56 protein-coding genes and 1 pseudogene (1 of these 57 running past the window's edge) are annotated in these 55,712 nt (G+C 64.1%); 24 read left to right on the top strand and 33 right to left on the bottom strand.

All coding sequences use genetic code 11. From position 1 onward, the window contains the following. Together HAV22_RS19455 and HAV22_RS19450 are read right to left on the bottom strand one after the other, a co-directional pair. Positions 1 to 797, bottom strand: the beginning of a protein-coding gene (locus tag HAV22_RS19455) for a response regulator (protein WP_166861403.1). Its footprint begins 805 nt before the window's first position; the window shows 797 of its 1,602 coding nt (coding positions 1-797); the start codon lies at positions 795 to 797; the stop codon falls past the left edge of the window. Continuing rightward, on the bottom strand, positions 781 to 1,413 hold the full coding sequence (locus tag HAV22_RS19450) for a response regulator (protein WP_166861401.1): 633 nt from the start codon (positions 1,411 to 1,413) through the stop codon (positions 781 to 783). Before HAV22_RS19450 ends, HAV22_RS19455 begins: the two co-directional genes overlap by 17 nt. A 163-nt stretch (positions 1,414 to 1,576) precedes the next feature. Between HAV22_RS19450 and mutS the strand changes: the two genes are divergently transcribed. After that, complete coding sequence (gene mutS / locus HAV22_RS19445) at positions 1,577 to 4,258, top strand: DNA mismatch repair protein MutS (protein ID WP_166861399.1); 2,682 nt, start codon at positions 1,577 to 1,579, stop codon at positions 4,256 to 4,258. A gap of 2 nt (positions 4,259 to 4,260) precedes the next feature. Further along, positions 4,261 to 5,220: a hypothetical protein gene (locus HAV22_RS19440; protein WP_208296282.1), complete on the top strand. Its 960-nt coding sequence runs from the start codon at positions 4,261 to 4,263 to the stop codon at positions 5,218 to 5,220. A gap of 28 nt (positions 5,221 to 5,248) precedes the next feature. On the opposite strand, the gene HAV22_RS19435 is transcribed toward HAV22_RS19440, so the two are convergent. Next, complete coding sequence (locus HAV22_RS19435) at positions 5,249 to 5,797, bottom strand: FKBP-type peptidyl-prolyl cis-trans isomerase (RefSeq protein ID WP_166861397.1); 549 nt, start codon at positions 5,795 to 5,797, stop codon at positions 5,249 to 5,251. Positions 5,798 to 5,877: 80 nt separating this feature from the next. Here HAV22_RS19435 and HAV22_RS19430 point away from each other — a divergent pair, with 80 nt between their 5' ends. From HAV22_RS19430 to HAV22_RS19420, 3 genes are all read left to right on the top strand, one after another. Continuing rightward, on the top strand, positions 5,878 to 6,999 hold the full coding sequence (locus HAV22_RS19430; protein WP_166861395.1) for a cupin domain-containing protein: 1,122 nt from the start codon (positions 5,878 to 5,880) through the stop codon (positions 6,997 to 6,999). 13 nt (positions 7,000 to 7,012) lie between these two features. Beyond that, a complete protein-coding gene (locus HAV22_RS19425; protein WP_166861393.1) occupies positions 7,013 to 7,492 on the top strand; it encodes a DUF7931 domain-containing protein in 480 nt (159 codons plus the stop codon). Between the two features lie 274 nt (positions 7,493 to 7,766). Next, positions 7,767 to 8,039 (top strand): hypothetical protein, encoded by a 273-nt coding sequence (locus HAV22_RS19420; RefSeq protein WP_105378322.1) that lies wholly within the window; start codon positions 7,767 to 7,769, stop codon positions 8,037 to 8,039. A gap of 285 nt (positions 8,040 to 8,324) precedes the next feature. Here the strand turns inward: HAV22_RS19420 and bamC are convergent, their stop codons facing one another. The 9 genes from bamC to HAV22_RS19375 all read right to left on the bottom strand — a co-directional run bounded on the left by bamC (position 8,325) and on the right by HAV22_RS19375 (position 16,685). Then, positions 8,325 to 9,440: an NlpB/DapX family lipoprotein gene (gene bamC, locus HAV22_RS19415; protein ID WP_208296281.1), complete on the bottom strand. Its 1,116-nt coding sequence runs from the start codon at positions 9,438 to 9,440 to the stop codon at positions 8,325 to 8,327. Positions 9,441 to 9,496: 56 nt separating this feature from the next. Further along, positions 9,497 to 10,393, bottom strand: coding sequence for a 4-hydroxy-tetrahydrodipicolinate synthase (dapA, locus tag HAV22_RS19410; RefSeq protein ID WP_166861389.1), 897 nt, complete (start codon positions 10,391 to 10,393; stop codon positions 9,497 to 9,499). 112 nt (positions 10,394 to 10,505) lie between these two features. After that, on the bottom strand, positions 10,506 to 11,060 hold the full coding sequence (locus tag HAV22_RS19405) for a class I SAM-dependent methyltransferase (protein WP_166861387.1): 555 nt from the start codon (positions 11,058 to 11,060) through the stop codon (positions 10,506 to 10,508). Then, positions 11,060 to 12,262 (bottom strand): tryptophan--tRNA ligase, encoded by a 1,203-nt coding sequence (locus HAV22_RS19400; protein ID WP_166861386.1) that lies wholly within the window; start codon positions 12,260 to 12,262, stop codon positions 11,060 to 11,062. Before HAV22_RS19400 ends, HAV22_RS19405 begins: the two co-directional genes overlap by 1 nt. 7 nt (positions 12,263 to 12,269) lie before the next feature. Further along, positions 12,270 to 12,941: a site-2 protease family protein gene (locus HAV22_RS19395; RefSeq protein WP_166861383.1), complete on the bottom strand. Its 672-nt coding sequence runs from the start codon at positions 12,939 to 12,941 to the stop codon at positions 12,270 to 12,272. 43 nt (positions 12,942 to 12,984) lie between these two features. Next, complete coding sequence (locus HAV22_RS19390; RefSeq protein ID WP_166861381.1) at positions 12,985 to 13,608, bottom strand: L-threonylcarbamoyladenylate synthase; 624 nt, start codon at positions 13,606 to 13,608, stop codon at positions 12,985 to 12,987. Continuing rightward, positions 13,605 to 14,504: a protease HtpX gene (gene htpX / locus HAV22_RS19385; RefSeq protein ID WP_166861379.1), complete on the bottom strand. Its 900-nt coding sequence runs from the start codon at positions 14,502 to 14,504 to the stop codon at positions 13,605 to 13,607. The genes HAV22_RS19390 and htpX overlap by 4 nt, the downstream gene beginning before the upstream one ends. A gap of 325 nt (positions 14,505 to 14,829) precedes the next feature. Then, entirely contained in the window at positions 14,830 to 15,660 is an 831-nt protein-coding gene (locus HAV22_RS19380) for a 3',5'-nucleoside bisphosphate phosphatase (RefSeq protein ID WP_166861377.1), read from the bottom strand. 140 nt (positions 15,661 to 15,800) lie between these two features. Beyond that, positions 15,801 to 16,685, bottom strand: a complete 885-nt coding sequence (locus HAV22_RS19375) for an alpha/beta fold hydrolase (protein ID WP_166861375.1) — start codon at positions 16,683 to 16,685, stop codon at positions 15,801 to 15,803. Between the two features lie 166 nt (positions 16,686 to 16,851). Here HAV22_RS19375 and HAV22_RS19370 point away from each other — a divergent pair, with 166 nt between their 5' ends. From HAV22_RS19370 to HAV22_RS19355, 4 genes are all read left to right on the top strand, one after another. Continuing rightward, entirely contained in the window at positions 16,852 to 17,376 is a 525-nt protein-coding gene (locus HAV22_RS19370; protein WP_166861373.1) for a gamma carbonic anhydrase family protein, read from the top strand. A 3-nt stretch (positions 17,377 to 17,379) separates the two neighbouring features. After that, a complete protein-coding gene (gene hslO / locus HAV22_RS19365; RefSeq protein ID WP_166861371.1) occupies positions 17,380 to 18,336 on the top strand; it encodes an Hsp33 family molecular chaperone HslO in 957 nt (318 codons plus the stop codon). A 123-nt stretch (positions 18,337 to 18,459) separates the two neighbouring features. Beyond that, the gene (locus HAV22_RS19360) at positions 18,460 to 18,945 is read left to right on the top strand and encodes a Dps family protein (RefSeq protein WP_166861369.1); all 486 of its coding nucleotides are present in this window, start codon (positions 18,460 to 18,462) and stop codon (positions 18,943 to 18,945) included. 300 nt (positions 18,946 to 19,245) lie between these two features. Next, complete coding sequence (locus HAV22_RS19355) at positions 19,246 to 19,668, top strand: PAAR domain-containing protein (RefSeq protein WP_166861367.1); 423 nt, start codon at positions 19,246 to 19,248, stop codon at positions 19,666 to 19,668. A gap of 138 nt (positions 19,669 to 19,806) precedes the next feature. Here the strand turns inward: HAV22_RS19355 and HAV22_RS19350 are convergent, their stop codons facing one another. The 5 genes from HAV22_RS19350 to pyrG form a co-directional block, all read right to left on the bottom strand. Beyond that, positions 19,807 to 20,082, bottom strand: a complete 276-nt coding sequence (locus tag HAV22_RS19350) for a helix-turn-helix domain-containing protein (RefSeq protein ID WP_166861365.1) — start codon at positions 20,080 to 20,082, stop codon at positions 19,807 to 19,809. A gap of 4 nt (positions 20,083 to 20,086) precedes the next feature. Then, complete coding sequence (gene ftsB, locus HAV22_RS19345; protein WP_166861364.1) at positions 20,087 to 20,443, bottom strand: cell division protein FtsB; 357 nt, start codon at positions 20,441 to 20,443, stop codon at positions 20,087 to 20,089. Between the two features lie 68 nt (positions 20,444 to 20,511). After that, positions 20,512 to 21,798, bottom strand: a complete 1,287-nt coding sequence (gene eno, locus HAV22_RS19340; RefSeq protein WP_029756775.1) for a phosphopyruvate hydratase — start codon at positions 21,796 to 21,798, stop codon at positions 20,512 to 20,514. 174 nt (positions 21,799 to 21,972) lie between these two features. Continuing rightward, complete coding sequence (kdsA, locus tag HAV22_RS19335) at positions 21,973 to 22,824, bottom strand: 3-deoxy-8-phosphooctulonate synthase (protein ID WP_166861362.1); 852 nt, start codon at positions 22,822 to 22,824, stop codon at positions 21,973 to 21,975. Then, entirely contained in the window at positions 22,821 to 24,500 is a 1,680-nt protein-coding gene (gene pyrG, locus HAV22_RS19330; RefSeq protein ID WP_166861360.1) for a CTP synthase, read from the bottom strand. Before pyrG ends, kdsA begins: the two co-directional genes overlap by 4 nt. A gap of 210 nt (positions 24,501 to 24,710) precedes the next feature. On the opposite strand from pyrG, the gene HAV22_RS19325 reads away from it, so the two are divergent. The 4 genes from HAV22_RS19325 (at position 24,711) to HAV22_RS19310 (ending at position 29,421) form a co-directional block, all read left to right on the top strand. Beyond that, the gene (locus tag HAV22_RS19325) at positions 24,711 to 25,841 is read left to right on the top strand and encodes a YjgN family protein (protein WP_166861358.1); all 1,131 of its coding nucleotides are present in this window, start codon (positions 24,711 to 24,713) and stop codon (positions 25,839 to 25,841) included. Between the two features lie 10 nt (positions 25,842 to 25,851). After that, positions 25,852 to 26,898 (top strand): M48 family metallopeptidase, encoded by a 1,047-nt coding sequence (locus HAV22_RS19320; protein WP_166861356.1) that lies wholly within the window; start codon positions 25,852 to 25,854, stop codon positions 26,896 to 26,898. Between the two features lie 306 nt (positions 26,899 to 27,204). Further along, positions 27,205 to 28,920: a methyl-accepting chemotaxis protein gene (locus HAV22_RS19315; RefSeq protein WP_166861354.1), complete on the top strand. Its 1,716-nt coding sequence runs from the start codon at positions 27,205 to 27,207 to the stop codon at positions 28,918 to 28,920. Between the two features lie 99 nt (positions 28,921 to 29,019). Beyond that, positions 29,020 to 29,421, top strand: a complete 402-nt coding sequence (locus HAV22_RS19310; protein WP_166861352.1) for a PRC-barrel domain-containing protein — start codon at positions 29,020 to 29,022, stop codon at positions 29,419 to 29,421. Between the two features lie 61 nt (positions 29,422 to 29,482). On the opposite strand, the gene HAV22_RS19305 is transcribed toward HAV22_RS19310, so the two are convergent. After that, positions 29,483 to 32,731 (bottom strand): error-prone DNA polymerase, encoded by a 3,249-nt coding sequence (locus tag HAV22_RS19305; RefSeq protein WP_166861588.1) that lies wholly within the window; start codon positions 32,729 to 32,731, stop codon positions 29,483 to 29,485. Positions 32,732 to 32,808: 77 nt separating this feature from the next. On the opposite strand from HAV22_RS19305, the gene HAV22_RS19300 reads away from it, so the two are divergent. Beyond that, positions 32,809 to 33,603: a PhzF family phenazine biosynthesis protein gene (locus HAV22_RS19300; protein WP_166861350.1), complete on the top strand. Its 795-nt coding sequence runs from the start codon at positions 32,809 to 32,811 to the stop codon at positions 33,601 to 33,603. Positions 33,604 to 33,706: 103 nt separating this feature from the next. Beyond that, entirely contained in the window at positions 33,707 to 34,096 is a 390-nt protein-coding gene (locus HAV22_RS19295) for a VOC family protein (RefSeq protein WP_166861348.1), read from the top strand. Here the strand turns inward: HAV22_RS19295 and HAV22_RS19290 are convergent, their stop codons facing one another. Together HAV22_RS19290 and HAV22_RS19285 are read right to left on the bottom strand one after the other, a co-directional pair. Further along, positions 34,097 to 34,495, bottom strand: a complete 399-nt coding sequence (locus tag HAV22_RS19290; RefSeq protein ID WP_208296280.1) for a VOC family protein — start codon at positions 34,493 to 34,495, stop codon at positions 34,097 to 34,099. It abuts the gene before it with no gap. 205 nt (positions 34,496 to 34,700) lie between these two features. Further along, positions 34,701 to 35,257: pseudogene (locus HAV22_RS19285) on the bottom strand (pyridoxal-phosphate dependent enzyme); the annotation flags it as partial. A 128-nt stretch (positions 35,258 to 35,385) separates the two neighbouring features. Between HAV22_RS19285 and HAV22_RS19280 the strand changes: the two are divergent. After that, positions 35,386 to 37,776, top strand: coding sequence for a TonB-dependent receptor plug domain-containing protein (locus tag HAV22_RS19280; RefSeq protein WP_208296279.1), 2,391 nt, complete (start codon positions 35,386 to 35,388; stop codon positions 37,774 to 37,776). Between the two features lie 142 nt (positions 37,777 to 37,918). On the opposite strand, the gene HAV22_RS19275 is transcribed toward HAV22_RS19280, so the two are convergent. The 4 genes from HAV22_RS19275 to HAV22_RS19260 all read right to left on the bottom strand — a co-directional run bounded on the left by HAV22_RS19275 (position 37,919) and on the right by HAV22_RS19260 (position 42,227). Further along, positions 37,919 to 39,241, bottom strand: a complete 1,323-nt coding sequence (locus HAV22_RS19275) for an ATP-binding protein (RefSeq protein WP_166861585.1) — start codon at positions 39,239 to 39,241, stop codon at positions 37,919 to 37,921. A 13-nt stretch (positions 39,242 to 39,254) separates the two neighbouring features. After that, entirely contained in the window at positions 39,255 to 39,917 is a 663-nt protein-coding gene (locus HAV22_RS19270) for a response regulator (protein ID WP_166861347.1), read from the bottom strand. Positions 39,918 to 39,968: 51 nt separating this feature from the next. Further along, complete coding sequence (locus HAV22_RS19265) at positions 39,969 to 41,492, bottom strand: Do family serine endopeptidase (protein WP_166861345.1); 1,524 nt, start codon at positions 41,490 to 41,492, stop codon at positions 39,969 to 39,971. 258 nt (positions 41,493 to 41,750) lie between these two features. Beyond that, on the bottom strand, positions 41,751 to 42,227 hold the full coding sequence (locus HAV22_RS19260) for an Hsp20 family protein (protein ID WP_166861343.1): 477 nt from the start codon (positions 42,225 to 42,227) through the stop codon (positions 41,751 to 41,753). Positions 42,228 to 42,449: 222 nt separating this feature from the next. Between HAV22_RS19260 and HAV22_RS19255 the strand changes: the two genes are divergently transcribed. Both HAV22_RS19255 and HAV22_RS19250 read left to right on the top strand, forming a co-directional pair. Beyond that, a complete protein-coding gene (locus HAV22_RS19255) occupies positions 42,450 to 44,348 on the top strand; it encodes a M61 family metallopeptidase (protein WP_166861341.1) in 1,899 nt (632 codons plus the stop codon). A gap of 67 nt (positions 44,349 to 44,415) precedes the next feature. Then, positions 44,416 to 45,207, top strand: a complete 792-nt coding sequence (locus tag HAV22_RS19250; protein ID WP_166861339.1) for a UCP032817 domain-containing protein — start codon at positions 44,416 to 44,418, stop codon at positions 45,205 to 45,207. An 87-nt stretch (positions 45,208 to 45,294) separates the two neighbouring features. Here HAV22_RS19250 and HAV22_RS19245 read toward each other — a convergent pair whose 3' ends face one another. Further along, entirely contained in the window at positions 45,295 to 45,930 is a 636-nt protein-coding gene (locus tag HAV22_RS19245) for a CatA-like O-acetyltransferase (protein WP_166861337.1), read from the bottom strand. Beyond that, a complete protein-coding gene (locus HAV22_RS19240) occupies positions 45,923 to 46,804 on the bottom strand; it encodes an alpha/beta hydrolase family protein (RefSeq protein ID WP_371869687.1) in 882 nt (293 codons plus the stop codon). Before HAV22_RS19240 ends, HAV22_RS19245 begins: the two co-directional genes overlap by 8 nt. Before the next feature lie 753 nt (positions 46,805 to 47,557). Between HAV22_RS19240 and HAV22_RS19235 the strand changes: the two genes are divergently transcribed. The 6 genes from HAV22_RS19235 to HAV22_RS19210 all read left to right on the top strand — a co-directional run bounded on the left by HAV22_RS19235 (position 47,558) and on the right by HAV22_RS19210 (position 50,332). Next, positions 47,558 to 47,914 (top strand): hypothetical protein, encoded by a 357-nt coding sequence (locus HAV22_RS19235; RefSeq protein WP_166861333.1) that lies wholly within the window; start codon positions 47,558 to 47,560, stop codon positions 47,912 to 47,914. Between the two features lie 163 nt (positions 47,915 to 48,077). Then, positions 48,078 to 48,434 carry a hypothetical protein gene (locus HAV22_RS19230; RefSeq protein ID WP_208296278.1) on the top strand — a complete coding sequence of 119 codons (357 nt, stop codon included), beginning with the start codon at positions 48,078 to 48,080 and terminating at the stop codon, positions 48,432 to 48,434. A gap of 116 nt (positions 48,435 to 48,550) precedes the next feature. Beyond that, a complete protein-coding gene (locus HAV22_RS19225; protein ID WP_166861331.1) occupies positions 48,551 to 48,895 on the top strand; it encodes a hypothetical protein in 345 nt (114 codons plus the stop codon). 28 nt (positions 48,896 to 48,923) lie between these two features. Beyond that, on the top strand, positions 48,924 to 49,259 hold the full coding sequence (locus HAV22_RS19220) for a hypothetical protein (protein ID WP_166861329.1): 336 nt from the start codon (positions 48,924 to 48,926) through the stop codon (positions 49,257 to 49,259). A 105-nt stretch (positions 49,260 to 49,364) separates the two neighbouring features. After that, positions 49,365 to 49,700 carry a hypothetical protein gene (locus tag HAV22_RS19215; RefSeq protein WP_166861327.1) on the top strand — a complete coding sequence of 112 codons (336 nt, stop codon included), beginning with the start codon at positions 49,365 to 49,367 and terminating at the stop codon, positions 49,698 to 49,700. Between the two features lie 287 nt (positions 49,701 to 49,987). After that, positions 49,988 to 50,332: a hypothetical protein gene (locus tag HAV22_RS19210; protein WP_166861325.1), complete on the top strand. Its 345-nt coding sequence runs from the start codon at positions 49,988 to 49,990 to the stop codon at positions 50,330 to 50,332. Positions 50,333 to 50,375: 43 nt separating this feature from the next. On the opposite strand, the gene HAV22_RS19205 is transcribed toward HAV22_RS19210, so the two are convergent. The 7 genes from HAV22_RS19205 to HAV22_RS19175 all read right to left on the bottom strand — a co-directional run bounded on the left by HAV22_RS19205 (position 50,376) and on the right by HAV22_RS19175 (position 55,542). Further along, positions 50,376 to 51,851: a Y-family DNA polymerase gene (locus HAV22_RS19205; protein WP_166861323.1), complete on the bottom strand. Its 1,476-nt coding sequence runs from the start codon at positions 51,849 to 51,851 to the stop codon at positions 50,376 to 50,378. Further along, the gene (imuA, locus tag HAV22_RS19200; protein ID WP_166861583.1) at positions 51,781 to 52,491 is read right to left on the bottom strand and encodes a translesion DNA synthesis-associated protein ImuA; all 711 of its coding nucleotides are present in this window, start codon (positions 52,489 to 52,491) and stop codon (positions 51,781 to 51,783) included. Before imuA ends, HAV22_RS19205 begins: the two co-directional genes overlap by 71 nt. Positions 52,492 to 52,814: 323 nt before the next feature. After that, positions 52,815 to 53,168, bottom strand: coding sequence for a hypothetical protein (locus HAV22_RS19195; RefSeq protein ID WP_166861321.1), 354 nt, complete (start codon positions 53,166 to 53,168; stop codon positions 52,815 to 52,817). A gap of 48 nt (positions 53,169 to 53,216) precedes the next feature. After that, complete coding sequence (locus HAV22_RS19190; protein WP_166861319.1) at positions 53,217 to 53,471, bottom strand: hypothetical protein; 255 nt, start codon at positions 53,469 to 53,471, stop codon at positions 53,217 to 53,219. A gap of 195 nt (positions 53,472 to 53,666) precedes the next feature. Continuing rightward, positions 53,667 to 53,810, bottom strand: a complete 144-nt coding sequence (locus tag HAV22_RS19185) for a hypothetical protein (RefSeq protein WP_166861318.1) — start codon at positions 53,808 to 53,810, stop codon at positions 53,667 to 53,669. A 158-nt stretch (positions 53,811 to 53,968) separates the two neighbouring features. Then, positions 53,969 to 54,604: a hypothetical protein gene (locus HAV22_RS19180; RefSeq protein WP_208296277.1), complete on the bottom strand. Its 636-nt coding sequence runs from the start codon at positions 54,602 to 54,604 to the stop codon at positions 53,969 to 53,971. Positions 54,605 to 55,305: 701 nt separating this feature from the next. Then, entirely contained in the window at positions 55,306 to 55,542 is a 237-nt protein-coding gene (locus tag HAV22_RS19175) for a hypothetical protein (protein WP_166861316.1), read from the bottom strand. Positions 55,543 to 55,712 lie beyond the last annotated feature (170 nt).

Below are 55,712 nucleotides of genomic sequence, written 5' to 3'. Positions count from 1 at the left end.
GTCAGGACACTCTCGGCCCGCTCACCGGTCGCCATGACGCTGCGCAGCATGTTCTGGCAGGCTGCCATGCCGGCGTCGCCGAAGCCGCTGCCGCCCGGCGCCTGCTGTGCCGACGTCGCGAACAATGCCGTGTAGGCGGGGTTCACGTAGACGCGGCGCCAATCGCGGTCGTAGCGGGCGATCAGGTCCGGCGAGTTCTCCGCCAGCGTGCGGAACTTGCGCTCGCTATCGCGCAATGCCGCTTCGGCTTGCTCGCGTTCCTCGATCTCCTGGCGCAGACACCGGTTGGCTTCGCTCAGTTCCGCCGTGCGTTCCGCAACGCGGCATTCGAGCTCGTCGTGCGAGCGCTGGAGCTCGGCATTCTTGTCTTCCAGTTGTTTTTGCAGCCAGCGCAGCCGCATGTGCGTGTCGATCCGCGCCAGCACTTCCGCCAGTTGCAACGGCTTGGTCACGTAATCGATGCCGCCGGCCGCGAACCCCATCAGCTTGTGCTCGACCTCGACGAGCGCCGTCATGAAGACGACGGGAATATCGCACGTCGTGCTCCGCTGCTTCAGGCGCCGGCAGACTTCGAAGCCGTCCATGTCGGGCAGCATCACGTCGAGCAGGATCAGGTCGGGCAACGCAAGCGCCGCCCGTTCCAGCGCCTCCTCGCCTTCCTGCGCGACCAGCACCCGGTAGCCGCAGTCGACGAGGAAGTCGGCGAGGATTTGCAGGTTCGCGACCGTATCGTCGACGACGAGGATCAGTCCGTCGCGCGCACGCACGGTGAGGCCCGCGTCATTCGACGAGGCCATGCTGGACACCGTAGCGCACCAATTCCGCGTTGGAGCTGAAGTTCATTTTCTGCATCAGGCGCGCCTTGTGCGTGCTGACGGTCTTGTTGCTGATCGCGAGCTCGTCGGCAATATCGTTGACGCTTTTCCCGTGCGCCAGCAGCCTGAAGATGTGGAATTCGCGGTCGGACAGGAGTTCGTGGGCCGGCTGTGTATCGGATTCGGCCTTTCCGAACACCATCTCGTCGACGAGCAACGGGTCGATGAAGCGGTGGCCCGCCGCCGTCTTGCGGATCGCCGCAAGGAGGACTTCCGGCTCATTATCCTTCGTGACATAGCCATTGGCGCCTGAACTGAACGCCCGCCTGACGGCCTGGGCCTCGTTGAGCATGCTGAGGACGAGGATCGGCACCGTGATGTCGTGGCGCCGGATGCGCGCGATGAGGTCGACACCGCTGATGCCGGGCATGCCCATGTCCAGCAGAATGAGGTCGAACTGCTCGGCGCGCAGGGCTTGCAGCACCTGGGCACCATTGATGGCTTCGGCCGTCACTTCAATATCGCCGGCGATCTGCAACAACTGCTTCACGCCGCTTCGTACGATCGCATGATCGTCGGCCAACAGAACTCGAATCATCGCTTCTCTCCGGAGTCGAACGATTGTAGTTCAAATGAATGAGTGCGAACAAGCCCGGCGGCACCACGGCCGAGGCTCGCGGCGGCCAGGCTGCCTGTTGGCGACCGAACACGGTAAAATGGCGGCCTTGGCAAGTTCTTGCCGCGCTGTCCGATTTGACCACATGAACGTTCCACGCGAAATCAACGCCGACGCGGCCAAACGCCTCGCGACCGAAAAGCACACCCCGATGATGCAGCAGTACCTGAGCATCAAGGCCGACTACCCCACGATGCTCGTCTTCTACCGGATGGGCGACTTCTACGAGCTGTTCTTCGAGGACGCCGAGAAGGCCGCGCGCATCCTGGGCATCACGTTGACGGCGCGCGGCACCTCGGGCGGCAATCCGATCAAGATGGCCGGCGTGCCCTTCCACTCGCTCGATCCCTACCTCGCGAAACTGGTCAAGCTGGGCGAGTCGTGCGCGATCTGCGAGCAGATCGGCGACCCCGCGCTGAGCAAGGGCCCGGTCGAACGCAAGGTCGTGCGCGTCGTCACGCCGGGCACCTTGACGGATGCCGACCTGCTGCCGGAGAAGGCCGAGCGCCCGCTGCTCGCCGTGTGCACGGTCGCGAACCGCAAGGTGGTCACGACGGGTCTCGCGTGGATGTCGCTGGCGAGCGGGGGACTCCGGCTGATGGAATTTTCCGGCGACGCGCGCACGGCCGCCGTGCGCCTCGTGCAGGAACTGGAACGCATCGCGCCGGCCGAGGTGCTGCGCGCGGACGGCGGTGCCGACCTGTTCGAGGAATCGCCGGTCGGCCACACGGCGCGCGTCCCGGAATGGCATTTCGAGGTCGTGCACGGCCACAAGGCGCTGCTCGACCAGCTCGGGGTCGCGACGTTGTCCGGCTTCGGCGCGGACGGCCTCGGTGCCGCGTTCGGCGCGGCCGGCGCGCTGCTGCGCTATGCGCAAGCGACGCAAGGCCGCGGCCTGCAGCACGTGAAGAGCCTCGCCGTCGAATCGGAGAGCGAATTCATCGGCCTCGATGCGGCCACGCGCCGCAACCTCGAATTGACGGAGACGATCCGCGGCTTCGAATCGCCCACGTTGTTCTCGCTGCTGGACGGCTGCCGCACGGCGATGGGCTCGCGCCTGCTGCGCCACTGGCTTCACCACGCGCGGCGCGACCAGCGCGTGGCGCGCGCGCGCCACGAGGCGATCGCCGCGCTCGCACAGCGCGACGCCATGCAGGGCTTGTCCGCGACGCTCGCGCACGTGCCGGACATCGAACGCATCACGACGCGCATCGCGCTGCTGACGGCGCGTCCGCGCGACCTCGCCAGCCTGCGCGACGGCCTCGCCCAGCTGCCGGGACTGCGCGAACAGGTGGCGCGCTGCTTCATCCCCGGCGACTCGTGCCTGCTGCACGACATCCACGACGCCATCGCGATCCCCGAGGCGTGCGCGGACCTCCTGCAACGCGCCATCGCGACGGAACCGGCCGCGATGGTGCGCGACGGCGGCGTGTTCGCGCGCGGCTTCGACGCGGAGCTCGACGAGCTGCGCGCGCTGTCGGAAAACGCGGGCCAGTTCCTCGTCGACCTGGAAGCGCGCGAGCGTGCCCGCACGGGCATCGCCAACCTGCGCGTCGAATACAACAAGGTGCATGGCTTCTACATCGAGGTGACGAACGGCCAGGCCGACAAGGTGCCGGACGACTACCGCCGCCGCCAGACCCTGAAGAACTGCGAGCGCTACATCACGCCGGAACTGAAGGCGTTCGAGGACAAGGCCTTGTCCGCGCAGGACCGCGCGCTCGCGCGCGAAAAACTGCTGTACGAGCTGCTGCTGGCCGACCTCGCGCCGCACATCGTGTGCCTGCAACGCATCGCGTCCGGCATCGCGCAGCTCGACACGCTGACCGCGCTCGCCTCCCACGCCGCGCGCTACAACTGGTGCATGCCGCAGCTCGTCGAGGAGCCGTGCCTGACGATTACCGAAGGCCGCCACCCCGTCGTCGAAAACCAGATCGAGCGCTTCATCGCCAACGACTGCAAACTGTCCAACGACCGCCGCCTCCTGTTGATCACGGGCCCGAACATGGGCGGTAAATCGACGTTCATGCGCCAGGTCGCGCTCATCACCTTGCTCGCGTACGTGGGCAGCTACGTGCCGGCGACGAATGCGACGATCGGTCCCATCGACCGCATCTTCACGCGCATCGGCGCGTCGGACGACCTGGCCGGCGGCCGCTCCACGTTCATGGTGGAGATGACGGAATCGGCCGCGATCCTCAACGGCGCGACGGAGCATTCGCTCGTGCTGATGGACGAGGTGGGCCGCGGCACGTCGACGTTCGACGGCCTCGCGCTCGCGTGGGCCATCGCCCGCCACCTGATCGAGACGAGCCGCAGCTTCACGCTGTTCGCCACCCACTACTTCGAACTGACGCAGCTGCCGGAACAGCATCCGAGCGCCGCGAACGTGCACCTGTCGGCCGTCGAGCACAAGGACAGCATCGTGTTCCTGCACGCCGTGCAGGACGGTCCCGCGTCGCAGAGCTACGGCCTGCAGGTGGCGCAACTCGCGGGCGTGCAGCCTGCCGTCATCCGCGCCGCGCGCAAGCACCTGGCGCGGCTGGAAGCGCAGGCGCTCGATGCGACACCGCAGCTCGACCTGTTCGCGCCCGCACCGTGCGACGATGCCGATGCCGATGCCGATGCCGATGCCGCGCCGGCACCGCTGCCGCAAGCGGACGAATCGCCCGCGCTGGCCCTGCTGGACGCCATCGATCCCGATGCCCTGAGCCCGCGCGAAGCGCTCGAACGGCTGTACGAGCTCAAGCGCCTGGCGTCGGCGTGACGATGCCACGACGCCGCTCGGTACTCCTGCTCGCCCTCGCCGTGCTGCTCGCGGGCGGCGCGCGCGCGGAGGCGCGCGAGGATGACGCGCACCGCTTCGCCATCATCGGCCACGGTTTCACGGACGGCGGCGACAAACACTTGAAGCAGGCGCTCGCCGACAACGACGACGGCGCCGTCGCCTTCCTCGTCGTCACGGGCATCAAGGGTGCGAACGAGCCCTGCACGGACAAGCTGTACCAGAAGCGGCGCGACCTGATCGACGAGGCGCGCCGGCCCGTCGTCGTGCTGCCGTCCGGCAGCGACTGGACCGAGTGCCGCAACACGGCCGGTCGCTCGAATGCGATCGAACGCCTGAACCGCATCCGCGAACTGTTCTACGGCGAGCCGGACTCGCTGGGCGCGCGCAAGCTGTCGTTGACCCGTCAATCGATGAGCCCGCGCTTTCGCAGCTATGCGGAGAACGCGCACTGGTCGGTCGGCAAGGTGCTGTACGCCACGATCAACATGCCCGCCAATAACAACCACTACCTGAACGAAGCGGGCCGCAACAGCGAGTACGAAGACCGGCTCGTCGCGAACCGCTTCTGGCTGAACCGCCTGTTCGCCATCGCGCGGCGCGACAAGCTGGAAGCGGTCGTGCTGTTTTCCGAAGGGGACGTGAAGGCGCTGTCGCAGCCGACGGGCCTGCAGGCCCTGCTGCGCGACGCCGCGCCGGACAACGACGGCTTCGCCGAGCCGCGGCGGCTGATCCTGTCGCTGGCACAGAAATTCCACGGCAAGGTGCTGCTCGTCGACGGCACGCGCGTGCGCGGCAGGCCGGCGATCGAATGGCGGGGGAACGTCGGCCATCTGGCGGCCGGCGCGGATGCGCTCGAAGTGGTCGTCGATCCGGCGGCGAAGACCTTGTTCAAGGTCGATCCGCGCAAGGTGGAGACGGCGAAGCCGGCCAGGGGCCAGTGACCGCCCGGCCGACCCGAGGCGCCATGGATTACTGCAGCGGCTGGCTGCGGAAGTGGTCGCCCGGCTCGCTGTCTTCCATGTCGTCGTGGCCGTGGCCGTGGTCATGGCCATGGGCGCCGTGCACGTGGCCGTGCGCGATCTCTTCCGGCGTCGCGGCGCGCACGTCGATCACGGACAGGTCGAAGCGCAGGGCCATGCCGGCCAGCGGGTGGTTGCCGTCGAGGACGACCTTGTCGTCGGCGATCTCGGTGACGGTGAAGATCACGGGCTCTTCGTCGCCGCCTTCGGCCACGCCTTCGAACTGCATGCCGACTTCGATCGGTTCCGGCAGGCGGTTGCGTTCCTCGACCTTGACCAGGTTCGGATCGTAGTCGCCGAACGCGTCTTCCGGCTCGATCTGGATGGTCGACGTGTAACCCACGTCCTTGCCGTCCAGCTCTTCTTCGATCTTCGGCAGCGTGTTCTCGTAACCGCCGTGCAGGTAGACCATCGGCTGGGCGCCGTCTTCGATCAGGTTGTTCTGCGCGTCGGACAGCTTGTAATTCACCGACACAACCGTGTTCTGGGCAATCTTCATTGCACTTCCTTTCGTGGGTAAGGCCGCGATTATAACCCTACCACCGGTTGGCCCTCCGCGGCGCTGGTTATAATGGACGCATGCAAAAATTACAGCTCCTCGGGAACATCACCCCCGCCCAGTTCCTCCGCGATTACTGGCACAAGAAACCCCTGCTCATCCGCCAGGCGATCCCCAATTTCAAGCCGCTGCTCAAGGTGGACAAGCTGGCCGAGCTGGCCAAGCTCAACCACGTAGAGTCGCGCCTCGTGACGCTCACGGACGGTACGTGGGACATGCAGCAAGGCCCCCTGGCCGAGCTGCCGCCGACGACGCAGCGCGAATGGACGATGCTCGTGCAGGGCGTCAACCTGCACGACGAGAAGGCGGACGCCCTGCTGCGCCAGTTCCGCTTCGTGCCGGACGCGCGCCTGGACGACCTGATGGTCAGCTACGCGACGGACGGCGGCGGCGTCGGCCCCCACTTCGATTCCTACGACGTGTTCCTGCTGCAGGCGCAGGGCAAGCGCCGCTGGCGCATCGGCGCGCAGCAGGACCTGACGCTCGTCGAGGGCTTGCCGCTGAAGATCCTCGCGAACTTCGAGCCGGAACAGGAATTCGTGCTGGAGCCGGGCGACATGCTGTACCTGCCGCCACACTACGCGCACGACGGCGTGGCCGAGGGCGAATGCATGACGTATTCGATCGGCTTCCGCGCGCCGTCGTTCCAGGAACTGGGGGAAGCGTTCCTGCAATTCATGGCCGACTCGATCGACCTGCCGGGCCGCTATGCCGACCCCGGCCTCGCGCCCGCGAAGAACCCGGCCGAGATCCCGCGCGACATGCTGACGACGGTCACCGAGGAACTCAACAAGGTGCGCTGGGACGAGGAAGACGTCACGATCTTCCTGGGCGAATACCTGTCCGAGCCCAAGCACAACGTGTTCTTCACGCCGGTGGCGAAGCCGCTGACGGTGGGCCGCTTCATGGAGCAGGCCGCGAAGAAGGGCCTCCGGTTGTCGCCCAAGACGCTGATGCTGTACCGTGGCAAGCACGTGTTCATCAATGGCGAATCGTTTGCCGTCGGACGCGCGGACAAGACCGTGCTCGACGTCCTCGCCAACGAACGGGGCCTGCCCGGCAGCCTGCTGGACCAGGCGTCCGACGACGTGCTGGACGCGCTGTACACGTGGTACCAGGACGGCTGGCTCGAATTGGCCTGATAATGTACTGATCATGACGGATCCCTTGCTCCAGCCCTTCGACACCCGCGCCGCGTTCCAGCAGCATCTGGGCGAGGTGCTGGCGCGCGCGCAGGCGACGCTCGTCATGTTCGATCCCGATTTCGCCCTGTTCCGGCTGGGCGCGCCGGACGTCGACGCCGCGCTGCGCCGGTTCCTGCACGGCGGCGGCCAGCTGCGCCTCGCGCTGCACGACCCGGCGCACCTGGAACGCGAGGCGCCGCGCTTCGTCCGGCTATTGCGGGATTATGCGCACGGCATCGAATGCCGGCGCACGCCGCGGGGGTTACGCGACCTGACGGATTCGTTCTGCATCGCGGACGACCAGCACATCGTGCGGCGCTTCCACAGCGATCACCTGCGCGGCGAGGCCGCTTTTGACGCACCGCAACAAACCGAGCTGTCGCGCCAGCGTTTCGACGCGATTTGGGCAGAATCACAGCCGGGCCTGCAGGCAAGTGTTACCGGCCTGTAATTACATGTGTTGCGTGTTTTCTCCTATGAGAACTAGCGCACGGACGGCGGCATCGCCTTGCCAGAAAATGAATGTTGCCCGTTCTGGCAACTGTTACGTCTTGACACGACTTTTCTATTGCGATTCAGTAAATTTGGCTATAATATCGGGTTAGGAAGGTTCCGTTGTCTGTAGGCACTTTTTCCAAAGTATACAAACAAGAGAATTCCTGACGAGCGATAATTACCGGTAATTATTCATCGCACCACCCTTTTGAATTAATTAAGGAAAAACCATGAAAAAATCTCTGCTGATCGTTTCCCTGCTGGCTGTTGCTCTGGCTGCCTGCTCGAAGAAAGAAGAAACCACCGTGACCCCGGCGGCTCCGGCTGCTGAGACCACCGCTCCGGCTGCCGCTCCGGCCGCTCCGGCTGCTGACGCTGCTGCCACCCCGGCTGCTCCGGCCGCTGCTGACGCTGCCGCTTCGGCTGCTTCGGCTGCCGCTTCGGCTGCTTCGGCTGCTGCTGAAGCCGCTTCGGCTGCTGCTGCTCCGGCTGCTTCGAAGTAATTCGAATCGCTCTGAAAAAACCGGCCTGCGGGCCGGTTTTTTTACGTCTGTACGATTTGCATATGTTTGGTGGGCACGTCTCATTGGATTGATGCTCCCGGCATCAATGCCCCAGGCCTCAAATGCCCCCCTACGGCTGCGGTTATTACGTCCGTACGATTTGCATACGTTCGGTGGGCACGGGGTGCCCACCCTACGGCTCAGGCGTAATTCGTAGGGTGGGCACCCCGTGCCCACCAAATAAAAAACCGGCCGAGGCCGGTTTTTTGTTTGCGCGAAACGCGATTACTTCAGCTCGTCCGCCAGCAGCTTGAGGATCTTGGCACCGGTCGGCGACGTCTCCGGCTTGCCGTCGTTCGTCTGCACGGTCACGTCGGTCGACGTCGCGCCCTGCACGGTCGAGACGAGCACGCGGTACTTCTGCGCTTCCTTGTTCTTGTCTTCGCCGCCGAACAGCTTGCTGAAGAAGCCTTCCTTCTTGACGGCGTCCGGATCGACGTAGCGCACGTAATAAATGCCCTGCACGCGGTCGCGGTCTTCCACGGTGAAGCCGACGCGGTCCAGCGCCAGGCCCACGCGGCGCCACGCGCGGTCGAAGCCTTCGTCGATGACGACCTTGTTGCCTTCCAGCTTGGCGTGCTGCGGCTCCAGCGGCGCGTTCGTCACGAATGCCGTCGCGTCCTTGACCTTGGTGCCCGTCAGCTGCGCCATCAGGCGACCCAGGAATTCCGCTTCCAGTTCCGGATCGTTCGGACGCGCGGTCCACGTCGTCGTTTCCTTCTGCGGGCCCGTCAGTACTTCCTCGGCGCCGCGGTGACTGATGTAGATCTCCGTCGTGCCGTCCGGACGGCGCTCGAGGCGCGTACGGAACTTGTCGCGCTCGCCCGTCGAATACGCGGAATCGAACACCTTGCCAATCGTGCGGCGGAGGAAGTCCTGCGGGATCTTGGCGCGGTTCTCGGCCCAGTTCGTTTCCATGATGCCGGTCTGGGGCGACTCGGTCTCGACGGTGAAGCCCGAGTTATGCCAGAACTCCAGCAGTTGCGGCCACAGCTGCTCCGGCGTCTCCTTGATCACGAGCCAGCGCTGGTTGCCGTTGCGCTCGATGCGGATCGTGTCGGTAGGCACTTGGCCGATCTGCTCGCCGGACGCGGCCGCGACGGCCGGTGCGGTGCTGCGCTGCTGCTGGAAACCCGAAGCCGTCGCGACGCCGCGGCCATCCGGCACGGCGTAGCGGTTGTCCTTTTGCAGTTGCGTCAGGTCGGGCGGGATGTCCAGAGGAGCCGCCTTCTTGGAAGCCTTGTAGTCCACCTTGTCCGATTCGAACACGGTCGTGCACGCGGCCAGGCTGAATGCGATGGCGGTCAGCGCCACGGTGCGGGCTGCGGTGGAAGTCATCATCTTGCGATTCGTCATGTCGTTAAAGCTGGTAATGCAGCAGGGTCCGGGGACCGTTATCAAAGGACGCCGGAAGCGCGCAATGCGGCGCGTACGGTGTCGTGGTATTGCGCGGCCAGCGGCGCCAGCGGCAGGCGCAGGCCGGGCGGCATCTTGCCCATCTCGGCCAGCGCCCATTTCACCGGCACCGGGTTCGGCTCGACGAACAGCTTGCTGTGCAGGTCCAGCACGCGGTTGTTGATCTCGATCGCGCGCGCGGCGTCGCCGGCGAGGGCCGCCTTGCACATCTCGGCCATCGCGCGCGGTGCCACGTTCGCCGACACCGAGATGTTGCCGGCGCCGCCGCATAGCATCAGCGCCAGCGCACTCGCATCGTCACCCGAGAACACGCCGAACGATTTGCCCTTGCCGGCGAACGAACGGTCGATGTCGCGCAGCAGCTCGATGCAGCGCGCGAGGTTGCCCGTCGCATCCTTGATGCCGACGATGTTGTCGATGGCAGCCAGGCGCACCACGGTCTCGTTGGCCATGTCGGCGACGGTACGGCCCGGCACGTTGTACAGGTACACCGGCAGGTCGGTCGATTCGGCGATCGCCTTGAAGTGGCGATACATGCCTTCCTGCGACGGACGGTTGTAGTAAGGGACGACCTGCAGCGATGCGTCGGCGCCGACTTCCTTGGCGTGGCGGGTGAGCGCGATCGCCTCGGCCGTCGAATTGCCGCCCGTGCCGGCCATGACCGGGATGCGGCCGGCAATATGGTCGACCGTCAGCTTGATCAGTTCGCAGTGTTCGTCCGGGCTCACGGTGGCCGACTCGCCGGTCGTGCCGACGATGCAGATTGCGTCCGTACCTTCCGCCACATGCCAGTCGAGCAGTTTGCGCAGGCTGTCCCTGTCCAAACTGCCATCCTCGAACATCGGTGTGACGATTGCTACTATGCTGCCCTTAATCATAATCAGTGGACCGTGCCGTTAATAAATAAATGTCGATTGTAGCGGATAGCCTGGTGTTATGGTTCATTCCACACCATATAAATGGCATGGTTACAGCTTGGTTACATCTCCGTCAGCCGTCGATCCGGACACTCCCGGGATCGACGTCCGGCGCCGCCGCACACAGCCGCTGCACGCGCGCGGGACGGGGCGCATCGACGACGCCGTCCTCGTACGCCAGCACCCGCAAGCCGTGGCCCAGCGCCATCTCCAGCAACTCGCCGGGCGCCAGCAGGAACGCCGGATTCGATGGCTTGCCGAAGCGTTCGTTCCCCTGCGCGAAGGTTTCGTAGACGAGGATCCCGTCCGGCGCCAGCGCCGCCGCCAGGGGCGCGAACAGCGGGCGATGCAGGTAGTTCGTGACGACGACGCCCGCGAAACGGCGCGGTGCGAACGGCCAGGCCGCGCCGTCGGCCTCCAGGTCGTGCTGCAACGCGGTGATGCCGGGGCCGGCGGCCTGCGCCAGTGCCGTCGCGTCACGGTCGACGGCCAGCACGGGGTGGCCCAGCGCCGCCAGCAGGCGCGCATGACGCCCGCCGCCGCAAGCCAGGTCGAGCACCTCGCCGTGCGGAATCGCCGGCGCCCAGCGCGCGACCCAGGCCGATGGAGTATCCGTCGCGCCGTGCATCAGGTGTACGACAGACCCATGGCTTCGCGCACGTCGCGCATCGTTTCCTGCGCCAGCTTGCGGGCCTTCTCGCAGCCGTCGGCGACGATGGCGCGCACCAGCGACGGGTCGTCGACGTATTGCTGGGCACGCTCGTGCATCGGCTCCTGCTCGGCCAGCACGGCGTCCACGACGGGCTGCTTGCACTCGAGGCAGCCGATGCCGGCGCTCGTGCAGCCCTTCATGACCCACTCGCGCGTAGCCGCATCGGAATAGACCTCGTGCAGCTGCCACACGGGGCATTTCAGCGGATCGCCCGCGTCGCTGCGGCGCACGCGCGCGGGATCGGTCGGCATCGTGCGGATCTTCTTCGTGACGGATTCCGGATCCTCGCGCAGCGAGATCGAGTTGCCGTAGCTCTTCGACATCTTGCGGCCATCGAGGCCCGGCAGGCGCGACGCTTCCGTCAGTTTCACTTGCGGCTCGACGAGGATGATCTTGCGGCTGCCCTCGAGATAGCCGAACAGGCGCTCGCGGTCGATGTTCGACAGGCTGCCCGCCGCGTCCAGCATGGCCTGCGCCTGCTCCAGCGCGGCGTCGTCGCCGTCCTGCTGGTACGCAGTGCGCAATTCCGCATACAGCTTGGCGCGCTTGCTGCCGAGCTTCTTCACCGCTTCCAACGCCTTCTGTTCAAAACCCGGCTCCTTGCCGTACAGGTGGTTAAAACGGCGCGCAATTTCTCGCATCATCTCGATGTGCGGCACCTGGTCCTCGCCGACCGGCACCTGCGTGGCGCGGTAGATCAGCACGTCGGCCGCCTGCAGCAGCGGGTAGCCGAGGAAGCCGTAGGTGGCGAGGTCGCGGTTCGCGAGATTCTCGATCTGGTCCTTGTACGTCGGCACGCGCTCGAGCCAGCCGAGCGGCGTCGCCATCGACAGCAGCAAATGCAGCTCCGCGTGCTCGGGCACCTTCGACTGGATGAAGATCGTGGCCTGCGCCGGATCGATGCCGGCCGCCAGCCAGTCGATCACCATGTCCCAGGTGCTCTTCTCGATGATGGTCGGGTCGTCGTAGTGCGTGGTCAGCGCGTGCCAGTCGGCCACGAAGAACAGGCACGGCAGTTCGGACTGCATGCGGATCCAGTTCTTCAGCGCGCCATGGTAGTGGCCAAGGTGCATCAGCCCGGTGGGGCGCATGCCGGAAACGACACGGTCGGGAAACATAGCGGTATCAGGTCAGGAGAATGTTCAGGGGAGACACGATCAGGTGCAGCAGCAGCTTCGCGATCAGCTCGACGAAGAACAGCCAGTAGCCGATCACGTTCGGGAAGCCGATCCGCGGCAGGAAGATCAAAGCCAGCAGGATGATGAAGCTGTACGGCTCCAGGCGCGCGAACTGGAACGCGGCCTTGTGCGGCAGGATCGAAAACAGCACGCGTCCGCCATCCATCGACGGGATCGGCAGCAGGTTGAACGCCATCAGCCACAGGTTCGTCTTCAGGCCGGCATCCGCCACCAGGTGAGGGAACGACTCCTGTACGCTGAAGTAGTCGAGGAAGATGCCCAGCAGGACCCATATCAGCGCCATCAGGAAATTCGCACCCGGACCGGACAGCGCGACCCACGCCATGTCGCGCTTCGGATGGCGCATCTGGCCGTAATTGATGGGCAGCGGTTTCGCGTAGCCGAACACGAAGCCGGACATCAGGTACATCACGACCGGAATCAGGATGGTGCCGACAGGATCGATGTGGGCCAGCGGGTTGAAAGTGGTACGCCCTGCGGCGTGGGCGGTGTTGTCCCCGAAGCGCTTTGCGACGAATGCCTGGGCGGCGTCGTGCATCGTGATCGCAAAGAGGACCGGCAGTGCGTAGACCGCCAGATTGCGTATAAGTTCATCCATAAACTGCGATTCTATCAGAGCGCGCGATCGGACCGGCCGCGGCCTACAAGCCGAAGGCGGCCGGGTCGCCGCGGCCCGCGCGCACGAGTTCGGCGTCGGAGCCCGTGAGGTCGACGATCGTCGTGGGCTCCAGGGTGCCGGCGCCGCCGTCGATCACGAGCTCGATCTGGCGGTCGAGGCGGTCGCGCACCTCGTCCGGGTCGGACAGCATCTGGTCGTCGCCCGGCAGCTGCAAGGTGGTGCCGATCAGCGGCTCGCCCAGTTCGTCCAGCAGCGCCAGCAGGATCGCGTTTTCCGGCACGCGGATGCCGATCGTCTTGCGCGACGGGTGCGACAGGCGCCGCGGCACTTCCTTCGTCGCTTCCAGGATCACCGTGTACGGCCCCGGTGTGACGGCCTTCAGCTGGCGGTACTGGCGGTTGTCGACACGGGCGTACGTGGCGATCTCGGACAGGTCGCGCACGAGCAAGGTGAGGTGGTGCTTCTCGTCGACGCCGCGGATGCGCCGCAGCTTTTCGACGGCGGCCTTGTCGTCGAGCCGGCACACGAGCGCGTACGCGGAATCGGTGGGCGCGGCGACGATGCCGCCGGCCTGGATGATCTGCGCGGCCTGGCGGATCAGCCGCGCCTGCGGATTCTGCGGATGGACTTCGAAGTACTGGGTCATCGCGCGAGCCCCGTCTGGCGCAGCGCCTGCAGTGCCGCGATGCGTTCTTCCATCGGCGGGTGCGACGCGAACAGCGCGCCCCAGCCGCTGCCGTGGCCGGAAATACCGGACGCCGCCATCGACTGCGGCAACGCGCCCGGCTGCAGGCCGCCCAGGCGCGCGAGCGCATGCTGCATCGGCAGCGGGCTGCCCAGCAGCTGGGCCGAGCCCGCGTCGGCGCGGAATTCGCGCTGGCGCGAGAACCACGCGACGATCATCGACGCGACGAGGCCGAACAGGATCTCGCACACGAACACGGTGATCGCGTAGCCGATACCGGGCCCCCGCTCGTCGTTCCCGCGACGGAACACGACGTTGTCGACGAAGAAGCCGACGACGCGCGCGAGGAACACGACGAACGTGTTGACGACGCCCTGGATCAGCGTGAGCGTCACCATGTCGCCGTTCGCCACGTGCGCGATCTCGTGGCCCAGCACGGCCTCCACTTCCTCGCGGTTCATGTTGGCGAGCAGGCCCGTCGACACGGCGACCAGTGCGGAATTTTTGAACGCGCCGGTGGCGAACGCATTCGGCTCACCGTCGTACACGGCCACTTCCGGCATGCCGATGCCGGCGCGCTGCGCGAGGTTGCCGACGGTGCTCAGCAGCCACGCTTCCGACGCGTTGCCCGCTTGCTCGATGACGCGGGCGCCGGTCGACCACTTGGCCATCGGCTTGCTCATCAACAGCGACACGATGGCGCCCGTGAAACCGACGACGAGCGAGAACACGAGCAATGCCCCCACGTTGATGCCGCGCGCGCCGACGGCCCGGCCGACGCCGAGGACGTTCAGCACGATCGACAGCACGAGCACGACGGCGAGGTTGGTGGCGAGGAACAGCAGTATGCGCTTCATGGGGGACGGATCTCCTGTTGCGTGGGTACGCGTCATGTTTGCGTTACGCCGACGTTCGCGTGGGCGGGGGCCGCCCACCCTACGATCGGGTCGATATCGTAGGGTGGGCACCCCGTGCCCACGCGACGTTCGCGTGATGCCGGCGTCCGCGTGGGCGGAGGGCCGCCCACCCTACGATCGGGTCGATATCGTAGGGTGGGCACCCCGTGCCCACGCGACGTTCGCGTGATGCCGGCGTCCGCGTGGGCGGAGGGCCGCCCACCCTACGGTTCAATATCAGTCCGACAAGATAAGGGCCAACTGCCGAAATTTCAAGCTTGGCGGCTCAGAACCAGTCATGCCAGACCGGCGTCAGCCCGGCCGGCAACGGCGGCAGGCGATCGAACTCCACGCGCGACTCCCCCGGCGCGTGAAAATCCGTCCCGCGCGACGCGAGGAAGCCGTAGCGGCGCGCCACCTCGGCATACGTCGCGTACTGGTCCGGCGTGTGGCTGCCCGTGACGACTTCGATCGCATTGCCGCCCAGCTGCTTGAACTCGTCGAACAGCGCGCCCTCGGCCGTGGCGTCGAAGCGGTAGCGGCCTGGATGCGCGATCACGGGGACGCCGCCGGCGGCGCGGATCCAGCCCATCGCGTCGGCCAAGGTGGCCCAGCGGTGCGGCACGTAGCCCGGCTTGCCTTCCGTGAGGAAGCGGCGGAACACTTCGGACGTCGTGGAGCAGGCGCCCGTCTCGCACAGGTAGCGCGCGAAGTGCGTGCGCGACAGCAGGTCGGGGTTGCCGACGTATTTCAGCGCGCCTTCGTAGGCATTCGGGATGCCGGCCTTGTCCAGCTGCGCGGCGATCTCGCGCCCGCGCGCGTCGCGCCCGTCGCGCGTGGCGGCGAGGCCTTGCAGCAACGTGGGATTGTCTTCGTCGATGCGCAGGCCGACGAGGTGCACGGTCTCGCCGGCCCACGTCACGGAGATTTCCACGCCGGACACGAAACGCATGCCCAGTTCCTCCGCCTTCGCCCGCGCGGCCTTGATGCCGCCGACCTCGTCGTGGTCCGTCAGCGCCCACGCGTCGACGCCGCCCTTGCGGGCATACGTGGCCACGGCGGCGGGCGCGAGCACGCCGTCGGAGACGTTCGAGTGGCAGTGGAGGTCGACTTTCATGGCAGGAGTCCGGACGCAAATAGCTGTATGAACATCCATTGTACGCGGTTCACCTCGGGTGCGAATGGTGGGCTCGGGGAGCCCACCCTACGGCACCGTCATCGTAGGATGGGCACCCCCGTGCCGACCGGATGCCGGCATTACGTCGACTCGACCAGGAACGTCTCAATCATGCGCGCCAGCATCTCCGGCTGGTCGTGATGCAGCATATGCCCCGCGTCCGGCATCATGCGCGGCGTGACCTTCGCCAACTGGGCCAGGCGGCGGTCGACCTCGTGGCGCGCCTCTTCCTTCGGTCCCATCCAGCGCCACATGTCCGTGTGCTCCGCCTCGACCCACAACACGGGCGCGGTGATGCGGCGCCAGCACGCGAGCACCTCGTCGATCTGGTACAGCAGCGGCCCCGGCATCTTGTGCGCCGGGTCGCCCAGGATCTCCCACTCGCCCTGCCCGTTCTGCGCGGCCCAGTGCTGCGCAAGGAAGGCGGCGCGCTCGGCCGGCAGGCGCGGGTTGGTCTTCTGCAGCCGCGCCGCGACCTCTTCCAGGCTCGCATAGCCGCGCATCGCGGGCGGTGCCTTCACTTCGTCCAGCCACTTGGCGTAGCGGCCGGGCGCCTGTTCCGGACGCGTGGCCGGCAATCCGAAACCTTCGAGGTTGATGAGCTTCGCGATGCGTTCCGGCCGCACGCCCGCATACACGCTGACGATATTGCCGCCCATGCTGTGGCCAAGCAGGTTGACGGGCGCGTCCGCCGAGTAATGGTCGAGGATCGCTTCCAGGTCGGCGAAATAGTCGGGGAACCAGTACGTGTCGTTGCCGGAGCGCTCGGTGAGGCCGAAGCCGCGCCAGTCGTGGGCGATCACATGCCAGTCGCCCTGCAACGCGTCGACGACGAACTGGAACGAGGCCGACATGTCCATCCAGCCATGTGCCATGAGCAGCTTGGGCGCGCCCTCGCGGCCCCAGTGGCGGACATGGGTGCGCAGTCCGCGGATGGTGAGGAATTCGGAACGGGACGGTGTCATGGCGTTTCCTGTTTGGGATTGAAATTAGTACGATCGTTCGCATTATAAGCACGAAGCTTGTTTTTCCGCTGGCGGGCCCCATCTGCCCTGCTTGCCGGCGACCGTGGACGCGACGGCGGGCGCGAGGGCGTAAAATACGGCCATCTCAACCTTCCGCGAGTACTCCATGGCGATTTACCAGTTGGGCGACGATGCGCCCGAGATCGATCCGTCGGCCTACGTCGCCGACACGGCCAGCCTGATCGGCAAGGTGACGGTCGAGGCGGATGCGTCGGTGTGGTTCGGCGTGACGATCCGCGGCGACAACGAACGCATCACCATCGGCGCGGGCAGCAATGTGCAGGAAGGCACGGTGATGCACACGGACATGGGTTTCCCGCTCGTGCTTGGCAAGAACGTCACCGTCGGCCACCAGGCGATGCTGCATGGCTGCACCGTCGGTGACGGCGCGCTGATCGGCATCCAGGCCGTGGTGCTGAACGGCGCGAAGATCGGCCGTGGCTGCCTCGTGGGCGCCGGTGCCGTGGTCACCGAAGGCAAGGAATTCCCGGACCACTCGCTGATCCTGGGCGCGCCGGCCAAGGTGGTGCGCACGCTCACGGAAGACGACCTGCTCCGCCTGCAAGGCAATGCCGCCAGCTATGTCGAGCGCGGCAAGCGCTTCAAGGCGGAGCTCAAGAAAATCGGATAAAGAATGACAACTGAAACCAGCAAGGACATCCTCCAGAAATTTATCTTCGACAACGCAGCCGTCCGCGGCGAGCTCGTCGAGACTTCCAACGCGTGGCGCGAGATCCAGTCGCGCCACGCCTATCCGAAGGCGGTGCGCGCCTTGCTGGGCGAAATGGTCGCCGCGGCGGCGCTGCTGTCCGCGAACCTCAAGTTCAACGGCTCGATCGTGATGCAGATCCACGGCGATGGCCTCGTGAAGCTGCTCGTCGTCGAATGCGACGCGAACCTGCGGATGCGCGCGACGGCCAAGCTGCGCGACGGCGCCGACGTGCCCGACGATGCGACCGTGACGCAGCTGCTGAACCAGCACGGCCGCGGCCGCTTCGTGATCACGCTCGACCCGCTCGACAAGGTGCCGGGCCAGCAGCCGTACCAGGGCGTCGTCCCGCTGATCGGCGACGACATCGCCACGGTCATCGAAAACTACATGCTGCGCTCGGAACAGATGGACACGAAGCTGTGGCTCGCGGCCGACGAGCACGTCGCGCGCGGCCTGCTGCTGCAAAAACTGCCGCGCAACAGCGCCATCGAAGGCCAGGTCAAGCAGGCGAGCGAGGAAGAAGACCTCGACACGTGGAATCGCGCCGTCATGCTGGGCCAGACGCTGAAACAGGCGGAACTGCTCACGACGGACGTGGAAACCCTACTGCGGCGCCTGTTCTGGGAAGAGACGATCCGCGTGTTCGACCCGCTCTATCCGCAATTCCATTGCACGTGTTCGCGAGAAAAAGTCGCGAACATGCTGCGCACGTTGGGCAAGACGGAAGTCGAGGCCGCCCTGCACGACCTGGGCGAACTGGGCGTCAACTGCGACTTCTGCGGCAAGCACTACGGCTTCGACGCCGTCGACTGCGCCCAGCTGTTCGCAAGCGATACGACGGCCGATGCCGTGGCGCCCGCATCCGGCGTCAAGCACTGATTCTTGCGCCGATGGTGGCTTTCGACCATCGGCGTTTTCTATTGATTTCATTAAAAATATAAACTGCGGCTATCGACGCATCCTGTTAAGCTGTCTTCATTGACACACTAACAGGAGAAATCGATGAGCAAGATCAATATCGGCATCAGCACCGAAGACCGGGCCAACATCGCCGCCGCGCTGTCGCGCGTCCTGGCGGACAGCTACATGCTTTACCTCAAAACCCACAATTTCCACTGGAACGTGACGGGTCCGATGTTCCAGACGCTGCACGTGATGTTCATGGAGCAGTACACGGAGCTGTGGAACGCACTGGACAACATCGCGGAACGCATCCGCGCGCTGGGCCATTTCGCGCCGGGCACCTACGCCCGCTTCGTGGAACTGTCGTCGATCAAGGAAGAAGCCGGCGTACCGACCGCGCAGGAAATGATCCGCCAGCTCGTCGACGGCCAGGAAGCGCTGATCCGCACGGTGCGCGAAGCGTTCAAGATCGCCGACGACGCGAACGACCAGCCGAGCGCCGGCATGCTGAGCGACCGTATGGAGATCCACGAAAAGAATGCGTGGATGCTGCGCTCGTTCCTCGAGAACGGCCAGGGCGCCTGATCCTTCCTTTTTTTGCCGCAGACGACCCGTCGCGACGGGTCGATGTGGCGTTCTCTTGATTGCCGCAGACGACCCGTCGTCACGGGTCGATGCGGCATTCTCTTGGTTGCTGATCGGAAGGTCAGCGGCGCCCCTGTCGGAATCGCCTGATTCCAGATGACCGCCTGGATCGACTTGCGCGGAATCAATTGGCATAAATCAACGACGCGTTTCAATGGCCTCCAGTGTACGAACCCGTGCACTTGTTATCGGGAATGTGTCGCTTTTTCGCGTCCCGTTTTACAACTTTTGGAGAACCGGATGAAATCAGTACGTGCCAATGATGCAGACTGCCTCGCCAACACAGCCGCCGGCCAGGATGCCGCCTCGCCCCGCAAAGTCATCGCCCGCTACCCCATCGCGACGATCGGCTCGCGCACCCGTCGCGGGGGCGAAGTCGTGCTCGGGGAGCAAGGCGAACCGGCGGACGACTACCGCGTCGCCTGCGTGGGCGACCGGGTGCGCTACCCGGACGGCAGCGAGAGCGTGATCGTGTCGGGCGCCGGGCACGCGTCGACGTATGCGAACCGGCCGATCGCGCTCGTCGGCAGCCACATCGCGAACGGCGACCGCATCGTGGCGCGCGCGCAAAGCATCGGCGAGATCGTTGTCGTGGAAGGCGAGCCGATCGCCGGCCTGCTGGAACCGGGCTACGCGCTGCCGGCCGCGGCCGGGGCAGCCTGACGGGCGGCCGCCGGCGTGCGCGGCTGCTCGCAGTCAGCGGCAGCGAACGCCGGCGGGCGCTCGGTAGGGTGGGCACTCCGTGCCCACGCGGTGATACGTAACATCGGGGTACCCGGACAGGAACCCACTGACACCGACTTAGTTCAGCGCCCCGTCCGCCGGACGGTGCAAATCGATGACCTTCATGATCGACAACAGCGCATCGAGGCCGATTTCCCCGGCCTCGAGCGCGGCCGCCAACTCGGCGCGCGGCACGCCGGCCGCGGCCGCGAGCGGCGCGAGGCCCCCGGCGCGCGCGACGAGCGCCAGCGCCTGCGTCATGGTGTCCGGATCGCCGGCGTCGAACGCGGCGGCGAGATAGCCGGCGACGCCTTCGAGCGTGTCGAGCGGCGGGGAAGCGTCTGCGGCGGTCATGGCATCAATCCTCGGCCTTGCGCCCGTCCTTCTTGACCTTCGGCGGGGGCGGCGGCGGCGGTTCCGTCATCATGACGGCCGGCTTCTCGTCCTTGCGCAATACCTGCACGAAGATCTCGTTCGACTTGATCATGCCCAGTTCGTAGCGCGCGCGTTCCTCGACGGCGCCGAGGCCGTCCTTCAGGTCGCGCACTTCCGATTCGAGCTTGGCGTTGCGCGCCTTCAGCTGTTCGGTCCTGGCGCGCGTGGCTGCCACCTGGGATTCCAGGTCGGCCACGGTGAGCCAGCCGCCCTTCCCCAGCCACAGGGGATACTGGATCAGCAGCAGCAAGGCTGCCAGGGCAAGGGTGATGAGGCGCATGGTGGAAACGGCTGGGCGGAATGACAATACGGGCCCGGAGAACCGGACCCGTATCGAATACTACTCGATTACTTCAGGTTATAGAAGGCGTCGCGGCCCGGGTAGCTGGCGATGTCGCCCAGGTCTTCCTCGATGCGCAGCAGCTGGTTGTATTTCGCCATGCGGTCGGAACGCGACAGCGAGCCCGTCTTGATCTGCAGCGCGTTCATGCCGACGGCGATGTCGGCGATGGTCGAGTCCTCGGTCTCGCCCGAACGGTGCGAGATCACGGCCGTGTAGCCGGCGCGCTTGGCCATCTCGATGGCGGCGAACGTTTCCGTCAGCGTGCCGATCTGGTTGATCTTGATGAGGATCGAGTTGGCGATGCCCTTCTGGATGCCTTCTTTCAGGATCTTGGTGTTGGTGACGAACAGGTCGTCGCCCACCAGCTGGACGCGCTTGCCCAGGGCCGCGGTCAGCGTGGCCCAGCCTTCCCAGTCGCCTTCGGCCATGGCGTCCTCGATCGAGACGATCGGGTATTTGTCGCACCAGGTCGCGAGCATGTTGGTGAAGTCCTGCGCCGACAGTTGCAGGCCGCCTTCGCCTTCCAGCACGTACTTGCCGTCCTTGTAGAACTCGCTGGCGGCGCAGTCCAGGCCGATGGCGATGTCCTGGCCGGCCACGTAGCCGGCCTGCTCGATCGCTTGCATGATCAGCTTGATGGCTTCTTCATGGTTCGCGACGGACGGGGCGAAACCGCCTTCGTCGCCGACCGCCGTATTCAGGCCCTTGCTGTGCAGGATCTTCTTCAAGGTGTGGAACACCTCGGCGCCGTAGCGCACGGCTTCCTTGAACGACGGCGCGCCGACCGGGATGATCATGAATTCCTGGATGTCCAGGTTGTTGTCGGCGTGCGCGCCGCCGTTGATGACGTTCATCATCGGCACCGGCATCTGCATCGCGCCCGAACCGCCGAAGTAGCGGTACAGCGGCAGGCCCGCTTCTTCAGCGGCGGCCTTGGCGACGGCCATGGAGACGGCCAGCATCGCGTTCGCGCCCAGGCGGCTCTTGTTCTCGGTGCCGTCCAGGTCGATCAGGGTGCGGTCCAGGAATGCCTGTTCGTTGGCGTCCAGGCCCATGATGGCTTCGCTGATCTCGGTGTTGATGTTCTCGCAGGCTTGCAGGACGCCCTTGCCGAAATAGCGCTTCGGATCGCCGTCGCGCAGCTCGATGGCTTCGCGCGAACCGGTCGAGGCGCCCGACGGGACGGCGGCGCGACCCATCACGCCGGATTCCAGCAGCACATCGCACTCGACGGTCGGATTGCCGCGCGAGTCGATGATTTCGCGGCCGATGATATCAACGATAGCACTCATGGTAGTTCATTCTCCAGAAAGTAAAAGTTGCCTAAGCGCGGAACGACGCCGAGCCGCATGGCGCCGTCAGATTAACTCGGTAGGGTGGGCACCCCGTGCCCACGCGTAACGCCGACGAGCCGCATACGTCACGCGTGGGCACAGGGGTGCCCACCCTACTAGGTACCAAAATTATCAAGAGAAATCGGACTCGATAAAGCCGGCCTTCTTGACGATGCGGTCGATATCGACCAGGGTAGTCAGCAAATCCTTCATGCGGCCGAGCGGCACGGCATTCGGGCCGTCCGACAGCGCACACGCGGGGTCCGGGTGCGTTTCCATGAACAGGCCCGACACGCCCGCCGCCACCGCCGCGCGCGCCAGCACGGGCACGTGCTCGCGCTGGCCGCCCGACGACGTGCCCTGCCCGCCCGGCAGCTGCACGGAGTGGGTGGCGTCGAAGACGATGGGGCAGTTCGATTCGCGCATGATGGCGAGCGAACGCATGTCGGACACGAGGTTGTTGTAGCCGAACGAGACGCCGCGCTCGCACGCCATGAACTGGTCGGGCAAGCCTGCTTCTGCAGCGGCTGCACGCGCCTTGTCGATCACGTTCTTCATGTCGCCCGGCGCGAGGAACTGGCCCTTCTTGATGTTCACGGGCTTGCCGGAACGAGCGCAGGCGTTGATGAAGTCGGTCTGGCGGCACAGGAAGGCCGGCGTCTGCAGCACGTCGACGACGCTCGCGACGACCGGGATTTCTTCTTCCGTGTGCACGTCGGTCAGCACGGGCACGCCGATTTCGCGGCGCACGTCCGCGAGGATCTCCAGGCCCTTTTCCATGCCGGGACCGCGGAACGACTTGCCGGACGAACGGTTCGCCTTGTCGAACGACGATTTATAGATGAACGGAATGCCCAGCGCCGAAGTGATTTCCTTCAGTTGCCCGGCGACGTCCATCGCCATCTGGCGCGACTCGATCACGCAGGTGCCGGCGATCAGGAAGATCGGCTGGTCGAGGCCGACGTCGAATCCGCACAGTTTCATGCTGCATCTCCTTGCAGTGCAGGCGTGTTTGCCGCTTGCTGGTTGCTGTTCGCGGCCTGGTGGGCCAGCGCAGCCTGGATGAACGACGAGAACAGCGGGTGGCCGTTACGCGGCGTCGACTTGAACTCGGGGTGGAATTGCACGCCCATGTACCACGGGTGGACGCTGCGCGGCAGTTCCATGATCTCGCACAGGTCTTCGTTCGGCGTACGCGCGGCGACGACGAGGCCCGCCGCTTCGACCTTCGGCAGGTAGTAATTGTTCGCTTCGTAGCGGTGGCGATGGCGCTCCGTCACGACGTTGCCGTAGATCTCGGCAGCCAAGGTGCCCGGGTTCACGGCGCACGTCTGCGCGCCCAGGCGCATGGTGCCGCCCAGGTCGGAATTGCTGTCGCGCTTCTCGACCTTGCCGTCGTGGTTCTGCCACTCGTTGATCAGGGCGACGACCGGCTGGTCGGTCTCCGGATCGAATTCCGTCGAGTTGGCGTTCGGCAGGCCGGCCATGTGGCGCGCGTATTCGATCAGCGCGACCTGCATGCCCAGGCAGATGCCGAGGTAAGGGATCTTGTTTTCGCGGGCATAGCGGGCGGCCATGATCTTGCCTTCCACGCCGCGCTTGCCGAAGCCGCCCGGCACGAGGATGGCGTCGTACTTGGCCAGGTTGGCGCAGCCCGTCGACTCGATTTCTTCCGAGTCGATGTATTCGATGTTGACGCGGCTTTCCGTGTGGATGCCGGCGTGGCGCAGCGCTTCCGTCAGCGATTTATAGGACTCGATCAGGTCGACGTATTTGCCGACCATGCCGATCGTCACTTCGTGCTTCGGGTTCTCCAGCGTGTGGATCAGCTTCGTCCACATCGACAGGTCGGCCGGCGGCGCGTCGATGCCGAGGGCGTCCAGGATGATGTCATCGAGGCCCTGGTCGCACAGCACCTGCGGCACCTTGTAGATGGTGTCGACGTCCCACACGGAGATGACGGCCTGCTCTTCCACGTTGGCGAACAGCGAGATCTTGGCGCGTTCGTCGTCCGGGATGCGGCGGTCGGCGCGGCACAGCAGCGCGTTCGGCGAAATGCCGATCTCGCGCAGCTTCTGCACCGAGTGCTGCGTCGGCTTGGTCTTCAGTTCGCCGGCGGACGAGATGTACGGCACGAGGGTCAGGTGCACGAACGCTGCGCCCTTGCGGCCCTGGCGCAGCGACAGCTGGCGCGCGGCTTCCAGGAACGGCAGCGACTCGATGTCGCCGACGGTGCCGCCGATCTCGACGAGCGCCACGTCGACGCCTTCGGCGCCGCGGCGGATGTAGTCCTGGATCTCGTTGGTGATATGCGGGATCACTTGCACGGTCTTGCCGAGATACTCGCCGCGGCGTTCCTTGCGGATCACCGATTCATAGATCTGGCCGGTCGTGAAGTTGTTCACCTTCTTCATCCGCGTGCTGATGAAGCGCTCATAGTGGCCCAGGTCCAGGTCGGTCTCGGCGCCGTCGTCGGTGACGAACACTTCGCCGTGCTGGGTGGGGCTCATCGTGCCCGGGTCCACGTTGATGTACGGGTCGAGCTTGAGCATGGTGACTTTGAGACCGCGCGATTCGAGGATCGCGGCGAGGGAGGCGGCCGCGATCCCCTTACCCAGGGAAGACACGACGCCGCCAGTGACGAATACGAATTTGGTCATTGTGCAGAAGGTGCCGAACGGCACGCGCGGGAAATAGAAATTATACCTTAAACCTGCCAATACGTCCTCAGTCATGGCCAAAGGGCAATGACTGGTTGTCGTCCAAACGGCAAAAAATGTCTTCAGAAAAATTTTTCTTCCAGGAATTGTCAAACATACCAAACTGTGGATACACTGACATTCTTTCTTCTACGTCAAGAAAATCCGGCCATGCACGAACTCGACGACAGCACCGCCACCCTCCCGCCCACCGTCGCCGCGGAGACGGCGCACGGCCTGACGTTCTCCGGCGGCGGGGCCGAATACTTTCGTATCTGGATCGTCAACCTGCTGCTGACGGTGGCCACGCTGGGCATCTACTCGGCCTGGGCCAAGACCCGGCGACTGCAATATTTTTACCGTAACACCCAGCTCGCGGGCGCCAGCTTCGACTTCCGCGGCGACCCGAAAGCGATCCTGCGCGGCCGCATCCTCGCGGTGATCGTGCTGGCCGCTTATCACTATGCGTTCGGCTTCTCGGTGAAGGCAGGCCTGGTCACGATCGGGCTGCTGCTGGTCGGGCTGCCCTTCATGATGCGCTCGGCGCTGCGCTTCCGCCTGTCGAACACGGTCTACCGCGGACTGCCGTTCGGCTTTTCGGGAAGCATCGGGCAAGCGTACCTCGTGTACCTCGTGCCGGTGGCGATCTTCGTGCTCCCCGGCGCCCTGCTGGCGCTGTACCCCGGCACCCCGTGGGCAGCTGCGATCTTCCTGCTGTACCTGGCCTGGCCGCTGATCCACGGCGCGATGAGGACTTACCAGCACAAGCACCTGATGGTGGGCGACCAGCCCGCCACGTTCCCGCTCGGCATGACGAACCTGGCCAAGCCCTACCTGTTCGCGATCCTGATGTGGCTGGGCATGATCGTGCTTTGCTTCATTGCCGGCGTCCTGTTCGCGGTGACCTTGGGCAAGCATGCGTCGAAGTTGGCGATGGCCCTGTCGTTCCTCTTCGGCATCGTGATCGTCTACGGCACCATGCTCCTGATCGGCCCGTATGTCATCGTGCGCTTGAACAACCGGGCGTGGTCCGCGACGAGCTTTCCCGGCGTGCGCATCACGTGCGCGATGAAAGTCTGGCCGTATATGCGCCTGCAGATCGTGAACGTGCTGCTGACCATCCTGACCCTCGGCCTGTACCGCCCGTTTGCCGCCGTGCGCACGTGGCGCTACCGCGTGGCGCACGTGACCGTCGATACGCCCGACGGCTTCGAACAGGCCGTGCTCGCGGCGCGGCGCCCGTCCGCCGCCGCGGCCGGCGATGGCGTCGCCGATTTCCTCGGCGTGGACCTGTCCTGGTAAGGAGATTTACATGATCGCCGCACAATTCTTCGATGGCCACAGCGCCCGCCTGCAACCGGTCGGCCTGGACGTGCGCGCCGGGCACCTGCACGTGGACGCACCGGATTTTTCGCGCAGCTATCCCTTGTCGGCCGTCGTCATGACCGAGCCGTTCGAGCGCGCGCCCCTCTTGCTGCGCCTCGGTGACGCCTCGTGCGAAGTGCCGTACGGCCCCGGGCGGCAAGCCATGCTGGACGCGCTCGGCTACAGCAAGAGCCGCGTGGAACGTTGGCAGGCGAACTGGCCGGCGGCCGTCGTCGCCCTCGTCCTGCTGCTGGCGCTGCTCGCTGGCGGCTTCTTCTGGGGCCTGCCGGCGGCCGCCGAACGCATCGCCGCGCACTTGCCGGCATCGGTCGACAAGAAGCTCGGCGAGGCGGCGCTCGCCGGCCTGGAAGCGCGCGGATTCGTGACACCCTCACGTCTCTCGGAGGACCGCGTCGCCGAAGTCCAGGCCCTGTTGCCGCGCGTCCTGCCCGCGCACCCGCGCGTACCCGTGCGCGTGCTCGTACGCGCATCGACCATCTTGGGCGCCAACGCGCTCGCGCTGCCGGACGGTACGATCATCGTCACGGACGACATGGTCCGCCTCGGGTTCGACGACGACAATGTACTCGACGAGGACGGCAAGGCCGGCCTGCTGGGCGTGCTCGGCCACGAAGTCGGCCACATCGAACTGCGCCACGCCACCCGCGCCATGACGGGCTCGTCGTTGACGGCCGCCCTGTCGGCCACGCTGTTCGGCGACTTCAGTGCCGTCGCTGCCGGCCTGCCCGCCGTGCTGACGCAGATGCAATACTCGCGCGCGATGGAATTGCAAGCGGACGACTACGCCGTCGGCGTCCTGCGCCGCAACCGCCTGTCGCCGGATGCCCTCGCGACCGCCCTGCAAGCACTGGAACGCCAGCATCCCGGCGAGAACAACGTGCCGCGCTGGCTGCGGCAATCGATGACCTACCTGTCGACGCACCCCGCGACAGCGGAGCGCATTGCGCGCCTGCACGCAGCGTCCCATCCCTGACTCTTCCCCATGCCGCGTCCCGCCACGATGGCGCAGACGCGGCACAGTTTTATCTGGTATGCATCAGGTTGTCACCTGCGGACAACATTATGGTGATAATGCGCTAACGTTCCGCGCGCGAGATTCCACAAAGTAACAAATTTTCCCCTTCCATAAGTAGAATTCGTAACGGAGACGCTTTTCCGGACCGGATTTCCCGGGGTTGTCAACTCGATACGGCAAACATTCCGCCGCCGACGTCGCCGCCGCGACGGACGCCCCACCTGCCGGACACAATAAATCACGCTTCACGTAAGGAAGAATCGTATGGGCTTTCTCGCCAACATGAATATCGCGAAACGTCTTGGTGTGGGCTTCGCCCTCGTGCTGGGCCTCACACTCGTCATCGCGGCCGCCTCCGTCTGGCGCCTGAATGCCATCGCGGACGCCACGCGCGCGATGATGGCCGTGCCGCTGGCCAAGGAACGCATGATGGAGGAATGGCACATGCAGACGTTCGCCGCCGTGCGCCGCACGGCCGCCATCGTCAAGAGTTCGGACCCCAGCCTCGTCGAATTCTTCAAGGCTGACGGCGTCAAAACCGCCTCGCGCTCGACCGAGCTGCTCAAGCAGATCGAGGCGCTGCTCGACAGCGACGAAGAACGCGCCCTGTTCAGCCGCATCACCGAGCTGCGCAAGGCCTATACGTCGTCCAAGGAACGGGCCATCAAGGCCAAGGCCGATGGCGACACCGCGGCGGCCGACCGTATCCTGAATCAGGAATACATGCCGACGTCGGAAGCCTATGAAGGCAAGCAGGCCGAGCTGGTCAAGATGCAGCAGAGCCGCATCGACGCCGTCGCGAAAGACATCGACAACGCCAGCCGCAACAGCGCGCGCATGATCATGGTGGTGGCCGGTGTCGCCGTGCTGTTCGGCGCCGTCTGCGCGTGGCTGCTGGCCCGCGCCATCGTCGCCCCGATCCGCCAGGCCGTCGATGTCGCGGAGAAAGTCGCGGCCGGCGACCTCACCCAGCGCATCGAAGCCGAGGGCCAGGGCGAAACGGCCGCCCTGCTGCGCGCGCTGCGCCACATGAACGACGGCCTCGTGGCAATCGTCTCCCAGGTGCGCAGCGGCACCGACACCATCGCCACCGCGTCGGCGGAAATCTCGGCCGGCAATATGGACCTGTCGAGCCGCACCGAACAACAGGCGGGCTCGCTGGGCACGACGGCCAGCACGGTCGAGCAGCTGACGGGCACCGTGCGCCAGAACGCCGACAACGCGCGCCAGGCGAGCCAGCTGTCGATCGCCGCGTCGGAAATCGCCACCCAGGGCGGCGCCGTCGTCGACCAGGTCGTGCAGACCATGGGCGCCATCAACGATTCGTCGAAGAAGATCGTCGACATCATCAGCGTCATCGACGGCATCGCATTCCAGACCAACATCCTCGCGCTGAACGCGGCCGTCGAAGCGGCGCGCGCCGGCGAACAGGGCCGCGGCTTCGCCGTCGTGGCGGGCGAGGTGCGCACGCTGGCCCAGCGCTCGGCGGCGGCGGCGAAAGAGATCAAGGAGCTGATCGTGAACTCGGTCAGCAAGGTCGAAGACGGCACGAAGCTCGTCGACCAGGCCGGCACGACGATGAGCGAAGTGGTCGACAGCATCCGCAAGGTGAGCGATATCGTCGCCGAGATCGCCAGCGCCAGCGGCGAGCAGAGCGCCGGCATCGAACAGGTCAACCGCGCGATCGCCGACATGGACTCCTCCACGCAGCACAACGCCGCCCTCGTCGAGGAATCGGCCGCCGCCGCGACCGCCCTGAGCGAGCAGGCCGACAAGCTGGCCGAGGTCGTCAGCCTGTTCCACATCGGCACGGAGGCGCCGGCACCGAAAGCGGCGCCGAAAGCGGCTCCGAAAGCGGCACCTAAGGCCGTCTCCAAGGCCGCGCCGGCGCGCGCCGTCGTCGCCGTCGCGCCCCGTGCGTCCGTCGCCAAGCCCGTTCCGAAGGCCGCCCCCGTCGGCGAGGAGTGGGAAACCTTCTGATGCCGCCCGAGCCCGGCCGTACGCGTGCGGCCGGAGCGAATCGCCAGACTCGGTTATTCTTCTGCTTCCGGACAAGAACGCTGCGAGGAGGAGGGGAAAATGTCCTACGAGGAACGCGACGACTACGGCATGTACAAGAACAAGCACGGCAAGGGACCCGGCCCTGAACTGATGGGCGCGAACACCTTGATCGGCGACCACGTCCACAACCTGCAGAACGAGCACCTGGGCGTCATCAAGGAATTCATGGTCGACATGCGCACGGGCGCCATCGCCTACGCGGTGATGTCGTCCAGCCGCTTCCTCGGCCTGGGCGAAAAGCTGTTCGCCGTGCCCTGGCAGGCACTGACCCTCGACACGCAGCACAAGCGCTTCACGATGGACATCCCGAAGGAGCGCATCGAGAGCGCGCCCGGGTTCGATACCGACCACTGGCCCGACATGGCCGATACGCGGTGGATGGGCGCGGTTCACGAGTACTACGGCACACAGCCTGCCTGACAAGGCATGTCGGATCTTTGCAGCGCCGCCCCGTGCGGCGCTTTTCATTTCTGCCGAGCCCCTAGCAAAAATCCCGGCTGCGCGCATCCAGCTTGCCCAGCAACTGCGACATGTCGACGAGGCGCTTGGCCACGAGGTGCCGCACCTCCCCTTCCCTTTGCCACACGCCGTACACGCCCAGCAGCGACGCGTTCAGCACTTCGCGCCGCTGCTGCTCGACGAGCTGGGGCCAGACGATCACGTTGACGTTGCCCGTTTCGTCCTCGATGGTCAGGAACAGCACCCCATTCGCCGTGCCCGGACGCTGGCGCACGGTGACGATGCCGCAGGCGCGCGCCAGCTGGCCGTTCTGGAAATCGTGCAGCACGTCGGCCGGCAGGAAGCGCTTGGCCAGCAGGCGTTCGCGCAGCAGCGCCAGCGGATGGCGGCCCAGCGTGAGGCCCTGCGCGCGGTAGTCGCCGACGATCTCCTCGCCTTCCAGCGGCGCGGGCAGGACCGGCACCTCCTCGACGGGCGCCGTGGGCCGCAGCAGGTCCTTGTCGGGCACGGCGCCCACGGCCTGCCACAAGGCCTGGCGGCGGTGCCCGGCCAGCGCCCCCAGCGCATTGCCGGCGGCCAGCACCTGCAAATCGCCCCGGTCGAGCCCCGCACGGCGCGCGAGGTCGGCCACGTCGGCGAACGAACGCACCGCGCGCGCCTCCTCGATGCGCCGGGCCGCCTCGTGCTTCATCCCGCGCAGCATGTGCAGGCCCAGGCGCACGGCCGGCTGCGCACGGGGGACGTCCTCGCGCTCTTCGACGCTCTCTTCGTCGCGCTCTTCCAGCGTCGATTCCAGGCTGCTTGCCGTGACGTCGACGGGGCGCACCTCGATGCCGTGGCGGCGCGCATCCTGCACGAGCTGGGACGGGCTGTAGAACCCCATCGGCTGGCTGTTCAGCAGCGCGCAGAGGAATGCCGCCGGCTCATGGCACTTGAGCCAGGAACTGGCGTACGCGAGCAGCGCGAAGCTGGCCGCGTGCGATTCGGGAAAGCCGTATTCGCCGAAGCCCTGGATCTGCTGGAAGATCTGCTGCGCGAACTCGATGTCGTAGCCGTTCCTTTGCATGCCGCCCACGATGCGCTGGTAATAGTGCTCCAGGTTGCCCTTGCGCTTCCACGCGGCCATCGCGCGGCGCAGCTGGTCGGCCTCGCCGGGCGTGAAGTCCGCCGCGAGGATCGCCACCTGCATCACCTGTTCCTGGAAGATCGGCACACCCAGCGTGCGGGCCAGCGCCAGTTTCATTTTCGGGCTCGGATACACGACCTGGTCCCTGGCCTGGCGCCGCTGCAGGTAGGGATGCACCATACCGCCCTGGATCGGCCCCGGGCGCACGATCGCAACCTGGATCACGAGGTCGTAGAATTCGCGCGGCTTCATCCGCGGCAGCATGCTCATCTGCGCGCGCGATTCGATCTGGAAGACGCCCACGGTGTCGGCCCGGCAGATCATGTCGTAGGTAGGACGGTCGTCGTGCGGGATGTCCTGCAGTTCGAACGGCATGCCGCGGCGCAGCGCGACGAGCGCGAGGCAGCGGCGCAGCATCGACAGCATGCCCAGCGCCAGCACGTCGACCTTCATGAGGCCCAGTTCCTCGAGGTCGTCCTTGTCCCACTGGATCACGCTGCGGTCCACCATCGTCGCGTTCTCGACGGGGACGAGGCGCGACAGCTTCCCGCGCGCCATCACGAACCCGCCCGGATGCTGCGACAGGTGGCGCGGGAAGCCGAGCAGGCGCTGGGCCAGCGACGCCCATTGCCGCGCCAGCGGCGCTTCCGGATCGAGGCCGCTCTCGACCAGGCGGTTCAGCAGGTCGGCCTTGCCGTCGAACCAGTGGTGCTGCTTGCAGACCTTGTCGACGATGGCGAGGTCGACGCCGAGCGCGCGGCCGCTGTCGCGCAGTGCGCTCCTCGGCCGGTAGCTGATGACGACGGCGGCCAGTGCCGCGCGGGTGCGGCCGTATTTTTGATAGATGTACTGGATGACCTCTTCGCGCCGCTGGTGTTCGAAGTCGACGTCGATGTCGGGCGGCTCGTTGCGCTCCCTCGAGATGAAACGCTCGAACAGCAGGTTGCCCTGGGCCGGATCGACTTCCGTGATGCCCAGGCAGTAGCACACGGCGGAGTTGGCGGCCGAGCCGCGGCCCTGGCACAGGATCGCCTGCGAGCGCGCGTAGCGCACGATGTCGTACACGGTCAGGAAGTAGTGCTCGTAGCGCATCTCGGCGATCAGCGCCAGCTCGTGCTCGATCTGGTCCTGCACCTTGACCGGGACGGTGCCCTGGAAGCGCCGCAGCGCGCCCGTCCACGTCTCGGCACGCAGATAGCTCGCGGCCGTGTGGCCGGGCGGGACCACCTCGTCCGGGTATTCGTAGCGCAGCTCGTCCAGCGAGAACGTGCACATCTGCGCGATGCGGACCGTTTCCTCCAGCGCCGCCTGCGAATAAATGGCCGCCAGGCGCGCGCGCGAGCGCAGGTGCTGCTCGGCGTTCGGCGCAAGCCGGTAGCCGCATTCGGCCACCGGCGTGCCGATGCGAATGGCCGTCATCGTGTCCTGCAAGGGCTTGCGCGAACGGACGTGCATCGTCACATGGCCGCAGGCGACGACGCGCAGGCCGTGCTGCCGCCCCACTTCCTCGACGGTGAACCGGTGCGCGTCGTCGAACGCACGGTACAGCAGGTTCATGCCCAGCCACGCGCGGCCCGGGAACGTCTGCGCGACCCACGCCGCCTGGAGGTGCAGGCGATCGACGTCGTCCTGCAGATGTCCCGGATACGCGGGCAGCAGGATCGCCAGGCAGTCCGGCATCCCGCACAGGTGCTCGAGGTCGTCCGGCGGCGAATCGAAGTCGGATGGATGCAGCAGGTAAGTGCCCTTCTCGCTGCGCGTGCGCCCCAGCGTGATCATCTCCGCCAGGTTGCCGTAGCCGTTGCGGTTCTGCGCCAGCAGCACGAGGGAAGGCCCGCGCCGCCCGTCCGGATACTGCAGGTGAAAGTGCGCACCGATGATCAAGGGGAGCTTTGCCCGCTTGGCCTCCGCATGCGCGCGCACGACGCCGGCCAGCGAGCACTCGTCCGTCAGCGCCAGCGCCGCGTAGCCCAGCTGCACGGCGCGCTCCACCAGTTCTTCCGCATGCGACGCCCCTTGCAGGAACGAGAAATTCGACAGGCAGAACAGTTCCGCATAGGCAGGCAGCTCATCGTCCGGCGCATCGTCCGGCTCGAGGTCGGGATGGGCGGGCGGCGCTGGATGGGGTGGCGGCAGGTTTCGCATGGTCACGTTAAAATGGTTTTTATCATGCAATACTGTATAAAAACACAGTATATACGACGACCCCGACCTCGCCAACCATGCACATACATTCCTTGCGCTGCTTCAGTGCCCGCCCCGGCGCCGGCAATCCGGCCCTCGTCATCGAAGACGGCGATCAAGACGCCGCCGCGCGACTGGCCCTCGCCCGCGCGCGCGACACGACCAGCGTCTTCCTCGACACGGCCGCCGATGGCGCGCTCGTGATCGACTACTACTATCCGCACAAGCGCAGCCCGCTGTGCCTGCACGCGACGCTGGCCGTGGCGGCCGTGCTGTTTGCGCGCGATCCGAACGCCGGCACGATCGCCGTGCGCACGGCCGTCGAAGGGCAATTACTGGAACTGGCGCGGGACGACGATGGCGCACCCGGCGTGTATTTCGTGCGCCTGTCCGCCCAGCCTGCCCCCGCGCTCGACGTGACGGTGGACGCTTGCGCGGCGCTGCTGGGCACGGCGCCGCGGGCGCTGGTCGCGCCGCCGCGCGTCGCGTCGATCGGCAGCCCCAAGCTGCTGGCGGAGGTGGCGGACACGGACGTCCTGTACGGCCTCGCGCCCGACCTCGCGCGCATCGCCGCGTGGGGGAAGGACGTGGGCGTGAACGGGATCTATGCGTGGTGCCGCCGGGACGACGGCACGTTCGAGGGCCGCAATTTCAACCACCTCGACCCGGCCCTGGAAGACAGCGCGACGGGCGTGGCGGCCGGCGCGCTGACGGTGCTGCTGGGGCAAGACATCGTGCTGCGCCAGGGCCATGCGACGGGCGCCGATTGCCTGATCCGCACGCGCGTGGACGGCGGCGCCGTCTGCGTCGGCGGCGCAGTGAAAGCCGGTTGACCGAACAGGTGTGACGGGGTGCGCTTCGTGCCAGAATGGCGGCGGCGCGGCCCCGTACGCTCGTGAACATCCCTCAACCCGCCGCGCGACGAAGGAGATTGCGATGTCGAGAAATGCGGTAGGCTGGTTCGAAATCTATGTCGACGACATGACGCGCGCCTGTGCGTTCTACGAAGCCGTGTTCGGGAAAATGCTGGAGCGCCTCAGCGCGGAAGGCGACGCGGCGACGTCCGAATTGCAGATGTGGGCCTTCCGGGGCGACCCGAACGACGGCGGCGCGGCCGGCTCGCTCGTGCAGATGCCCGGGTTCAAGGCCGGCGGCAACAGCGTCATCGTATATTTCAGCTGCGCCGATTGCGCCGTCGAAGCGGCGCGCGCGGCCGCGCACGGCGGGCGCATCTTCAAGGACAAATTCTCCATTGGGCAGTACGGCCACATCGCCCTCGTCGAAGATACCGAGGGCAACATGATCGGCCTGCACTCGATGAACTGATCAGGCCTGCGGCGCCATCCAGGCCAGTTCCCAGATATGGCCATCGAGGTCTTCGAACCCGTGGCCGTACATGAACCCGTGGTCCTGCGGCGGGCGCGGCGCGCGCCCGCCGGCAGCGACGGCCTTCGCGACGAGGCTGTCGACTTCCTCGCGGCTCTCGCAGCTCAGGCAGACGAGGACTTCCGTCGCTTCCTTCGCCTGCACGATCGGCTTGTCGACGAACGTCTTGAAGAACGGCTCCGTGAGCAGCATCGCGTAGATGCTGCCGTCCGCGATGACCATGCAGGCGCCGCTCTCGTTCGTGAACTGGGGATTGAACGTGTAGCCCAGCGCCTCGAAGAATGCCTTGGATTTGTTCAGGTCCTTGACGGCCAGGTTGACGAAGATCTGCTTGTTCATGATGCCTCCTGAGTGTTGGATGAAAGTGGATGCCACATCCCGACGACGAACGGGACATCACGGAATCGACAGCGTCATCAAAAAAATTTCCGAAATTCGGGGTCAGAGCACAAATCGAGGCCAGAGCACACTCCGTGCGGTGCTCGAAAAAGTGCTCTGACCCCGAATTGATCTGAAAAAAACTGCCGCCGTCCTTGCCGGCACTGCCGGCAAGGACCCCGCTCAGCTTCGCCAGGTCGACATTCCCGCCGCTGACGAGGATGCCCACCTTGTTGCCGCGCAATTCATCGCGCATGCGCCGCGCCGCCGCGAACCCGAGGCAGCCCGTCGGCTCGACGACGATCTTCATGCGCTCGGCGAAGAAGCGCATGCACTGCACCAGTTCGTCGTCGCTGGCCGTCAGGATGTCGTCGACGGCGCGCCGGATGATGGGGAACGTGAGGTTGCCCAGGTGCTGGGTCTGGGCGCCGTCCGCGATGGTTTGCGGGGTGTCGATGTGCACGATCTCGACCTTGCGGAACGGCACACGAAGAAGGCGTCCAGCGGGCCGACTTCCTCGAACAATTCCTTCGCCGCCATGCCCTGCCCCGCGATCACGTCCGGATGGTGCATGTTCTCGCATTTGAAAAAGACCTGGGCGCCGAACGCCTCGTCGATGGTGCGCGACGTCAGCACCGGCGTGCGGTTGGCGACGCCGGCGATGCGTCCGGCAGCCTGGGCGACATCATCATAGGCGGGGAGCGGGAGCGGGAGCGTACTCATCCTGATTTCCTTCCGGGTCGTCGACAGGTGGCCGAATTGTAATTGTTCCCTGTTGTACTTATGAGACGTTCAATGGTTGCCCACATGGAAATTCTTTAATATGCAGTTTTCCCCACGGAGCCCACCCCTTGAAACTTACAACGATCCGCCAGTCTGTCCTGCTCGGCCTCTACGGCAGCGCGGCGCTGGCCCTCGCGCCGGCCGCCTTCGCACAAAATGCAACGGGCGCCGTCGCTTTGGACAACAACGTCCAGACCGTCAACATCGTCGGCTCGCGCCGCGTCGGCAACACGTCGTCCACCGATACCCCGGTGCCCGTCGACTACATCCCGCTGACGAAGGCCGCCGAGCAAAGCGGCCAGTTCGACCTCGCGCAGACCCTCGCGAACATCTCGCCGTCGTTCAACTCGACGCGCCAGACGGGCGCGGACGGCGCCGACCTGATCGACTCCGCCGCCCTGCGCGGCCTCGGTTCCGACCAGACCCTCGTGCTCGTGAACGGCAAGCGCCGCCACACGACCGCGCTCGTGAACCTGTTCGGCGCGCGCAACCGCGGCAACACGGGCACGGACATGAACGCGCTGCCCACCTTGGCCATCAAGGACGTGCAGGTACTGCGCGACGGCGCCGCGGCGCAGTACGGCTCGGACGCCATCGCCGGCGTCCTCGACATCGAGCTGCGCAAGGACCTGGGCTGCGAAGCCGTGGCCGGCTTCGGCGAATACTCGAAGCACGACGGCAAGAACTGGCTGGCGTCCGCGTACTGCGGCGTGGCCGTCGCCGACGGCGTGCTGGGCATCACGGGCGAATACTACGACCGCGGCCGCTCGAACCGCTCCGATCCGGGCAGCCTGCGCATTATCGGCGACACCAAGTCGAAGAACGAGACCGTGTACGTGAACGGCGAATTCCCCGTCGGCCCGGGCAAGCTGTACCTGACGGCCGGCGCCCAGACGCGCGACGCGTCGTCGGCGGCATGGGCGCGCGGCGGCGTCGGTTCGGACGACATCCCGTCGCGTAACTCGGCCGCCATGTACCCGAACGGCTTCGTCCCGTTCATCAACGGCGACATCGACGACCGCTACGGCATCATCGGCTACCGCACCCGCATCGGCGAATGGGCCAGCGATTTCTCGCAGACCTATGGCTACAACCGCATGCGCTACAACATCTCGCACACGCTCAACGCGTCGATCGCGAACCTGGACCTGATCAACGGCGGCAAGGGCGTGAGCCCGTCGCAGTTCGACGCCGGCGGCTTCTCGTTCCGCCAGCTGACCTCCAACGCCGACTTCAGCCGCTTCTACGACGACGTCCTCGGCGGCCTGAACGCCGCATTCGGCTTCGAGTACCGCAAGGAGAACTACCAGATCTTCGCGGGCGAGCCGGGTTCGTACATCGACGCCGACGGCGTGGGCGTCGGCGGCAACGCCGGCAGCCAGGGCTTCCCGGGCTTCCAGCCGGGCGACGCCGCCAACCGCGACCGCCACAGCACGGCCGCCTACATCGACTTCGAAGCGGACATCGCCCCGCGCACGAAGCTGCAGGCCGCCGCGCGCCACGAGCGTTATTCCGACTTCGGCTCGACGACGACGGGCAAGCTGGCCGCCGCGTTCAAGGCCACGGACGACGTGCTGCTGCGCGCCTCCGCGAGCACGGGCTTCCGCGCGCCGTCGCTGCAGCAGGTCTACTTCTCGTCCACGTTCACGGACTTCGTCGCCGGGGTGCCGACCGACGTCGTGCTCGCACCGAACGGCGGCCGTGTCGCCAACGCGGCAGGCATTCCGAAACTGCACGAGGAAAAATCGAAGAGCTACACGTTGGGCACGACGTGGACGCCGACCAAGAGCATCTCCGTCACGGCCGACCTGTACCGCATCCAGATCGACAACCGCATCGTGCTGTCGGGCCGCTTCGACGCCGACAACTACCCGGCCCTCGGCGCCATCCTGCAGAACCTGGGCGTGGGCCAGGCGCAGTTCTTCGTGAACTCCGTCGACACGCGCACGCAGGGCCTGGACCTGACGGCGTCGCACCGCACGAGCCTGGGCGGCGGCAAGCTGAACACGTACCTCGCCATGAACTTCAGCAAGACCGAAGTGACGGGCGTGCACGCGCCGGCCTCGCTGGTGGGTCACGAAGACGTGCTGCTGTCCGAACGCGAGCGCCTGTTCATCGAACAGGGCGGCCCGCGCCGCAAGGCCACGCTGGACTTCGACTACACGCTGGGCCAGCTGGAAACGGACTTCCGCATCATCCACTACGGCCCGCAGACGCTGGGCACGTTCGATGGCCCGCCGGTGCCGGACCAGTACTACAAGTCGAAGACGTCGGCCGATCTCGCGTTCACGTGGGCGTTCACCGAGAAGACCAAGCTGACCGTCGGCGGCACGAACATCTTCAACGTGCATCCGACCCAGCAGAATCCGGACGAGACGGACAACGGCTTCAAGTACGAGAGCGTGCAGTTCGGCCTGAACGGCGCCGCGTACTTCGCGCGGCTGTCGCACAAGTTCTGACCTGCAAGGTAAGCACGGGGGCCGGCAGTGACGTTCGCGTGCTGCCGGCTTTCGCGTGGGCACAGGGTGCCCACCCTACGTTTGCTCGATATCGTAGGGTGGGCTCCCCGAGCCCACGCGTAACGCCGATATATCGCAAACGTCACATCGGGAACGTGACGGTCGCTTCAAGACCGCCCAACCGCTTCGATTCGCCCAGCGCCAACGTGGCGCCATGCCGCTCCGCGATCGACTTGATGATGGCGAGACCGAGCCCGCTGCCGGCCGCGTCGCTGCCCGGCACGCGGTAGAAACGGTCGAACACGCGCTCGCGTTCCGCCGGCGGGATGCCGGGGCCGCTGTCCTCCACGACGACGCGCACGGCGCCATGTTCCACCGTCACCGACACGTCGACCGTGCCCCCGTGCGGCGTGTACTTGATCGCATTGTCGATGAGGTTGCGCAGCAGGATCATCAGCGCGTCCGGTTGCCCCTCGATCCCGGCGGCGTCCGCGCGCGGCAGGCCCAGGTCAATGCCCTTGGCCGTGGCCACGCTGGCCAGTTCCGCCACGGCGCGCTTCGCCGCGCCCGCGATGTCGACGTTCTGGCGCGGCGCGCCGCCCGCCATGCTGGCTTCCTGGCGGGCCAGCACGAGCAGCTGCTCGACGAGGCGCGTGGCCCGTTCGATGCCGGCCGTCAGGCGGCCGACGGCGACGCGCTTCGCCTCCGGACTGTCCGACCGCTCCAGGCTCTGCACCTGCAGCTTCAGCGCGGCGAGCGGCGTGCGCAGCTCGTGCGCGGCGTCGGCCACGAAATGCTGCTGGGCGTCGAACGCCGTGCGCACGCGGCCGAACAGCAAATTCAATTCCTGCACGAGCGGGCGCACCTCGTCCGGCAGGCCCGCTTCGGACACGGGCGACAGATCGTCCGCCTGGCGCGACGCCACCTGCTTGCGCACGCGCGCGACGGGTTCCAGCGAACCGCTGACGACCCACCACACGACCAGCATCAGGATCGGCATCATGACGGCGATGGGACCCAGCGTGCGCAGCGCGAGATTGCTTGCCATGCTGCGCCGCACGGCCAGGTCCTGCGCGACCTGCACGGTCTGGGTGTCGGTCTGGATCGAGAAGATGCGGTACGTGGTGCCGTTCGCGCGCACATTGGAAAAGCCCAGCACGGCGCGCTGCGGCAGGTGCGCGTGCGAGGCGCTGCGGAACACGCGCACGCCGTCCGGCGACCACACCTGCACGACGAGATCGTCGTTGCCGCTGATCGGGGCGTCGCCGTTCGCGTCGTCGGCGCTCGTCAGCGGCGCGCGCGAGCGCAGCGACAGCGCCATCTGCTGCATGTGGTAGTCGAAGATCTGGTCGGCGTCGTTGAGCGCGGTGCGATAGGCGATGGAGGCCTGCGCGACGGCCGCGATCGTGATCGCCGCCAGCAGGAACCACAACAGGCGCCCGCGCAGGGAATGCGTGACCTTCATTTTCATGCGGTCCTCACACCTTCGGCACCATATAGCCCACGCCGCGCACGTTCTGGATCAAGTCGCTGCCCAGCTTCTTGCGCAGGCCGTGGATATAGACTTCCACGGCATTGCTGGACACTTCGTCGCGCCAGCTGTACAGCTTTTCCTCGAGCTGGGCACGCGACAGCACGGCGCCGGGACGCGCGACGAGCGCTTCCAGCACGGCCCATTCGCGCGCCGACAGCACGACGGGCTGGCCGTCGACCAGCACTTCGCGCGTGGCGGGATTCACGGAGATGTTCTTGTACTCGAACACGGGTTCGGCGCGCCCGGCGGCGCGGCGCAGCAGCGCGCGGATGCGCGCCAGCATTTCATCGAGATCGTAGGGCTTGAGGACGTAGTCGTCCGCGCCGGCATCGAGCCCGGCGATGCGCTGGGCGACGGCATCGCGCGCCGTGGCGACCAGCACCGGCGTGCGGTCCTTGCGGGCGCGCATCGCGCGCAGGACCTCGAGCCCGTCCTTGCGGGGCAGGCCCAGGTCGAGCACGACGAGGTCGTAGTTCTGGTTCTGCATGAGGGCCGTGTCGGCCATCTCGCCATCCTTGACCCAGTCGACGGCGTAGTGCTCGGCCCGCAGCAGGTCGAGCACCACTTCACCGATCATCGTATCGTCTTCCACCAGCAGCAGCCGCATTCCATCTCCCGATTTTCAGAAACCCTGCCGGTACGGCACGACGATGACGTCTCAGCCGATGCGGACGGGGATGAAGATCTTCTCATCCCCGCGCTGGATCAGCAAGGCCACGGACTTCGAGGACTTGCCCACCACCTCGCGCACCTGCGCCACCGACGATACCGGCTTGCCGTTCACCGCCAGCAGCAGGTCGCCCGGCTGCACGCCGGCCGCTTCCGCCGCGCCGCCCGCATCCTCGATCACGAGGCCGGCCGGCACGCCGGCCTGGCGGCGCTCCATCGGGTCCAGCGGACGCAGCGCGAGGCCCAGCTTGGCGCCGCCGTCGTTCCTGGCCAGCGTATCGCGGTCGAGACGCTCCGGCTTGTCGTTGGCGCTACCCAGCGTGGCGTCCACGTGGACGATCTTGCCGTCGCGCCAGACGTCCAGTCCGATCCTGTCGCCCGGCTTGGACACGGACACGATGCCCGACAGATCGCCCGCGCCGATGATGGGCTGGCCGTTGACCTTGCGGATCACGTCGCCCGACTTGATGCCGGCCTTCTCGGCCGCGCCGCCGCGTTCCACGTTCTCCACCAGGGCGCCGTCCGGCGACTCCAGCTTGAACGAATCGGCGAAGTCCTGGTTCACGTCGCGCATCTGGACGCCCAGCTTCGCATGCTTCACCTTGCCGGTGGCGACGATCTGGTCCTTGATGCGCACCGCGACGTCGATCGGGATCGCGAACGACAAGCCCTGGTAGCCGCCCGTCTGGCTGTAGATCTGCGAGTTGATGCCGACCACTTCGCCGCGCGTGTTGAACAGCGGGCCGCCCGAGTTGCCGGGGTTCACGGCCACGTCGGTCTGGATGAACGGCACCGGATCGTTCGGCAGCGAACGGCCTTTCGCGCTGACGACACCCGCCGTCACGCTGCTTTCCAGGCCGAACGGCGAGCCGATCGCCAGCACCCATTCGCCGACCTGCAGGTTGCGCGTGTTCCCGATCGGGACGACGGGCAGGTTCTTCGCGTCGATCTTCAGCACGGCGACGTCGGTCTTCGGATCGGAGCCGAGGACTTTCGCGCGGAATTCGCGGCGGTCCTGCAGCTTGACCGTGACTTCGTCGGCATCGCGCACCACGTGCGCGTTGGTGAGGATGACGCCGTCCGGGCTGACGATGAAGCCCGATCCGGCGCCGTAAACGAGTTCCCCGCGTCCGCCGCCGCGCGGTTGCTGCGGCTGGAAGCGGCGGAAGAATTCGAAGAACGGATCGTCCTCGTCGAACTGCGGCATCTGGCGCTGCGACACCTTCGTCGTACCCACGACGCGGACGTTCACGACGGCCGGGCCGTTGTGCGAGACGATCTGGGTAAAGTCGGGCAATGCCACCCCGACCGGATTGCCCGCCACGGGCGCGGGCGTGGCCGCTACGGGCGCCGTGGTCGCTGCCACGGGCGCGGTGGCCGCTGCGGCTGCAGCCGTGGCGTTATTGTGTTCGACTGCGATCGCGCCCACCGCTCCGCCAATGACACCGGCCACGATCAAGGCCAGCGTGAGACGTTTTGCGGTGATGGCAGTAACGGCACCTTCGTTATGCATTTACGTGCTCCTAGATTGGAAAAAGTGGATTCGAAAACTGCTCTTTTCGTAGGGAGTATATTGGCGCAGCAGTCTTAGACATCCCTTAATTTCCAGCTCGTAGGGTGGGCACCCCGTGCCCACGCGTACGTTCGCACAACGCCGGCGTTCGCGTGGGCACGGGGTGCCCACCCTACCGGTTATCGGTCCGCACGACGTGGGACGTAAACGACGAAAGGCGCCGAAGCGCCTTTCCGTTACGCGATCACGCTGCGGTGATTACGCGGCGTGCTGCTGTTGCTGCGGCTGCTCGAGCACCTGCACGTTGTCGGTGTTGCCGTTGGCGTCCGCGATCGCGATCTTGCGCGGCTTGAACGCTTCGGGCACTTCGCGCACCAGTTCGATGGTCAGGATGCCGTTGTCGAAGCCGGCGCTGACGACCTTCACGTGGTTGGCCAGCTGGAAGCGCTGTTCGAAATCGCGCTGGGCGATGCCGCGGTGCAGGAAGGTGCGCTGCACGTCGTCCTTCTGTTTGCGGCCGGTCACGAGCAAGGTGTCGCGTTCGGACGTGATCTCGATCTCGTTGCGGGTGAAGCCGGCGAGCGCCATCACGATGCGGTATTTGTCTTCCGAAACCAGTTCGATGTTGTACGGCGGGTAGCTCGGCGCGCTTTCGGCGCGTTGCTCGAGCAGGTTCACCAGGCGGTCGAAGCCGATTGCGGAGCGATACAGGGGAGACAGGTCAAAAGTACGCATGATTCGATATCCTCTAAAAAGTACAAGCGATAAGTTGACGGACCTCATCGTGAGCATCCGTTGGAACCAATCTAATGGCCCCCTGCCGCGTTTTCAAGCCGTACAAAATATCTTTTTATTGGCCGGTTTTAAAATTTCGTTTGGATCGGTGCCTGGAGGAATGCCGGCGCCGCGCACGGTGCTACACTCGGCCGTTTGCGTCTCTTTCCCCAGGTTTCAGCCATGTCGATCTTCAAGCTCGCTTCCACCGTCTCGGCCACCGCGCTCGCGCTGGCGCTGGTCTTCCCGGCCCGTGCCGACGTGCCAGCCCCCGTCGACCAGCCCTACCCCGGCACCATGGTGCTGAACGTCGATGCGACCGACCTGTCGCAGCAGATCTTCCGCATGCACATGACGATTCCGGTGAAGCCCGGCCCCCTCACGCTGCTGTATCCGCAATGGCTGCCCGCGAACCACGGTCCGAACGGCCCGATCACGCAGCTGGCGGGCCTGAAGTTCACGGCGAACGGCAAGCCCGTCGCGTGGACGCGCGATCCGCTGCACGTGTACGCGTTCCACCTGACCGTCCCGGAAGGCGCCACGACACTGGAAGCGGACTATCAGTACCTGTCGCCGCTGGACACAAGCCAGGGCCGCATCACGATGACGGACGACATCCTGGGCGTGCAGTGGATCTCGACGACCTTGTACCCGGCCGGCTACGTCGCGCGCGGCGTCAACGTGCAGGCCAACCTCAAGCTGCCCGCGGGCTGGCAGTACGCGACGGCGCTGGAGACGGACAGCCGCGCCGGCGACGACGTGCACTTCAAGACCAGCGACCTGGAAACGCTGATGGATTCCCCGCTGTTCGCGGGCCGCTACGTCAAGCGCTTCGACCTCGACCCGGGCGCCAAGGTGCGCGTCACGCTGAACGTCTTTGCCGACACGCCGGAAAGCCTGGAAGCGAAGCCCGAGCAGATCGCGCCGCACCGCGCGCTCGTGCAACAAGCGTATAAACTGTATGGTTCGTATCACTACGACCACTACGACTTCCTGCTCGCGCTGTCCGACGAATTCGGCGGCATCGGCCGCGAGCACCACCAGTCCAGCGAGAACGGCGTCAAGCCGGGCTATTTCACCGAATGGGCAAAGGGCGAAGCGGGACGCGAATTGCTGCCGCACGAGTACACGCACTCGTGGGACGGCAAGTTCCGCCGCCCGGCCGGCCAGAACGTCCCCAACTTCAACACCCCGATGGACAACGAGCTGCTGTGGGTGTACGAAGGCCAGACCCAGTACTGGGGCAACGTGCTGGCCGCGCGCTCCGGTCTCGTCTCGCCCGCGGGCGCGCGCGACGCGCTGGCCGCGAGCGCCGCGCGCTACGACAGCGTGGCGGGCCGCGCGTGGCGCACCGTGCAGGACACCGTCTACGATCCGATCATGAACCCGCGCCGCCCGCTCGGCTGGGCGAACTGGCAGCGCAGCGAGGATTACTACGTCGAGGGCCTGCTGATCTGGCTGGACGTCGACACGCGCATCCGCGAGATGTCCGGCGACAAGCGCTCGCTGGACGATTTCGCGCGCGCCTTCTACGGCGTGAACAACGGCAGCCACCTGCCCGCGTTCTACACGTTCGACGACGTCGTCGCGACACTGAACAAGGTGCAGCCATACGATTGGGCGAGCTTCCTGCGCACGAAGCTGGACGGCCACGGCCCGGGCGCCCCGCTCGACGGTCTCGCGCGCGCGGGCTGGAAGCTCGTCTACACGGACACGCCGACGGACTACATGAAGGGTGCGGACGAGCGCAACAAGTCGCTGGACCTCACGTATTCGCTGGGCTTCACGGTCGCGCAGGACGGCGCCGTGCGCAACGTCGTGTGGGATGGACCGGCATTCCGCGCGGGCCTGGCCGCCAACTCGACCGTCATGGCCGTCAATGACCGCGTCTACAAGCCGGAACTGCTGAAGGCTGCGATCAAGGAAGCGAAGGAAGGCAAGCCCATTCGCCTGCTGGTCAGGAAGGGCAACGTGCTGCGCACGATCGCGCTCGACTACCGCGACGGCCTGCGCTACCCGCGCCTGGAGCGCATTCCCGGCACGAAGGACCGGCTGGAGGCGATCTTCGCGGCCTTGCGGTAAGTCATCGTCCTGTCATGAATGCCTGCTAGGCTGAAACTGCCGACAACAACACGACAAGGAGGCAGACATGGGATGGTTGAACACATTGCGCGCCGCACGGCTGCGGCGCACGTCACCCTGGCAGGCCGCGCTGGCGGACCTGCCGGCGGGACTGGAGAGTTACTGGCGCGCGAGCGCGCCGCGCGAATACGAAGGCATCCGGACGGATGCCTTTTTTTTCGTCCGCGCGGCGGAAGGACTGCTGCGGTTCTTCGACGCGGTCGGAAGCAGCGACCGTCCGTGCGCCCTGCCCTCCGATGCGGCCGACTCGGTATGGCATGCCTGGCTGCGCTGGAACCCGATCTCGCTGGAGACATTTTGCCGGCGCAACTTCGGCACGACGGTGCCCCACGTCGAACGGGCGGCGCTCGCCGACGGCGCCCTCCTCCACACGTTCGCGACCTGCTGCGCGCACGACGGCGTCAAGCCGGGCGGCATGCGCCTGCCCGCGCTGTTCGGCCTCGATGCCGCGCTGCGCATGCCCGGCGGGCATGGGTACTGGAACCGGGGCGGCGACGTTCACTATGCGCGGCTGAACGAGCGGGGACGCGGCATGTGGCGCGCCACGCCGCATCCCGAGCTCGCGCTGCCGGCCCTGTACGCGGCGGGCCTCGTCGACAGTGCCATCCTCGCCGCCCACCTGCGCCGGCGCGACACCGCGACGGATGGCAGTTCCTGCGGCGGCATCGGCGACCTCTCGTTTGGCGGCAGCGACAGCGCAAGTTCGAGCCACCACGGCGGCTGCAGCTGCGGCAGCAATTGCGGCAGCAGCTGTGGCAGTAGCTGCGGCGGCAGCTGCGGTGGCGGTGGCGGCGACTAACAACCTGTAGGGTGGGCACCCCGTGCCCACCAGTCGTCCGCGGACCAACGTGCGTTTGGTGGGCACAGGGGTGCCCACCCTACTTGGTCAACGGATGATGTCCGCCAGCTCGGCGGCCACCTGGCGGCCCAGCAGGTGGATGTGCCAGCCGTCGACGAAGCCGTGATGGGCCTGCACGGAGAACGGCAGCTGCAGGCCGCCGGGCCCGTCGCGGAAACGCCCCCAGGCCAGCGACGGGATATCGGGGGTGGCCAGCGACGCCATCGGATGCTGGATGGACGTGAAATCGAGCCACGGCATGCAAGTGACGAACACCTGGTCCTTCGCGTCGCGCGGCGACATCGTGCGGTACTTGATGTTCAGTTCCGTCATGCTTGAGGCCTGCTCCCGCGCCGCCTGGCCGCGTGCGACGAATTCGCGCACATCGTCGGTCCAGTCGAACTGGGCGAAATTCAGGTCGCCGTGCTGGTTCATGACAGTGAACGACGGCACGAGACGGTCGATGCGAATGACTTCCCCGTCCACGATGCGGTAGCGGAAATTCTTCACCTTCAGCACGGCGCGCAGGACGGCGCACAGCATCACGTGGAACGGTGCCAGGTCGTGCGCCTTGCACCAGGCCCGGAAATCCGGCACGTCGAGCGTGAAGCACAGGTTCACCGCGGGGCTTTCCATGCGGTCGAAGAAGTCGAAGCGGTCGCGCCGCCGCTCGAAGTCACGCATGCGCGGCTCCCGTTTCCGCTTGCGCGCCGAGATAGCGCGCGCTCCATGCCGAGATGACGCCGGCGACATAGGCCGCGTCCTCGCGCCGCGAAATCAAGTGGTCCATGCCGTCCAGCGACACGAAGCTTTTCGGATGCCGCGCCAGTTCGAAGATGCGGGTGGCGTTGTCCATGCTGACGGTGTCGTCCTGCGGCGCCTGCATCACGAGCAGCGCGCGCCCGAGCGTGGCGATCTTCTCGTGCAGCTGGTGGCTGCCTGCGTCCTCGACGAAATGCTGGCGGATGTTGAAATCGCGCCCCGCGAGCTTCACGCGCGCCTCGCCTTCCCGGGCGATCGTGTCGAGGTGCCCGGACAGCAGCTTGTTCACGACGTAGTGCGGGTCGCTGGGCGCGGCGATCGTCACGACGGCCCGCGCCTCCGGCACGCGCTGGGCCGCCGCCAGCACGGCCGCGCCGCCGAGGCTGTGGCCGATCAGGAGCTGCGGCGCCGCGTAATGATCGCGCAGGTAATCGGCGGCCGTGACGAGGTCCTCGACGTTCGAGGAAAAATTGGTGTCGGCGAAATCGCCATGGCTGGACCCGAGGCCGGCGAAATCGAAGCGCAGCACGGCCACGCCGAGGCTTGCTAAACCGCGCGCGATGTGCGTGGCGGCCAGCACGTCCTTGCTGCAGGTGAAGCAGTGGGCAAAGATGCCGTAGGCGCGCGGGGTGCCGTCGGGGGCGTCCAGCTTGGCGGATATCTTGCCGTGCGGGCCGGGGAAGTCGATACGTTCGGTGAGCATGGTGGTTCGTTGTGCGTTCTTGAAAGCGGTGGTGCTGTCAGGCGCATTGTGGAGCAAGCGGGGAATGTTTGCTTGCAACAGGGCGGAAATCACCCCGGCCGGCGTGGGAATGTGTGAATTTTCTTGGCGGTAAAGTTGCTATGCTGATCTCTTGATCGATTCAGTTTGGTTTCAGGCGAACTGCCTGTGATGTTCAGGCATCCCATACGATCAACCGGAAGACGGGTTGCCCGGCAGCGTCAAAAAAGAACCTGGCGATGTTTTCGCCATTATATTTATTCCAGTTAAGTCCAAAATTCCGCCATGAGAAATGTAAAGATTGTGTTTTTTTCGCTAACAATATTACTCGGCTTTATGGCAAATGTTTCGGCTACCGAATTTCAGTTGCCGGCCCTGAAGATCCAATTCATACGCGCAGTCGGAGAGTATGAAAACCCCGTATTTAGCAACACAATTGAGCTGTGGTTTACGACACCCTTGCAATTCCCCTCCGGCTCATCTTGCACCGATACGAGGCGAGTATATATCAGTAGCAAGAACTATCATCTTGTAGCTGCGGCGTATATGGCTTTCTCAAAGGGAAAGACCGTGAACGTCGCATTGGATGAATCTTTACCGAACCGGAGCGGCGCTTGCGAAGTAACTTATTTGGATATATTGCCACAATAGGATGCGGACACATGAGAGGATGATCTCAATCCTCTCGAACTTGATATGTCACACAGGAAGTTAGAGCGGCCGGTCAAAACACTTCTTCGCAAATGATGTTTATCCCTGCCGCCCACGCCCCTGATTTCCCTGGATAAATAAATATCCACTAACCATTGATGTTATGCGATATATAAAATGAATAAAAAACATGTTTTTTTAATGGCGCTAGTTTTTCTCTATAGCTTCTCAACAAATGCATTTGCAAACTACTCTTGCTCCGGCACGGTAGGTTATCTGGGACTGAACAGCAATGGCGGCGTTGTGGTCGCCTTAACAAATTCGACGAAAATACATACAATTTGCAGCATGGGCACCCAGGGAGCATTTTTAATGGTACCTGTTGCCTGTAAAGCGGCTTATGCGACGCTGTTGGCGGCAAAAGTTTCGGGAGCGTCGATTACACTTTACTACGAAGAAAATGGCTATACCTGTGGCACTATCCCAGATTGGTCCGGGATTCCAAGCACCTATTTTGTCGAGGGTCCCTATTGACGCCCGCATTGATTATTTTCCCCAGAATTTAAGGCATCATTTAGGTTATTATTCGCATATCGCACTGACTGAAAAATAGAAATTGTCAGACACGATCTTAACTATGCCTTTTAATCTACGAGCAGAAGATATTCCCTGAGGTTTTAACATCAACTGGACCGTAATGAAATTTTATAAAAATATCATATTGTTGACTCTGACTGTATTGACATACTCGAACAGCCTGAATGCATACGCGGGTGAGGACCTCAGCCCGCGAAAAATCCTCGATATTGGTTGCCACAATACTGACGGCACATGCTTTGTGGACCTTGACGGTGCTGCATTTGGCGCGTCACTCAATTGCCCGGTCGGTGCAGGCAACCAATTCAGATTTGACAATAGTGACACTGCAGTTGGGAAACGAACTTTCGCTGCGCTTATGGCTGCTTACCTGAGCGGCAAACATCTGTCGGTACATCTTGGTGGATGTAGCGCTCAGGGATGGCCGACCGTTCAGTGGTTCTACGTAGTGGATTGAGGTTAAGTAAAGGCGCCGCGAATCACCTAAGTTATCGCCGGAGGTCTATTTAGGTGCAGCGCTGTCACATGCAGCCAGTTGAAATCATTTTCCTTCAGTTCACCTATTTATAATCCATGAAAACGGAACAGCTCTTCCGCAAAATCTTAATTTCACTGATAGCATTTTTCATCTCCAGTGTAGCTATCACTGCAATCGCACAGAGCCAATCGACCGATGAATATCAAAAAACGGTTAGGCAATTAGGCGCGCAGACGGACTATTTTTATGTATCGTTTAACGAGCCCTTCACACTTAATTGCGCATATGGTGTCGCCTATATTTCATCGGATCACAAAGGTCTGTATGTGCAACTTCTGGCTGCCAAGCTATCCGGCAAACGGATCAGCCGTATAGTGTATAGCCAATCGAATGGCCCTGGCAGTTCTTGCAATGTGGACCTGATTGAGATTACGGACTAACATTTTCTCTTGACTGAATTTACGCACCTTGAAAAAATTAACTTTCCTTTCCCTTATTTACTTCTGTGCCTCAATCGCAGCATTCGCAGGCTCGCAAAGTGGTCAGGTGAAAAACGTTATCATCAGGGCAAGCGATGGTCTCGTTTATGTCGAAGTGACCGGAACAGCCGAGAACAAACCTGGTTGCGCGACACATTCATATTGGATGATAAAAGATGAGAAGTCGCTCACCGGACGGCAACAATTAGCGAGTCTCTTGTTGGCTCAAGCAAATGGTCAAACGGTAAGCATTATCGGCAACGGGAGTTGTACGCGCTGGTCGGATGGCGAAGACATTGATTACATCATAATAAATTCAAAATAATATCGTCGCGCTATGACTGAGAAACGCCGTTTCTATCGCCCTCTCGATCAAGTTGCGGCATCTAGCACGGAAAATATCTATTTCTTATCTCGCCAAGGACACTAAATGAAGAAATTTTTAATCCTCATGTGTTTGATTTTTTGCAACTTAGCAAATGCCCAGACCTTTCAGACCGCTAAAATCACGGGTTTTGTCCCAAGTCACCTCCAAGACAAAGAAGTATTTATCGTGAAGATTGAAGGGAACGTTTCCGGCGGTTGCAATACCACCGCACGTTTTGCTATCGATAGTTCTCAGCTCCATTTCAAAAGCGTGCGAGCAGCGATTATGACAGCTTTCGTCTCCCAAACACCCATCATCGTGGCTTACACGGAAACGTGCAATATGTTCCCAAATGCTTGGGATATTGCATACGTGTGCGTCGGCCCTATCAATTGTTAAGGCGATGGCGAACAGGATTTAGGCGCGACAGTGATGATATTCGCGAGAATCTATCGGACCGACTTGGTTCGACATGCGAAACTACGCCTCAGCGCCGGCGCGTGCACTTGAACGTAAACGTGGACGTGGGGCGTCGGCAGCAACATCGGGAAAGAAATTGCTCCGACAGGGCATTACGAGTGGCTCAAGTGGACTCGCAAGAGACGTCCTTCGACAACTTGTCCATACCGACAATCATAAGATTGTCGCAGCAAAGATCAACTTCCGAATCGCTACACGGAGAAATTATGAAAACAGCACGCACTTTAGTTTTTATTCCCATATTTCTCTCACTTTTCATATCGCGCTTCGCATACGCATGGGATGGCGTGGCAACGGGAGTAATCAGCAAGATTGACACAGTCAATGAAACAAACAATTTTGAATTAAGAGTTTTTCTTGGCTCGACAGTCATGTGCAACAACACGACCCCAAGTATGAACACTTGGGGCTACCTCAACTCTTCCGACCCCAATTACAAAACTACGGTTGCCAATTTAATGGTTGCGTTTTCGGCAGGAAAAACCGTAACTATCTTTACGACGAACGAAGGCGGCGGATGCCATATTCATTATGTGTCCGTACAGGCTTGAATTAGGGAGAGACCCGACTATATCGCGAAGCTAAATCGTCCCCTCACCCGAAAAGCCCGTGCACAAACCACCTCGGCCCGTCCTCGCTGGTGCCGATACGCTCCCGATACACCCAGTACAACGCATGATCCTGTCCTTCGGCGACAAAATAATCGCGCGCTTCCGGACCGTCCCACCAGCCGGCTTCGATGCGTTCGGCGCTCGAAACCAGCCGCAATGGCGTGCCGTAGAACGGATAGTGCCCCTTCATCAATAGCGCGATAGGGCTGGGCAGCAGCCATGTCGGACGCGGCAAGCTCGTCACGTCGGGCGGCAACTGGGCGTTGCGTGCCTTGTCGCTGACTTTTTGCTGGACCGGCACCCACACATTCGCCTGGTCCGAGCGGTAATCCGCCACCGGCAGCGGCTGCAGGACGTTTTCCGGGCCCAGGCGCGCCGCCAGCAGTTCCAGCATGCGCATGCGGTCGTCGTCGCTGCCGCCCGGTTCGGGAAACAGCGACGCATTCGGCGGCGCCATCGGCCGCACCTGCATGGCTTCCAGCACGAGGCCGATCACGGGCGCCTCCAGCACCAGCCGGCCCAGGCGTTCCCTGAGCAGGCGGACCAGGTGCTCGTCGCGCCACGTCGGCTCGGCCAGCACGACGTCGACACACGTCGGCGCGCGCGCCACCCTGCCCCGTTCGTGCTCCAGCTGCAGGACGATACGCTCCACCGCCAGCTGGCGTGCGCACAACCAGCCCGTCAGCTGCGCCAGCAAACATTGGGCACCTGCCAGCAACAGCTCGGCGTCATCGATGCGGTCGTACAGTTCCAGGCGCGCACGGAACGTCTCGGGCGGCGATATCCACTTGAACAATTCGACCGTCAGGCCATAGGCGGCGTCGAGCTGGTCGAGCAGCGCCCGTCCGCAGCGCCGCTGCAGGCCGGGACGCGGCAGGCGGCGCAGGTCGCCCAGCGTGCGGCAGGCGATGCCGTCGAACCAGTCGGCGAACGGACGCGACGCCGGCATCAGCGCCACGGCCAGCCGGTCGAGGCGGCGCAGCAGCGATTCCACCTGCACGACGCGTCCCGCATTCGCGCGCGCCATCAGCCATGCCCCGCGCGCGGTGGGCGCGCATGCGAGCGATGCCGTGAAGCCCAGCGCGCGCACGCTCGCGTGCACGCGCCGGCACAGCGCGCGCACGCCGCCGAACAGGCGCAGGCTGGCGCCCACGTCCAGCAGCAGCGTCGCCTCCTCGCCGTCCGTGACTTGCGGCGTGTACTGCAGCAAGGTCAGCGCCACCGCCTGCAGCGCGTCCGCTTCCAGCCCGGGCGCGCGCACGTGGACGCGAGCGTCGGGCAGCAACATCACGACGCCGCCGCGACGCATGCCGGCATGCACGCCGGCGTCCAGCGCGGACGGCGAGGCCTGCAGCACGCGCTCCCGTTCGAGCACGACACTGCCCGTGTCAATGGACCAGCTCGGTGCGAACACTTCGAGCGGCAACAGGGGCAGGTGTAGTCCGATCCACAGGCGCATGACGATTGGGCAGGTAGGAAGTCAATGGAAGAAACAGGGTCTTGTCGCGCTGCGGTCCCCGGCGTTTTACGAAACTGATCTCGATACCGCCCGGCTGCGGCCGCAAGGCCAGGCGCAGCGGTGCGGGCGAGGCGTCCTGTCTGGCCGCCAGGGGCCGCATCATGAAGAACAGCGTCTCCCCCGCCTGCGCCGCCAGGTGCAGCCGGCGCAGGTGTTCGCCACGCACGTGGTTTTGCCAGAACAGCAGCGCGCCGCAACTACCGCTGCGCAACACCTGCTCGGCCGCCCACAGCGCGTCGGACGTGCTGCCGGTACGCAGCCAGATCAGTTGCGACGGCGGCACCCCGAGCGTGGCCAGCGCCAGCACCTGGGGCGGATGCGGTGGTTGCAGCAACACGACGCGCCGCGTCGCGACGTCCGCCAGTGCGGGACGCAGCAGGCGCATCTCGCCGATGCCGGACTGTTGCAACAGCAGGTCGATGAGAACCCCCGTCGGCCAACCGCCGCCCGGCAGGTGGGTCGACAGCGCGAGATGGCCCGTGTCGATGCAGCGCGTGTCAGCACGCGCCAGTTGCGAAGCGAGCCAGAGCGACGGGTGCAACGACTCCGGCGCTGCAGATATTGAACCTGAGCAATGCATGTTTGATGCGAAGAAATACTGTATAAACATACAGTACTATTCTCATCAGGTTTTGGCAAGGTTGATCTTCTTGAATGTCAGAATGTGAACAGCGGAAGTAACGATTTGCGGTTCGCGAGCGGTGGCTTGCTCATCTAGACGGCCTGGGACAGCATGTGCACGGGGTGGGCGTGCAGGTGTTTCAGGTGGGGATGAAAGGATAAGGGCAGGCTGCGGCTCGCCCGGGCATCTGCGGATGCGGAGACTGCGGAAATGGAACAATGACGCGATCGGGAGTTGTCCGCTTCCCGCGTCATTGCACCGAGGTCGGCCAGCCAGGCCGATTACTGCGTCACGTCACCAATATAAACAGGAGCTGGAGCACTTCCATAAGTAGGCAAAGTTGAACAACTACCATCGCCGTTAAAATAGATATCAGCGACGCCATTCTTCTTTTTGATAGCTTCAAGAAGACCAAACCAGACGGCGCACGTCGTCGGACTGACGCCTTGGCGTTCGGTGTTCAAGTTGCACACAACCGTATAGTCGCCTCGGCCGCTGTGGAGAACGTTCAGCGAGCCATCCGCGTAAACCAGAACGTTAATTACCTTTACGTTGCATTCATAGACTGCGGCAGCTTGTTGGGAGAAGAAAAGGCCAGCTACCAATAGAACAAGATGAGATAAAAACTTTTTCATATTTTCACAATCAATCAAATAAATAATTAAGGAGATTTTAATGATTAGCTATTTGATTTCCACATAATAAGCTGACGGCACGCCACCCCAATTAGGATTCGCCCCGCAGTTAAACGATGCGCCGTTATAATAGATTCCCACAGTCTGATTGAGGGCTTTTGCCTGCAATAACATTGCATAAATCGTTTTGCATAGTGCAGGCTCTATAGTAAATGTGCCTTGGGCAATAATATTACAGATTGAATGAATATGATTTACATCATTCAATGAAACAAAAAGACTCCCACCGGCTTGCAAACCCACATAGTTCACCGTTCCCGAGCAACGTACATCCGCTGAGGCACTAAAGGATATCATCAGAAGGCAGATTGCCAACCCTATCTAGTTTTCATATTCAAGAGAATCATGCAAAGTTAATTATTCAAGCAAGACAAATGAGCCAGGAGATTCTTTAACTCCAGCTAGGGCGGCACCTGCTTCAGAGTTTCCAAACAATCTCTATAGCCGCTCACGCGGCAGCATGAAGATCCGGGTCAGCGGTGCGCGCACAACGAGCACGGCCGCGATTTGCCAGGCATCGCGCGGGTCCAGGTCGCAGCGCAAGCCGCACAATCTGCGCTGCTCGGCTTCGATCTCGGCCAAGTGGGAAGGATCGCTTTCGCTACCCTCCCAAACCTCGGCCACTAATAACTCCCAGTGCTCTCAGCACGTCCTGAGCGACGACCATTTTGACACCGGGCTGAACAGTTGCCACAAAAATTATAATTGCTTAGATGCAATTATCTGCAAATTCTTTCAGCTCATTCATCCCGAGACTTAAACGTCAATTCGATATGAGCATCATTTTGCCAATCCTCATACCCGAGAAGCGAGCCTTCCATGCGACTGAAACCTTCATTCCATCCCGAAATGCTCGAAGTCTTTATTAACAATATAAATGCGTCTATTCTCCATTCTTCGCCTGGAAGCGCATAAAAAACATACCGCACCAAATGCTTTCCACAACGTTCTATAATGACTTCGCGCCTTATTATGCTGCCCGCATCAACAAATTTTTTATAATAGCGATCCGGAATCAATTCCAATTCCGGATCATCTCCAATCATTTCGTAAAACACCGCCAAAGGCTTTTGCTTGCGAAGCATCAAGCTCAGCTCTCGTCCAGTATGATTTCGATAAGGAAGTGCATCTAGATTAACCCATGTCCTGAGCCTGGCATGCGTTAGATTATTAGGCACACTCATCCTAAATCTGCCCACCAGTTTTTCAAGAGCCTCAGCAGTTATTTCACATAAAAAAGGGCGATTTAAATCCGTTTTATTTAATCCGGTCAATGAAATGACAAATTCCTCATCGTTGGTTTCGAAGATTGAGTCGTACTCAATACAATTTGTTTCCTGATCAATAAGTTCTAAGACGTATTTTCGCACTGGCATATAGAATCCGAAAAGGCTTGAAATTTTTAATTTCTTATCTTGCTCCCGCGCCGCCAATTAGGAGCGCGGGAATAGTTATCTCAGGCGCAAAAATTATCCCGCCAACAACAACGACACCTCCCGCGATAACTTTTATCAAAGTACTCTTATTTTCGTTGCCCCCACCAGTCGGACACGACTTCGGTGTCGCACCAAATTTTTCTTGGCCATCTTCAGAGTTATCCGGACTTTCTGCTGCCGTATCATTCGAAGGATTGGGCGGAACGCCACCCTTTGGACTTTGTGACTTTCCATTGCACCACTGGCAATAATCCCCGAAAAGTCCACCGTGATAGCCACCACAGTTCGTACAGGGCCAACGAGGACTTTTGGGAGCTAAACCAGTTGCGTCAGAAAATGCAAGAGGATCCCCCCCGACATATGCATAGATAGTTTGCCCCGTCATACTTTCGTCGTATGCGCAGGCATTTTTCTCAGGCAGATCAACGGCTTGCGGCGACAAAACGAAGGCACACCTCCAGCATGGGCGGAATTTTTTCCAGACGCGCATTTTGGCCCGGTGATGCATTTCCGGCCAGCGACGTATTTATTGTACGGCATGCGCCGCCATCGGCGGCCAGGGAGGAAGTCGGGGGAAGGATTGGCGGGATGAGACTGGCCCGGCCGAAATGCCGGGCGCGGCGATACGCGCGGCGGCGCGCCTACCTGTTCCAGTAGGGATAGCCGACCCGCTCGTAGTATTCGTAGGCCATGTCGCGCTCGTCCGACCCGTGGCTGGCGTAGCCGTCGTCGCGCGGGTCGTCGGCGTAATTCGTGATGCCGCACAGGTCGGCGATGAAGCCGCGCAGCACGGTTTCGGGCGGAACGCCGTCCCGCCGGCACAGCTCGATGAACTCATCCGGCAGTTTCAAGGTGAGGGTGCGGCGCGGGCGTGGCATGGCGTTTCCTTTCCCGGGTCAGTCGTCGTTCGCTTCGTCGGCCAACGCGTCCAGCCACGCCTGGCCGGCCGCTTCGGGCATGCGCGGTGCGTCGGGCGCGTCCTCGCGCCGCAATCTGGCCGGGTGCGTGGCGTCGTGGATCGCGCGCAGGTGCTCGATGCTGACGTGGG

Origin of the sequence: Telluria antibiotica (genome assembly GCF_011682055.1) — a bacterium.
Lineage (GTDB): Bacteria > Pseudomonadota > Gammaproteobacteria > Burkholderiales > Burkholderiaceae_D > Telluria > Telluria antibiotica.
This window is presented reverse-complemented; position numbering and strand designations above follow the sequence as displayed.

What these genes read in the sequence shown, in the direction of transcription:
- HAV22_RS19450 (WP_166861401.1), bottom strand. Translation starts at nt 1,413, where the DNA reads ATGATTCGAGTTCTGTTGGCCGACGATCATGCGATCGTACGAAGCGGC.
- mutS (WP_166861399.1), top strand. Translation starts at nt 1,577, where the DNA reads ATGAACGTTCCACGCGAAATCAACGCCGACGCGGCCAAACGCCTCGCG.
- HAV22_RS19440 (WP_208296282.1), top strand. Translation starts at nt 4,261, where the DNA reads ATGCCACGACGCCGCTCGGTACTCCTGCTCGCCCTCGCCGTGCTGCTC.
- HAV22_RS19435 (WP_166861397.1), bottom strand. Translation starts at nt 5,797, where the DNA reads ATGAAGATTGCCCAGAACACGGTTGTGTCGGTGAATTACAAGCTGTCC.
- HAV22_RS19430 (WP_166861395.1), top strand. Translation starts at nt 5,878, where the DNA reads ATGCAAAAATTACAGCTCCTCGGGAACATCACCCCCGCCCAGTTCCTC.
- HAV22_RS19425 (WP_166861393.1), top strand. Translation starts at nt 7,013, where the DNA reads ATGACGGATCCCTTGCTCCAGCCCTTCGACACCCGCGCCGCGTTCCAG.
- HAV22_RS19420 (WP_105378322.1), top strand. Translation starts at nt 7,767, where the DNA reads ATGAAAAAATCTCTGCTGATCGTTTCCCTGCTGGCTGTTGCTCTGGCT.
- bamC (WP_208296281.1), bottom strand. Translation starts at nt 9,440, where the DNA reads ATGATGACTTCCACCGCAGCCCGCACCGTGGCGCTGACCGCCATCGCA.
- dapA (WP_166861389.1), bottom strand. Translation starts at nt 10,393, where the DNA reads ATGATTAAGGGCAGCATAGTAGCAATCGTCACACCGATGTTCGAGGAT.
- HAV22_RS19405 (WP_166861387.1), bottom strand. Translation starts at nt 11,060, where the DNA reads ATGCACGGCGCGACGGATACTCCATCGGCCTGGGTCGCGCGCTGGGCG.
- HAV22_RS19400 (WP_166861386.1), bottom strand. Translation starts at nt 12,262, where the DNA reads ATGTTTCCCGACCGTGTCGTTTCCGGCATGCGCCCCACCGGGCTGATG.
- HAV22_RS19395 (WP_166861383.1), bottom strand. Translation starts at nt 12,941, where the DNA reads ATGGATGAACTTATACGCAATCTGGCGGTCTACGCACTGCCGGTCCTC.
- HAV22_RS19390 (WP_166861381.1), bottom strand. Translation starts at nt 13,608, where the DNA reads ATGACCCAGTACTTCGAAGTCCATCCGCAGAATCCGCAGGCGCGGCTG.
- htpX (WP_166861379.1), bottom strand. Translation starts at nt 14,504, where the DNA reads ATGAAGCGCATACTGCTGTTCCTCGCCACCAACCTCGCCGTCGTGCTC.
- HAV22_RS19380 (WP_166861377.1), bottom strand. Translation starts at nt 15,660, where the DNA reads ATGAAAGTCGACCTCCACTGCCACTCGAACGTCTCCGACGGCGTGCTC.
- HAV22_RS19375 (WP_166861375.1), bottom strand. Translation starts at nt 16,685, where the DNA reads ATGACACCGTCCCGTTCCGAATTCCTCACCATCCGCGGACTGCGCACC.
- HAV22_RS19370 (WP_166861373.1), top strand. Translation starts at nt 16,852, where the DNA reads ATGGCGATTTACCAGTTGGGCGACGATGCGCCCGAGATCGATCCGTCG.
- hslO (WP_166861371.1), top strand. Translation starts at nt 17,380, where the DNA reads ATGACAACTGAAACCAGCAAGGACATCCTCCAGAAATTTATCTTCGAC.
- HAV22_RS19360 (WP_166861369.1), top strand. Translation starts at nt 18,460, where the DNA reads ATGAGCAAGATCAATATCGGCATCAGCACCGAAGACCGGGCCAACATC.
- HAV22_RS19355 (WP_166861367.1), top strand. Translation starts at nt 19,246, where the DNA reads ATGAAATCAGTACGTGCCAATGATGCAGACTGCCTCGCCAACACAGCC.
- HAV22_RS19350 (WP_166861365.1), bottom strand. Translation starts at nt 20,082, where the DNA reads ATGACCGCCGCAGACGCTTCCCCGCCGCTCGACACGCTCGAAGGCGTC.
- ftsB (WP_166861364.1), bottom strand. Translation starts at nt 20,443, where the DNA reads ATGCGCCTCATCACCCTTGCCCTGGCAGCCTTGCTGCTGCTGATCCAG.
- eno (WP_029756775.1), bottom strand. Translation starts at nt 21,798, where the DNA reads ATGAGTGCTATCGTTGATATCATCGGCCGCGAAATCATCGACTCGCGC.
- kdsA (WP_166861362.1), bottom strand. Translation starts at nt 22,824, where the DNA reads ATGAAACTGTGCGGATTCGACGTCGGCCTCGACCAGCCGATCTTCCTG.
- pyrG (WP_166861360.1), bottom strand. Translation starts at nt 24,500, where the DNA reads ATGACCAAATTCGTATTCGTCACTGGCGGCGTCGTGTCTTCCCTGGGT.
- HAV22_RS19325 (WP_166861358.1), top strand. Translation starts at nt 24,711, where the DNA reads ATGCACGAACTCGACGACAGCACCGCCACCCTCCCGCCCACCGTCGCC.
- HAV22_RS19320 (WP_166861356.1), top strand. Translation starts at nt 25,852, where the DNA reads ATGATCGCCGCACAATTCTTCGATGGCCACAGCGCCCGCCTGCAACCG.
- HAV22_RS19315 (WP_166861354.1), top strand. Translation starts at nt 27,205, where the DNA reads ATGGGCTTTCTCGCCAACATGAATATCGCGAAACGTCTTGGTGTGGGC.
- HAV22_RS19310 (WP_166861352.1), top strand. Translation starts at nt 29,020, where the DNA reads ATGTCCTACGAGGAACGCGACGACTACGGCATGTACAAGAACAAGCAC.
- HAV22_RS19305 (WP_166861588.1), bottom strand. Translation starts at nt 32,731, where the DNA reads ATGCGAAACCTGCCGCCACCCCATCCAGCGCCGCCCGCCCATCCCGAC.
- HAV22_RS19300 (WP_166861350.1), top strand. Translation starts at nt 32,809, where the DNA reads ATGCACATACATTCCTTGCGCTGCTTCAGTGCCCGCCCCGGCGCCGGC.
- HAV22_RS19295 (WP_166861348.1), top strand. Translation starts at nt 33,707, where the DNA reads ATGTCGAGAAATGCGGTAGGCTGGTTCGAAATCTATGTCGACGACATG.
- HAV22_RS19290 (WP_208296280.1), bottom strand. Translation starts at nt 34,495, where the DNA reads ATGAACAAGCAGATCTTCGTCAACCTGGCCGTCAAGGACCTGAACAAA.
- HAV22_RS19275 (WP_166861585.1), bottom strand. Translation starts at nt 39,241, where the DNA reads ATGAAGGTCACGCATTCCCTGCGCGGGCGCCTGTTGTGGTTCCTGCTG.
- HAV22_RS19270 (WP_166861347.1), bottom strand. Translation starts at nt 39,917, where the DNA reads ATGCGGCTGCTGCTGGTGGAAGACGATACGATGATCGGTGAAGTGGTG.
- HAV22_RS19265 (WP_166861345.1), bottom strand. Translation starts at nt 41,492, where the DNA reads ATGCATAACGAAGGTGCCGTTACTGCCATCACCGCAAAACGTCTCACG.
- HAV22_RS19260 (WP_166861343.1), bottom strand. Translation starts at nt 42,227, where the DNA reads ATGCGTACTTTTGACCTGTCTCCCCTGTATCGCTCCGCAATCGGCTTC.
- HAV22_RS19255 (WP_166861341.1), top strand. Translation starts at nt 42,450, where the DNA reads ATGTCGATCTTCAAGCTCGCTTCCACCGTCTCGGCCACCGCGCTCGCG.
- HAV22_RS19250 (WP_166861339.1), top strand. Translation starts at nt 44,416, where the DNA reads ATGGGATGGTTGAACACATTGCGCGCCGCACGGCTGCGGCGCACGTCA.
- HAV22_RS19245 (WP_166861337.1), bottom strand. Translation starts at nt 45,930, where the DNA reads ATGCGTGACTTCGAGCGGCGGCGCGACCGCTTCGACTTCTTCGACCGC.
- HAV22_RS19235 (WP_166861333.1), top strand. Translation starts at nt 47,558, where the DNA reads ATGAATAAAAAACATGTTTTTTTAATGGCGCTAGTTTTTCTCTATAGC.
- HAV22_RS19230 (WP_208296278.1), top strand. Translation starts at nt 48,078, where the DNA reads ATGAAATTTTATAAAAATATCATATTGTTGACTCTGACTGTATTGACA.
- HAV22_RS19225 (WP_166861331.1), top strand. Translation starts at nt 48,551, where the DNA reads ATGAAAACGGAACAGCTCTTCCGCAAAATCTTAATTTCACTGATAGCA.
- HAV22_RS19215 (WP_166861327.1), top strand. Translation starts at nt 49,365, where the DNA reads ATGAAGAAATTTTTAATCCTCATGTGTTTGATTTTTTGCAACTTAGCA.
- HAV22_RS19210 (WP_166861325.1), top strand. Translation starts at nt 49,988, where the DNA reads ATGAAAACAGCACGCACTTTAGTTTTTATTCCCATATTTCTCTCACTT.
- HAV22_RS19205 (WP_166861323.1), bottom strand. Translation starts at nt 51,851, where the DNA reads ATGCGCCTGTGGATCGGACTACACCTGCCCCTGTTGCCGCTCGAAGTG.
- imuA (WP_166861583.1), bottom strand. Translation starts at nt 52,491, where the DNA reads ATGCATTGCTCAGGTTCAATATCTGCAGCGCCGGAGTCGTTGCACCCG.
- HAV22_RS19195 (WP_166861321.1), bottom strand. Translation starts at nt 53,168, where the DNA reads ATGAAAAAGTTTTTATCTCATCTTGTTCTATTGGTAGCTGGCCTTTTC.
- HAV22_RS19180 (WP_208296277.1), bottom strand. Translation starts at nt 54,604, where the DNA reads ATGCCAGTGCGAAAATACGTCTTAGAACTTATTGATCAGGAAACAAAT.
- HAV22_RS19175 (WP_166861316.1), bottom strand. Translation starts at nt 55,542, where the DNA reads ATGCCACGCCCGCGCCGCACCCTCACCTTGAAACTGCCGGATGAGTTC.